Annotated in this window: 51 protein-coding genes and 1 riboswitch (2 of these 52 running past the window's edge); of the genes, 41 read left to right on the top strand and 10 right to left on the bottom strand. The window is 49.8% G+C overall.

Annotated features, from left to right (window positions below; all coding sequences use genetic code 11):
- Positions 1-2450: part of a hypothetical protein coding region (locus tag ACOZB4_RS24565; RefSeq protein WP_422759680.1), annotated on the bottom strand (this coding region is incomplete at its 3' end). Its footprint begins 1096 nt before the window's first position; the window shows 2450 of its 3546 annotated nt.
- Between the two features lie 651 nt (positions 2451-3101).
- On the opposite strand from ACOZB4_RS24565, the gene ACOZB4_RS24560 reads away from it, so the two are divergent.
- The 7 genes from ACOZB4_RS24560 (at position 3102) to ACOZB4_RS24530 (ending at position 9381) form a co-directional block, all read left to right on the top strand.
- The gene (locus ACOZB4_RS24560; RefSeq protein ID WP_076326030.1) at positions 3102-4607 is read left to right on the top strand and encodes an HD-GYP domain-containing protein; all 1506 of its coding nucleotides are present in this window, start codon (positions 3102-3104) and stop codon (positions 4605-4607) included.
- Positions 4608-4945: 338 nt separating this feature from the next.
- Complete coding sequence (locus ACOZB4_RS24555; RefSeq protein ID WP_076326026.1) at positions 4946-5149, top strand: CsbD family protein; 204 nt, start codon at positions 4946-4948, stop codon at positions 5147-5149.
- Positions 5150-5181: 32 nt separating this feature from the next.
- A complete protein-coding gene (locus ACOZB4_RS24550; RefSeq protein ID WP_339270128.1) occupies positions 5182-5457 on the top strand; it encodes a hypothetical protein in 276 nt (91 codons plus the stop codon).
- 147 nt (positions 5458-5604) lie between these two features.
- Positions 5605-6891: an MFS transporter gene (locus tag ACOZB4_RS24545; protein ID WP_379416542.1), complete on the top strand. Its 1287-nt coding sequence runs from the start codon at positions 5605-5607 to the stop codon at positions 6889-6891.
- Between the two features lie 75 nt (positions 6892-6966).
- Positions 6967-7635 (top strand): NAD(P)H-binding protein, encoded by a 669-nt coding sequence (locus ACOZB4_RS24540; protein ID WP_379416540.1) that lies wholly within the window; start codon positions 6967-6969, stop codon positions 7633-7635.
- A 68-nt stretch (positions 7636-7703) separates the two neighbouring features.
- Positions 7704-8084 carry a RidA family protein gene (locus ACOZB4_RS24535; RefSeq protein WP_213647915.1) on the top strand — a complete coding sequence of 127 codons (381 nt, stop codon included), beginning with the start codon at positions 7704-7706 and terminating at the stop codon, positions 8082-8084.
- Positions 8085-8355: 271 nt separating this feature from the next.
- On the top strand, positions 8356-9381 hold the full coding sequence (locus tag ACOZB4_RS24530; RefSeq protein WP_379416537.1) for a serine hydrolase domain-containing protein: 1026 nt from the start codon (positions 8356-8358) through the stop codon (positions 9379-9381).
- A gap of 108 nt (positions 9382-9489) precedes the next feature.
- On the opposite strand, the gene ACOZB4_RS24525 is transcribed toward ACOZB4_RS24530, so the two are convergent.
- The 3 genes from ACOZB4_RS24525 to ACOZB4_RS24515 all read right to left on the bottom strand — a co-directional run bounded on the left by ACOZB4_RS24525 (position 9490) and on the right by ACOZB4_RS24515 (position 13752).
- Positions 9490-10254, bottom strand: a complete 765-nt coding sequence (locus tag ACOZB4_RS24525) for a tryptophan-rich sensory protein (RefSeq protein WP_379416535.1) — start codon at positions 10252-10254, stop codon at positions 9490-9492.
- 95 nt (positions 10255-10349) lie between these two features.
- Positions 10350-11966, bottom strand: coding sequence for a response regulator (locus ACOZB4_RS24520; RefSeq protein WP_379416533.1), 1617 nt, complete (start codon positions 11964-11966; stop codon positions 10350-10352).
- A 1-nt stretch (position 11967) separates the two neighbouring features.
- Positions 11968-13752, bottom strand: a complete 1785-nt coding sequence (locus tag ACOZB4_RS24515; RefSeq protein ID WP_379416530.1) for a cache domain-containing sensor histidine kinase — start codon at positions 13750-13752, stop codon at positions 11968-11970.
- Between the two features lie 154 nt (positions 13753-13906).
- Here ACOZB4_RS24515 and ACOZB4_RS24510 point away from each other — a divergent pair, with 154 nt between their 5' ends.
- The 3 genes from ACOZB4_RS24510 (at position 13907) to ACOZB4_RS24500 (ending at position 17052) form a co-directional block, all read left to right on the top strand.
- Positions 13907-14788 (top strand): carbohydrate ABC transporter permease, encoded by an 882-nt coding sequence (locus tag ACOZB4_RS24510; RefSeq protein ID WP_076326018.1) that lies wholly within the window; start codon positions 13907-13909, stop codon positions 14786-14788.
- Complete coding sequence (locus ACOZB4_RS24505; protein ID WP_379416527.1) at positions 14788-15624, top strand: carbohydrate ABC transporter permease; 837 nt, start codon at positions 14788-14790, stop codon at positions 15622-15624. The genes ACOZB4_RS24510 and ACOZB4_RS24505 overlap by 1 nt, the downstream gene beginning before the upstream one ends.
- Positions 15625-15762: 138 nt before the next feature.
- Entirely contained in the window at positions 15763-17052 is a 1290-nt protein-coding gene (locus tag ACOZB4_RS24500) for an ABC transporter substrate-binding protein (RefSeq protein WP_076326016.1), read from the top strand.
- Positions 17053-17309: 257 nt separating this feature from the next.
- Here the strand turns inward: ACOZB4_RS24500 and ACOZB4_RS24495 are convergent, their stop codons facing one another.
- Complete coding sequence (locus ACOZB4_RS24495; RefSeq protein ID WP_339292299.1) at positions 17310-17522, bottom strand: PLDc N-terminal domain-containing protein; 213 nt, start codon at positions 17520-17522, stop codon at positions 17310-17312.
- A 313-nt stretch (positions 17523-17835) separates the two neighbouring features.
- Between ACOZB4_RS24495 and ACOZB4_RS24490 the strand changes: the two genes are divergently transcribed.
- From ACOZB4_RS24490 to ACOZB4_RS24480, 3 genes are all read left to right on the top strand, one after another.
- Complete coding sequence (locus ACOZB4_RS24490; RefSeq protein WP_379416524.1) at positions 17836-20937, top strand: DEAD/DEAH box helicase; 3102 nt, start codon at positions 17836-17838, stop codon at positions 20935-20937.
- Positions 20938-21006: 69 nt separating this feature from the next.
- On the top strand, positions 21007-21744 hold the full coding sequence (locus ACOZB4_RS24485; protein ID WP_339292301.1) for a hypothetical protein: 738 nt from the start codon (positions 21007-21009) through the stop codon (positions 21742-21744).
- Between the two features lie 188 nt (positions 21745-21932).
- The gene (locus ACOZB4_RS24480; protein WP_339270147.1) at positions 21933-22811 is read left to right on the top strand and encodes a M15 family metallopeptidase; all 879 of its coding nucleotides are present in this window, start codon (positions 21933-21935) and stop codon (positions 22809-22811) included.
- 275 nt (positions 22812-23086) lie between these two features.
- Here the strand turns inward: ACOZB4_RS24480 and ACOZB4_RS24475 are convergent, their stop codons facing one another.
- Positions 23087-23455 carry a hypothetical protein gene (locus ACOZB4_RS24475; RefSeq protein ID WP_076326011.1) on the bottom strand — a complete coding sequence of 123 codons (369 nt, stop codon included), beginning with the start codon at positions 23453-23455 and terminating at the stop codon, positions 23087-23089.
- 380 nt (positions 23456-23835) lie between these two features.
- Between ACOZB4_RS24475 and ACOZB4_RS24470 the strand changes: the two genes are divergently transcribed.
- The 6 genes from ACOZB4_RS24470 (at position 23836) to ACOZB4_RS24445 (ending at position 30016) form a co-directional block, all read left to right on the top strand.
- Complete coding sequence (locus ACOZB4_RS24470; RefSeq protein WP_379414403.1) at positions 23836-24657, top strand: zinc ribbon domain-containing protein; 822 nt, start codon at positions 23836-23838, stop codon at positions 24655-24657.
- A 98-nt stretch (positions 24658-24755) separates the two neighbouring features.
- Positions 24756-25655 (top strand): TrmB family transcriptional regulator, encoded by a 900-nt coding sequence (locus ACOZB4_RS24465; protein WP_379414404.1) that lies wholly within the window; start codon positions 24756-24758, stop codon positions 25653-25655.
- Between the two features lie 238 nt (positions 25656-25893).
- Complete coding sequence (locus tag ACOZB4_RS24460; protein WP_179090732.1) at positions 25894-26199, top strand: hypothetical protein; 306 nt, start codon at positions 25894-25896, stop codon at positions 26197-26199.
- Positions 26200-26316: 117 nt separating this feature from the next.
- A complete protein-coding gene (locus ACOZB4_RS24455) occupies positions 26317-27411 on the top strand; it encodes a metallophosphoesterase (RefSeq protein WP_379414453.1) in 1095 nt (364 codons plus the stop codon).
- Between the two features lie 383 nt (positions 27412-27794).
- Positions 27795-27895: riboswitch (purine riboswitch) on the top strand.
- Between the two features lie 149 nt (positions 27896-28044).
- Complete coding sequence (locus ACOZB4_RS24450; protein ID WP_009593434.1) at positions 28045-28614, top strand: xanthine phosphoribosyltransferase; 570 nt, start codon at positions 28045-28047, stop codon at positions 28612-28614.
- 40 nt (positions 28615-28654) lie between these two features.
- On the top strand, positions 28655-30016 hold the full coding sequence (locus tag ACOZB4_RS24445) for a nucleobase:cation symporter-2 family protein (RefSeq protein WP_076326005.1): 1362 nt from the start codon (positions 28655-28657) through the stop codon (positions 30014-30016).
- Positions 30017-30145: 129 nt separating this feature from the next.
- Here ACOZB4_RS24445 and ACOZB4_RS24440 read toward each other — a convergent pair whose 3' ends face one another.
- The 4 genes from ACOZB4_RS24440 to ACOZB4_RS24425 form a co-directional block, all read right to left on the bottom strand.
- On the bottom strand, positions 30146-30484 hold the full coding sequence (locus ACOZB4_RS24440) for a DUF4870 domain-containing protein (RefSeq protein ID WP_076326004.1): 339 nt from the start codon (positions 30482-30484) through the stop codon (positions 30146-30148).
- A gap of 99 nt (positions 30485-30583) precedes the next feature.
- Complete coding sequence (locus tag ACOZB4_RS24435) at positions 30584-32545, bottom strand: electron transport protein (RefSeq protein WP_379414405.1); 1962 nt, start codon at positions 32543-32545, stop codon at positions 30584-30586.
- Between the two features lie 64 nt (positions 32546-32609).
- Positions 32610-32888, bottom strand: coding sequence for a transposase (locus ACOZB4_RS24430; protein ID WP_076326002.1), 279 nt, complete (start codon positions 32886-32888; stop codon positions 32610-32612).
- A 160-nt stretch (positions 32889-33048) separates the two neighbouring features.
- On the bottom strand, positions 33049-34095 hold the full coding sequence (locus tag ACOZB4_RS24425) for a serine hydrolase domain-containing protein (RefSeq protein WP_379414454.1): 1047 nt from the start codon (positions 34093-34095) through the stop codon (positions 33049-33051).
- Positions 34096-34482: 387 nt separating this feature from the next.
- Here ACOZB4_RS24425 and ACOZB4_RS24420 point away from each other — a divergent pair, with 387 nt between their 5' ends.
- The 22 genes from ACOZB4_RS24420 to cydC all read left to right on the top strand — a co-directional run.
- Complete coding sequence (locus ACOZB4_RS24420; RefSeq protein ID WP_006208082.1) at positions 34483-34671, top strand: hypothetical protein; 189 nt, start codon at positions 34483-34485, stop codon at positions 34669-34671.
- Between the two features lie 271 nt (positions 34672-34942).
- Positions 34943-35692 carry a type I methionyl aminopeptidase gene (gene map / locus ACOZB4_RS24415; RefSeq protein ID WP_339270164.1) on the top strand — a complete coding sequence of 250 codons (750 nt, stop codon included), beginning with the start codon at positions 34943-34945 and terminating at the stop codon, positions 35690-35692.
- A gap of 443 nt (positions 35693-36135) precedes the next feature.
- Positions 36136-37185 (top strand): cytochrome c oxidase subunit II, encoded by a 1050-nt coding sequence (coxB, locus tag ACOZB4_RS24410; protein WP_339270166.1) that lies wholly within the window; start codon positions 36136-36138, stop codon positions 37183-37185.
- Between the two features lie 86 nt (positions 37186-37271).
- Positions 37272-39119: a cytochrome c oxidase subunit I gene (gene ctaD, locus ACOZB4_RS24405; RefSeq protein WP_379414455.1), complete on the top strand. Its 1848-nt coding sequence runs from the start codon at positions 37272-37274 to the stop codon at positions 39117-39119.
- Positions 39116-39736, top strand: a complete 621-nt coding sequence (locus ACOZB4_RS24400; RefSeq protein ID WP_009590523.1) for a cytochrome (ubi)quinol oxidase subunit III — start codon at positions 39116-39118, stop codon at positions 39734-39736. The genes ctaD and ACOZB4_RS24400 overlap by 4 nt, the downstream gene beginning before the upstream one ends.
- A 3-nt stretch (positions 39737-39739) precedes the next feature.
- Positions 39740-40063 carry a cytochrome C oxidase subunit IV family protein gene (locus ACOZB4_RS24395; RefSeq protein WP_379414406.1) on the top strand — a complete coding sequence of 108 codons (324 nt, stop codon included), beginning with the start codon at positions 39740-39742 and terminating at the stop codon, positions 40061-40063.
- 101 nt (positions 40064-40164) lie between these two features.
- Positions 40165-41073, top strand: coding sequence for a cytochrome c oxidase assembly factor CtaG (gene ctaG / locus ACOZB4_RS24390; protein WP_379414407.1), 909 nt, complete (start codon positions 40165-40167; stop codon positions 41071-41073).
- A gap of 24 nt (positions 41074-41097) precedes the next feature.
- Positions 41098-41562 carry a DUF420 domain-containing protein gene (locus tag ACOZB4_RS24385; protein ID WP_339270169.1) on the top strand — a complete coding sequence of 155 codons (465 nt, stop codon included), beginning with the start codon at positions 41098-41100 and terminating at the stop codon, positions 41560-41562.
- An 863-nt stretch (positions 41563-42425) separates the two neighbouring features.
- Entirely contained in the window at positions 42426-43127 is a 702-nt protein-coding gene (locus tag ACOZB4_RS24380) for a hypothetical protein (RefSeq protein ID WP_379414408.1), read from the top strand.
- 73 nt (positions 43128-43200) lie between these two features.
- On the top strand, positions 43201-43602 hold the full coding sequence (locus ACOZB4_RS24375) for a GntR family transcriptional regulator (RefSeq protein WP_076325994.1): 402 nt from the start codon (positions 43201-43203) through the stop codon (positions 43600-43602).
- A 6-nt stretch (positions 43603-43608) separates the two neighbouring features.
- Positions 43609-44511, top strand: a complete 903-nt coding sequence (locus tag ACOZB4_RS24370; RefSeq protein ID WP_098741843.1) for an ABC transporter ATP-binding protein — start codon at positions 43609-43611, stop codon at positions 44509-44511.
- Positions 44512-44533: 22 nt separating this feature from the next.
- Positions 44534-45436, top strand: coding sequence for an ABC transporter ATP-binding protein (locus tag ACOZB4_RS24365; RefSeq protein ID WP_041621923.1), 903 nt, complete (start codon positions 44534-44536; stop codon positions 45434-45436).
- On the top strand, positions 45429-46733 hold the full coding sequence (locus ACOZB4_RS24360; RefSeq protein WP_379414409.1) for an ABC transporter permease: 1305 nt from the start codon (positions 45429-45431) through the stop codon (positions 46731-46733). Before ACOZB4_RS24365 ends, ACOZB4_RS24360 begins: the two co-directional genes overlap by 8 nt.
- 155 nt (positions 46734-46888) lie before the next feature.
- Positions 46889-48106 (top strand): TraB/GumN family protein, encoded by a 1218-nt coding sequence (locus ACOZB4_RS24355; RefSeq protein WP_379414410.1) that lies wholly within the window; start codon positions 46889-46891, stop codon positions 48104-48106.
- A 495-nt stretch (positions 48107-48601) separates the two neighbouring features.
- Positions 48602-49495, top strand: coding sequence for a carbohydrate ABC transporter permease (locus ACOZB4_RS24350; RefSeq protein WP_379414411.1), 894 nt, complete (start codon positions 48602-48604; stop codon positions 49493-49495).
- A complete protein-coding gene (locus ACOZB4_RS24345) occupies positions 49492-50376 on the top strand; it encodes a carbohydrate ABC transporter permease (RefSeq protein ID WP_098741848.1) in 885 nt (294 codons plus the stop codon). The genes ACOZB4_RS24350 and ACOZB4_RS24345 overlap by 4 nt, the downstream gene beginning before the upstream one ends.
- 54 nt (positions 50377-50430) lie before the next feature.
- Positions 50431-51816, top strand: a complete 1386-nt coding sequence (locus tag ACOZB4_RS24340) for an ABC transporter substrate-binding protein (RefSeq protein ID WP_339270198.1) — start codon at positions 50431-50433, stop codon at positions 51814-51816.
- A gap of 132 nt (positions 51817-51948) precedes the next feature.
- Entirely contained in the window at positions 51949-52944 is a 996-nt protein-coding gene (locus ACOZB4_RS24335) for a LacI family DNA-binding transcriptional regulator (protein WP_215163307.1), read from the top strand.
- A 312-nt stretch (positions 52945-53256) separates the two neighbouring features.
- A complete protein-coding gene (locus ACOZB4_RS24330) occupies positions 53257-54621 on the top strand; it encodes a cytochrome ubiquinol oxidase subunit I (protein ID WP_339292319.1) in 1365 nt (454 codons plus the stop codon).
- Positions 54618-55634 (top strand): cytochrome d ubiquinol oxidase subunit II, encoded by a 1017-nt coding sequence (locus ACOZB4_RS24325; RefSeq protein ID WP_215163309.1) that lies wholly within the window; start codon positions 54618-54620, stop codon positions 55632-55634. The genes ACOZB4_RS24330 and ACOZB4_RS24325 overlap by 4 nt, the downstream gene beginning before the upstream one ends.
- Positions 55635-55703: 69 nt before the next feature.
- Positions 55704-57524 (top strand): thiol reductant ABC exporter subunit CydD, encoded by a 1821-nt coding sequence (gene cydD, locus ACOZB4_RS24320; protein ID WP_379414412.1) that lies wholly within the window; start codon positions 55704-55706, stop codon positions 57522-57524.
- Positions 57521-57671, top strand: the 5' end (the start) of a protein-coding gene (cydC, locus tag ACOZB4_RS24315) for a thiol reductant ABC exporter subunit CydC (RefSeq protein WP_379414413.1). The gene runs 1574 nt beyond the window's last position; only the first 151 of its 1725 coding nucleotides appear in the window; it begins with the start codon at positions 57521-57523; the stop codon falls past the right edge of the window. The genes cydD and cydC overlap by 4 nt, the downstream gene beginning before the upstream one ends.

Genomic DNA, 57671 nt, shown 5'->3' with positions numbered 1-57671 from the left:
TCAGACTGGACGCTCGCTTCTTGCAGATGCACTGCTGAAATGGAGAGAGGCTTGATCTTATCGCCGCTCACGGCATTCGCTTGCAGTGCGGTTCCCGAGACCGACGAAGGCGAGAGATGGGCTTCTGAAATGGATTGTGATCTGATTTTTACGCCCGGGATGCTGCCGTCTGCAAACAACGCTTCCGCAGAGCGGCTTTCGTCAGCCAGATGGCTTAACGTGATGGATTTTTTCTTCAAGTGATAGCCATGAATGGCTTCCTGCACGATATGTTTGCCCAGGATGGATTCCAGTCCCAGATGCGCACCCCCTACAGCTTGCGGAGCAATTTTCTCCGAAGTAACGGACTTATTCTGAATCGCTTCTGAAGATACCGAATACGGCGAGAAGTGAGTGGATTGAACCGCTTTTGGAGCTATTTTGTCAGCGGAGACACTGCTCTCAGCTAGTTTATTTGAAGTTACAGCCAGGTCTGTCAATTTATCCGTGGACACGCTTTCCGGAGACAACTTCAGCGAGGTTACCGCATGGTCCCCCAAATGTCGTGGTGCAATGACCCCATCGCCGATTGAGGACTCCACAATGCTGCCTGCAGCAATTTTATCTGTTGTTACCGCTCCCTGGGCGAGCGCTTGTGACCGTACGCTTCCCTTCTGCAGATGGCGGCTGGCCACAGAGCCATCGGTCAGATGCGGCTCGCGAACCGCACCATTTTGCAGGGCTTCAGCACCTACACTGCCTGCTGACAAGTGCTGCTGTTGAATGGCTTCGCTGGCAATATTGCCGGAGGTTACGCCATGTTTAGCAATAATGGCTCCGCCAACCGATCCAAGCGCAAGCTTTTGGCTGGTCACGCTTTCGGGTGCCAGCATCTCTTCGCCGACGGATGCAGGCTGAAGATGCTGCTTCCCGATCGCTCCGTCTGCCAGATGTTGTTCTGCGATCGTTTTGGGCTGAATGGCACGCCCTATGACGCTCTGAGGCGCGAAATGCTGAGGTAAGATGCTGCCCTCTACAATATGCTCTGCATTTACAGTATCCGCAGCGAGATGCCGGGTTTGAATGGCATCCGATGCAATCTGATCCGATTCTACCGCACCCTTAGCCAAATGGCGTGTTTGAACGGCTTCATTGGCAATTTTGGTAGGGAGTATGCTCTGATCCGCGATTTTCGAAGCCGTAACCGCTTGTTCAACCAGCTTTACCGTGTGGACGGATTGATCGGCAAGCTTGGAACTGGTGACACTGGAATCAGACAGATGGCGGGCGGATACAGCGTTGATGTTGATCTGATCGGAACCGATGGAGCCGGGCTGGATTTGCTCTGATCCTATGGCTCTGTCCGCTAAATGTCGGGAGCTGAGCGAGCCTTCTTTAATATGCCCGGCGTTGATGGCACCGTCTGCAATTAGGCCTGGCCCGATGCTGCCGGCAGCAATGTGCTTCGCAGTTACGGCCTCGCTGGTCAAATGTTTGCTTTCGATGCTTTGCGGTTGTATGTGAGAACCTGAGATGGTGTCATCGGCGATTTTTTTGCCTGTTACGGCTTCGTCACGGATTTTGGTTGAAGTGACTGCATCCTCTGCAATCTTGGAGCTATGGACGCTCTCATTAGCGAGATGTCGGGTTTCTACGGCGCTGGATGCGATTTTGTCCCCTTGAACCGATTGGTCTTCGAGCAGGTCGCTTGTCACGAGGAGCTGTTGCAGATGACGTGCAGTAATAGCCCCATCTGCGATTTTGTCGCTGACCACGGCGTGGTCTGCCAGTTTTTGTGAAGTTACACTACCATCCTTGATCTTGCTAGCATTTACGGAACCGTCCCGAAACTTGCGCGTAGATAAGATGCCATCCATCAAATGTTCTCCTGTGACCGATAATGGTGCGATTTTTCCGGAAGTTACGGATTCATCGGCAAGGTGCAGACTAGTGATGCTGTAATCCTGTATAGCTTCAGGTCCGACGGCACCACGTGACAGCTTGGATGCTGTGACAGCTCTCGAAGCGATCCGGCTTTCGGTTACCGCATATTCCCCTATGTCCTCTGTATATATGAATGCGCCCTTAATTTCAGGCATTTCCTTTTCCAAAATCAACTGCACATGCTCGTTCTCTATCTCTGGAAGGGATGGGGGATCGTTAGGCATGGTCGGGGGTTCAGCGGCTACAGCATCTTCTGTAGGTATGATAGCCTCTTCGTCAGAAGTCGATAGTGGGGTGTTTTCTTTGTTTTCTTTATTTTCTTTGTTTTCTTCTTGTTTTAATTCCATGAGACCGATAAGATCCTCATCCAGATCCATAATGGTTGCTGCTGAGAGGATATGGGCATCTTTATCTTTTTTGTGGCTGCGTCCTTTATTTCGCTCAAGCAGATCGAATTCCCTCGTAGTGGGATCTACCCTGTAGGGCTGGGAAGAGGAAGATGATGGGCTTTTCTTCTTTTTCTTCAAAACAACACGCTCCTTCCGAATACTCATCGTCTTCGGTATCATATGCAGCCGTTTAGGCGGCTGTCACTGGTCTTTTGGGATTCGACACACGAAAGGGCAGCGTAACATGGAAAAGGACCCGGCCAAAGGCCGAGTCCTTGATTGAGCGCTAAAAAGCACATATAAAATTTAACCCCTGACGGCCGATAACGGCTGTACAGTCGGTTCCGTATTTGAAGTATTTTCAAGAATCTTTGCTTCTAAAACGACAAAAGCCCTGCCTCTCTTTCGTCCTTGCGGCTCCGATGACCGCGCCAGTGTGAATCAGAAATCCGTTCCATAAAACTCATACTCTAGGGTCATAAAATAGGAATTTGCACTTCAACAGAGATGTAAATAACCATGTTTCGAGGAACTAACGGGGTTAAACTTCATGTAACAATTACTTATTATAGCACAGGTGCTCGCAATAAGCAAAGATATTCAAATGTATATTAGAATGTTATGCAAAAACGCTTGATTTTTTCTGGAAATCCAACGATATTCATATTAACAGTTTTTTCTTGTAAATTCTGCTGTTGGGCTCTTAATCTTGTAGCATCATGTCGAATACGTTCGGATTCACAACTGCCTTGCCGATGTTTATTATCTGTTAATGAAAGTAGGCGTTCCATGCAACTGTATAAGTCTTTTCTTAAACAGCTAATCCGGAACTATATGATCGGGTCCATTGCAGCTGTGCTTGTTGTGGGTGGCGTATTAATGGTAACAACTCTGGAAATTCCCTTTGAGGAAGGCGCGCGTCTTGTGGTTATACTGGCTATTTCGTTCATGGTGATGATGGCGTCGGAGCTGACCGTCTTTCTTCGGTATTTACGACCGATTCACGCGGGCTTTGATGAAGGCCATACGGATTTGGAAACGTTGGAAAAAGCATATTTGAGTATACACCGCATGCCGCGTATGGTGGTATACCGCATATTCGGACCTCATCTGCTCGGTTTGTCACTTCCGGCTATACTGCTTACGGTTTGGATGATGGAGCAGGGAAAACTGAATTTTCCGCCGTTCTATATATGGCTGGCTTGCCTGGGGGCGGTCTTGCTAGCCAGCTGTCATGCCATGATCGAATTCTTCCTGACGATTGCTGCGATCCGTCCGCTGATCAAGGAGATCCGGCGGCAGGCGTTGTCGCGATATGGCGTGGATTTTTCCCTTGAGGGCCATGTATTCATGGCGATTCGGACGAAGTTTCTGCTGAGCACGATGCTGATCGGCACCTTTCCGCTGTTTCTGTTCAGTCTAGCGGTGCAGATCCGCCTGGAGGGGCTCAGTCAGATTGTAGCTCAGCAGTACTGGGGTTGGGCGGGATTTATATTGCTGCTGGGTGTCGGTTTTGCTTATATCGGCGCTTGGCTCTTGACCCAGGATTTACAGCGGCCGATCCGGCAGCTGTACCGGGCGATGAATGAGATTAAGGAAGGACGTCTGATCCAGACCTCCAATCTCTATTCCGATGAATTTTCCAATTTGATCGCTGGTTTCAATATGATGGTTCGCGGTCTGCAGGTGCGGGAGGAGCGGAACCGCAAGCTGTTGGACAGCTACTTTGCTGCCCTGGCAGCGGCGCTGGATGCCAGAGATCCTTACACAGCAGGACATTCGCTTCGGGTGGCGGAATACTCGGTATTAATCGGCCAACTGGCGGGACTCAGCGAAGTGCAGGTTGATCTTTTGCACAAGACGGCATTGCTGCATGATATCGGTAAAATCGGGGTCCGGGACAACATTTTGCTGAAGGAAGGAAAGCTGACGGCAGAGGAGTTCGATCAGGTAAAGGCCCACCCGGCTCAAGGAGAGAACATTCTGCTGCAGATCGAGCCTGCCGATGCGATGGCGCCTTATCTGGAGGGAGTGCGATCCCATCATGAGCGTTATGACGGGGGCGGATATCCTGATGGGTTGAAGGGGAAGGAAATCCCGCTGTTTGGCCGGATTATTGCTGTTGCCGATGCCTATGATGCAATGACGTCGGATCGGCCCTACCGCAGCGGCATGAAATCCGTTGATGCCTTGAACATACTGGAAGCCGGCAGGGGAACCCAGTGGGATCCCGATTATGCGGGCATGTTCGTTAAATATATGAAAGCGGAGAAGAAGGTCATTACGATCCGCTAGAGGTGACAAGCAGGGAATCGCAGCTGGTTCTGTGGAATAGGAAGAATAAGAAGGAGACCGTACCTTGCAGGTAAACGGCCTCTTTTTTGTGTGGCTGTCGTTAACATATCACTGGACCCCAGGGCAGCAGACAATTGTTGCGATTTCCATGCTGCTTCTGCCAGTTGGCTAGAGATGAATGAAATATGGATATCATATCATCTGGTGAGTTGTGAGTCGTATACCGTCTCCTCGTGATGACATCGTTTGCCAGGATTCAGAGAAACTTCTACGGGGTATACACAAGTACAGGCAATTCTACATTTCATCATTCATTACTCTAAGAGGAGCTGATATTTATGGATAGCAACGTATTTAAAGGGAAATGGAAACAGATGAAGGGTGAAGCGAAGAAGCAATGGGGCAAATTGACGGATGACGATCTTGATGTGATCGACGGCGAGAAAGATAAATTGGTTGGCAAGCTGCAGGAACGCTACGGACATACGAAGGATGCAGCGGAGCGTGAATATACGGATTGGAGTTCAAGATACCGCGACTAGTCTTGAGGAAGATAAGGGAGGCAGAACGAATCATGTTGGAATCCCGGGTTGTGACCGGCAAGGTGATCGATATTCGTGACGGCAAGGTGTTTACCTTACACGGAGACATGGTCAGCACCTATCATTTGGGATACTATGAGATGATGAATGAGGAAGTTCTCCCTGTCGCAGACAGTCAGCAGGCGGCATTGTCCACCGCGGGGCTTATGGCGGAGGAAACGGCCGAATCCTCCGGCCGGCTCCGCAGGGAGTGGAAACCGCTGACCAGCTTCATAACCGCTTGGAGAAAGAGTGCAAATCGAGCCTGATTTGCGCTCTTTTTTTTGTCTTTTTATGCTTGGATGTTCAGGTTATGCGCCATGAGAAATTCATGTGAGTTTTATATTTAAAAAGTCATATTGACTTGGGTCCGATGCGGTGTAGAATGGGGTCAAAAGGAAGTATGATCAGCCCATTTGAAGTCATCGAAGGAGTGTATCATCATCAAGGCTGTCCAGGTTATTCACAAGCCGCACAAACAGGTTTCGCATCAGCGTAAACATTTGATGACGGCCACATGGGAAGGGGTGCCGGCTGTCATCTTGCAGACACTGTTGGGCGGTCCCTTCTTGACAGGGTATTTATTGTACTTAGGTGCGGAATCCAGTGAGGTTGGGTTTGTTCTGGCTGTCACTACGCTGTTCAACGTGCTTCAGATTCTGGTTGCGTACCTGATCCAGCGCCTGCAGTACCGCAAGAAGGCGATGATTGTCTTCACCTTTATGCACCGCATTTTGTGGGGGGCCACGGGGATCATCCCGTTTATCTTCCCGGAACGATGGTGGATTCCGGTGTTTATGATCCTCTATATGGCCGCCTTTATTGCCAATACCGTATCCGGTATGCTCTGGACCTCGCTGATCAGCGATATGGTGCCGTCCAAGGTCCGGGGACGTTATTTTGGCATACGTAATACCATCTTGAATGCGCTCGGCGCCTTGACCCTGTTTGTTGGCGGGATCATCCTGGACCGTGTTCCCGGCGGCGGAGGCTTTCTTATTCTGTTCATCATCTCTTGGATCGCCATTGCTGCGAACTTATCCTTATTCTTTTTATATCCTGACCCTCCCTTCGAGCACTCGAGCGAGCGTCAGTTTAAGGCGATGATCCGAAAGCCGCTGTCGGATACCACGTTTATCAAATCTACACTGTTTCTGGCGGGCTGGCTCTTTCTGCAGACGTTGATTGTTCCGCTCTACTCGTATGCCATGCTGGACGTCCTGCATATCTCGTATTCGGTCGTATCCATTATGACCGTTGCACAGACCGTGATCATGATGATCGGTTTCTACGTATGGGGGAATTTGAATGCGCGCTACCGCAACAGAACCTTGCTCTATTGGACATTGCCGCTAATTGCGGGGTCATGCTTGACATGGGGCTTGCTGTCCGTCCTGCCCATGATTCCGGTGCTGCTGCTGTCTCATATGCTGCTTGGTGCCGGTGTAGGTGGCTTTAACCAGCTTGCCTTTAACTTTATGATCGGGGATACGCCTAAAAGCGAACGACCAATGTTTATCGCCGTATACTCCGCCATCACGGGGTTCACCTCTTTTCTAGGTCCCGTGCTGGGCGGGTTCATATTCAAAAGGATCGCAGATGCACCGGACTGGGTAGCCCGATATGGCTTCCAAACCACAGTGGGCATGCTGATGGTGCTCATTGCTTTGACGGTGGGGCGGAGAGTGCTTCGTGCTGCATAGAAGAGCGGCAAGCTGCAGAGGCCTTTCATGTCATTCATATTTCATATCATGAATTGAGGGAGGGTGTGAGGTGGAGTGGTTGCACTCGTAGTCGGGGCCACAGGGCTTATGGGTCGTATGGTAACCGAAGAACTGCTGGGCCGTGAGGAGGTGGAGGAGGTCCGCGTGCTGGTACGAAGACTTCCTGATGTTGCGCATCCCAAGCTGTTGCCTATTCTGGTGGAATGGGATCAGCTAGATCGATATAGCGAAGCTTTTTCCGGCGTCCATAGCGTGTATTGCTGCCTGGGAACAACGATCAAAAAGGCCGGTTCCCAGCAGCAGTTCCATAAAGTGGATGTGGATTATGTCATCAAGACAGCGGAGCTGGCTAAGCGGCACGGGGTAAGACAATTTATGGCGGTCAGCTCCGCAGGCGCCAATCCGAAGGTGCGTAATTTCTATCTTCGGACCAAGGGAGAGGTTGAAGAGAAGCTGGCCAAGGTTGGTTTTTGGGGGCTGCATCTGTTCAGACCGTCATTACTGCTGGGCGAGCGGCCCGAGTGGCGGTTTGGAGAGCGGGTGGCATCGGTTCTCATGACTTCCCTCGACTTTGCATTCAAAGGTCCGAAGCTGGCCCCATACCGGGCTATACCTGCGCGGAAAGTAGCCAAGTCGATGGTGAATATCGGCTTAACGGATATGAAAGGCCACCATGTGTATACCAATGAAGTCATCCATGTTCTCGGCGAGGCTGCCGATTAAATTTGCCAGAGTTCCTGTGGCAGATTACAATGTACACAGATAGGAATACATAGAAAGGGTGACAAAACATGAGTAAACATATCATATCGACCAACAAAGCCCCTGGAGCTATCGGACCATACAGCCAAGCTGTAGAAATCAATGGATTTGTGTATACTTCAGGCCAACTGGGATTGAATCCGGAAACAGGGGAATTCGGTGAAGGGGTTCAGGAGCAAGCGAAGCTGTCGCTCAACAACGTAAAGGCGATCCTTGAAGCAGCCGGGACAAGCCTCGACCACGTGGTGAAAACCACCGTATTTTTGAAGGATATGAACGATTTCGCAGCGGTGAACGAAGTGTATGGCAGCTTCTTCTCCGAGCCATACCCGGCACGCAGCGCCGTTGAGGTTGCTCGTTTGCCGAAGGACGGACTGGTTGAGATTGAGGTCATCGCCGTTAAGCAATAAGCGATTATCAATGTAAAAGGGAGCTTTGCCTGCATTGGCAAAGCTCCTTTTTTAAGAGACAAGAAAGTATAAAGATCCGAGGCTCAGCATCCTTATCTCGCAAGAAAAACTTCCTGTCTTCTGAGAAAGTACGTCGATGGACGTTTTTCTTATGTTTATTGGAGATCGTGCACATTGAGTAATACGAACTTACGTTCTATAATACACTGAGAAGCAAGTATATAGGTCAAACTAATAATAGGGAGGGGATACCTTGGGGATGGAGCCTAATATGAATAAGAATATTCGAGAATGGATGGAGCAATATCAGGTATCCGGTATAAGCATGGCACGGATTGCTGAAGGTCATATTCGGGTGGCAGAAAGATACGGCACTTTGGAAGCTGGAACCGGCAACATGGTAACCGGACATTCAATATTTAATGCTTGTTCGATCAGTAAATTCGTTACCTCGATGCTCGTTATGAAGCTGGTTGGTCAAGGGCTGCTGGATTTGGATGAAGATGTTAATGTTAAACTTACCACCTGGAAAGTTCCAGAGAACGAATTCACCCGGCATAGCAAAGTGACCCTTCGAACATTATTGTGCCATCAGTCGGGAATCATGGATCCTGAAGGCAGCTTTGGCGAATGGGACTCCATGCATGGTTTCCCCTCTATGGTAGAACTGTTGGAGGGAAGGACGCCATATTGCAATGAAGCGATTCGTGTCACATATGAGCCCGGGAGTGAATTTGCATACTCGGATGCCGGTTTTTGCATCATTCAATTGCTGATCGAAGACGTGTCTCGTAAGCCATTTCAGGTGCTGATGAAGGAGCAGGTATTTGAACCGTTAAATATGAAGGACAGTATACTGAATCCGACCATTTCCCAATCCATAAGCGGACAGTTATCATGCGGCCATAACAAGAACGGGGAGTTAGTTCAGGGCAAATATCCGATGTACCCCTACGCGGCAACATCCGGTTTATGGACCACACCATCCGATCTAGCCATCTTGGCGATTGAATTCATGGATTCTTTAAATGGCAGAAGCAGAATAGGGTTATCCGAGGACAGAGCGAAGGAATGGATTACTCCTCAATTCGGCAAGGAATGGACCGGGCTGGGTGTTTTTTTGGGTGAGTCTGATCAAGAGGTTGAGGTTTCATCACTCGGATGGGGTGTAGGATTTCAATGCATGATGACCATGCGGCCGTATTCAGGGAAGGGGATCATAATCATGACAAATACAGATCTGGGTGTTCATCAATCCAAGGGGATTATAGGAGATATTCAGAGAACAATGGAATAGAACCCTTTCAACCCCTTGGATTAGATCAACAACAGTCTTTACGTTTGATCGAGTAGGAAGCGAATCGAAAGCAAGAAACTTCTCTTTTGCGTAAGCTCCGGACTCGGTTTAATACCGGGATCTTCTCCGATTGCGCGTAAAGAAGAGCCATATGGCATATATAAGCAGGACGATAGAGAGTACAAAGGCGGTCATTAAGATGCTGTCGGTCTCCCGGTGCTCGGCTGCGATGGCGATGTAAGCCCAGGTGAAGACCAGCGGCACGAGGCTGTCCCGGTAACGTTGACCGATCAATATGGCGAGTAATGCACCAATACAGAGCAGCACAATCCCCAAAGTGGTCTCGCGCAGGCCGAAGAGGCTCCAGTCATTCTTCTGAAACACGATCCCGACATTGACGATAAAGGCAGGGCACACCCAGCCGAGATATAGGCTGAACGGCAATTTCAGACAGAACTTCTCGCCTGACGTCGGATAATCTATCGTATGCGTACGCACATATAGAACCCACAGGGTTAACAGCAGTAAGAACATCATCACGACAGACCATTCAATATACAAATAGTGCCACAATACAAGCCACGCCATATTAAATACACAGCTAAGTATAAACCATGGTCCGAGGGATCTTACGGAATCGCGGTTTCCGGTATCACGACGCAGCTGGTAGATGACAAAAAAGAACAGCAGCACATAGATGACGGACCATATGGAAAAGGCATATCCTGCGGGGGTGATCGCCGTATAATACATATCCGATATCTCCCCGGTTGTTCTGCCGCCAAGCGGCAGCATGCCTGATAACACATTCATGGCGATTACCCCGGCGAAAAACAGCAGATTCCACCAGCGGTACGGGTTGTTGCGGTACATATAATCTCCTCCTGATATCAGTCTGGAATATATAGAATATACCCAAAAGAATGAATATCGAGCCAGCAGCTAAGAAAGGGGCACCGGCCCTTCACTTAACTCATATGTTTCTTGCGGTATTCGTTGGGCGTGAACCCTTCCATCTTCTTGAACACTTTGCTGAAATACTTCTCATCCTGGTAACCGACCATCTCCGCGATTTGGGCGATCCGGATCTGGGGATTGAGCAGCAGCGTTTTAGCCTTGTCGATTCGAATCCGCCCGAGAAAATCCGATAGCGTCACACCGAATTCCTGCTTGAATTTGCGCGAAATGTATTCCCTGCTAAGAAAGAACTTCCCCGCAATTTGCTGAAGTGAAATCTCCTCATGATAGTGCTGCTCCAAATAGCGGGCAATGTCATGAATGATATGATTGTCCTTGGAATGAATCTGAGTAAGAACGCGGGATGCCGCATAAAGCCTTCCGCTGATCTGTTCGCGCCAGCGATCCCAGCAGATCATGCCATCCTCGCTGTAAGGAAGCAGGAAGGGAAGGTCTTGCGAGATTTCAGCGTCTTCGACGGGTTCTTGCGTGCTGTTTACCTCATTTTCCGTCCAGTGATACTGAATCCAGTCCCATTCTGAATTCCACCTTGCCAGATGCTCAGGCGATACGAGATCCCTCTCACGAACATCCTGCAGCCACTCTTCCGTGGCTGTCTCGATGCGTTCCTTACTCCCGCTGAGTGCAGCCAGCTTGAATTTCTCCTCGTAGGAGGAGAGCCGCAGGGTGCGCGAGCCTTCGCTTTCAACGGCACGTTCGCGATGAATGCGGCATTTGCCGGTTAATAAATTGCGGCTGTATAAGGCTTGGACGGCATTTAGATAAGCCTTCGGCAAATCGTCGGGAAAGGCGCCTGCTTTGGCGGCACCGAAATGGCTCCGCCTGCGAAGGGTGGAGAAGAACCCGTCATTTATTCGATCCAGTACGTCGTTAAAGGGAAGCCGCGGATTCCAACAGAGAATAATGATTTCCCCGGGTTTGTCGATATGTCGAAAGGCAACCCCCTGATCCATTAACAGCTCATTGCAAATATTAATGAGCGTGAAGGATAGCAGATGGCGCCTGTTGCGGAATTTGGACAGCAAAGCTTCGTCAAATTGATCATCGCGTAGCACCGCAACATTATAGACCATGCTGGTTACTGGCAGTGTCATCCGGTTCCGCAATTGAGAAACCACGCTGTCCTTGTTGCCATAGCCGTTAACTAGATCCGAGAGCAGGCGGTCCATATAGAAAGGGGTCATCTGATTCATTTCGATATTCTGATTGGTAATCTGCTGCCGTTTCTCTTCCTCGAGTTGCCAGGTTTGAACCGCTTTGGTCAGCGCCTCGTTCAAGCTGTCCGGTTCAACGGGCTTGAGAATATAGTCAATGCCTCCCGAACGGATCGTATGACGTACATATTCAAAATCATCATATCCGCTAATGACGAGCACTTTAATATCCGGTTTCGTGTTATGCAGCCAGGTGAGCAGCTCCAGTCCGTTTTTGCGGGGCATTCGCATGTCGGTCATGACAATTTGCGGTTTGTTCTCCTCGATTAAGCGCACCGCTTCCTCACCGTCAGCGGCCTGATCGATTTCCGTGATTCCATGCCGCTCCCAGTCTGCCAGGAGCCCTATAGCCTCCCGCACATGCTGTTCGTCATCTACGATCAATACTCTCATTCTACTGTTCACTCTCCCATATGTTGATATCGAGCGTGACCCTGACGCCGTGTGGCACTACATTCTCTATCGTTAACCCAGCCTTGTTGTCGGAGTATAAGTTCAAACGCATCAATACGTTTAAGAGCCCGATCGAATCATTGCCGGCATCGTGTCGGTCAGGGTGGCCGTAAGCAGTTGCAAGCTTGCTGCGAATCGAAGCGAGCTCGGCCTCTTCGATGGATGACCCGTTATTTTCAACGACGACGATCAAGCGGCGATCTTCCGAGATGAGGGAAGATATGGATATATGTCCGACGCCGGCGTGTGTATTCATGCCATGCTTGAAATAATTCTCGACAATCGGCTGCAGGATCATTTTCGGAACCGGAGACGTAAGGCTCTCCGGATCCAAATCCCATGTGATGTCCAGTTGGTCCCGGAACCGTTGCTTCTGCAGCTCAAGGTACAGCCGCACATGGTTGATCTCATCCTGGAGCGTTACTTTGCCCTCGCTGTTGCGCATATTGTAGCGCATCATATTCGCCAGTGAAGAGAGCAGGGAATAGATTCGCGGCACATTGTGCTGCAGGGCCAAGGTACCAATCGACTGAAGCGAATTGTATAGGAAATGCGGATCGATCTGAGCTTGGAGTGCCTTCAACTGATTGGTCTTATTGGCGATTTCCAGCCGGTACTCACGCAGGATCAGGTTGTTGATGGTGTCCATCATGGTTCGGAAGCGGCGGGAGAGAATCCCGATCTCATCCGTGCTTGTAACCTCAATATCCACGTCAAGCCGCCCGGTTTTCACCTGATTCATATAGCTTGTGAGTTGTTTAATGGGTTTTGTAATCCGAATGGATATCCATAGCGTGCCGAATATGACAATGAACAGTGCTAATATCGCAATAATCGCGTTAATGCTCGTTAGTTCTGTCGAATGTTTGTACAGCGTTTGATGCGGGATTTGTTTGACTAGCGTCCAGGGAGCATAGGGCAAATCCAGCTTCTCGTAGACGATCATCGCGTCTGCGCCATCGTAATATCCATTATCCGCTTGAGCGATTTTGCCCATAAGCACAGGGTCGTCCAGACGTTGCCCTCTCTGCTGCGGATCCGGACCGTAGATGATGCTTCCCTTGTCATCAATCAAGTATAGCTGTTCTTCCCCTTTAGCATACAGCTGATCGCAAATAGCCAAAATACTGTCAAGTTTCACATCGATGGCCATAAGGGCATATTGGTCGGGTGACGGTACGTTGGTGATGGATCGATAGAAGGTGAAAACTTCAAAATTCAGAATGTCCGCAGGCCGCGGTGGGAACCCGTAACTGTGCACCTGATGGACGGGCTCGATGGCCGTATTGCCCGTGCCGAACTCTTCTATTTTGCGATAGGGCGCCTGTCGGAATTCCCTGCGAGGCAGATTGCTGGATACTTGGGTGGACTGTCCAGTCAAATTATTGTGCAGATAGATTTGATGCACGTCTTGCGTGCCCGTTTGAATGGCCTGCAAGGTCGTATATAGCTCGGCTACAACCCGGTGATTATCGGGATCCAGAGCAAGATTGCGCAGAAAATGGGGATCGGAATATACGGACAGGGAGGCGCGGTCGATGCCGTGCAAATAGTTCATCAGATTGGTCGCTCCTTGATAAATCAACCGTATATTTTCATTCACCGTCTGCTCCTTCACGGACTCGCGGGTATGCGTAAAAGTAATGAATAGCGAGAGCAGGAGCGGAATGGTAGTGACAGCAAGCATGAACGTGATCAGCCGGGTCTGGATGCTGCGGTATTTCATGAAGGATCACCCCCTGGATTATCGAATGGGCTTAAGCGCGTATGGTCAATATTTTACACCTAACGGTTCATGATTCTCCGTGTTTATTGTTTACAGGTTACCGCATAATGGCTGTACATCATACAACAACTTAACGAAAAGGGGAGATCAAGGGATGAATCGAAAAAAATCTTCGGCGCTGCTGCAGCAGTTTCTTTTCGTGGGACCTTCCACTATTTTTTTCATCCTGATCATGATCATTCCGTTCCTTCTGGGTCTTTATTATTCCTTCACGAACTGGAATGGCGTGTCAAGCAAAATCGACTTTGTCGGCTTTGATAATTTTGTTACCATCTTTACCAATGATGATAAATTCCGTGATGCCTTCTGGTTCACAACCCGGTTTACGGTGCTTGGCGTCATCCTGACGAATCTGCTCGGATTTTTACTGGCTTACTTCCTGACCAAGCCGCTTAAGACGCGAAACATCCTCCGGACGATCTTCTTCATGCCAAACGTGATCGGCGGCTTGCTGCTCGGTTTCATCTGGCAGTTTATCTTTGTCAAAGGGTTTGCAGCGATCGGCAATGCCACGAACTTGGGATTCTTTAACCTGCCGTGGCTTGGCACCAAGGGGACTGCCTTCTGGGCAATTGTAATCGTTTTCGTCTGGCAGACGGCCGGTTACCTGATGGTTATCTACATCTCCTCACTTAACAACGTGCCGAAGGATATTCTGGAGGCTGCCGAAATTGACGGTGCGAGCAGAGGGCAGGTCCTGCGGTCCATTATTATCCCGCTTGTCATGCCGGCGGTTACGGTATGTTTGTTCCTGGCAATTTCCTGGTCCTTCAAAATGTTCGATTTGAACCTTTCCCTGACCAAAGGCGGGCCGTTCGGTTCCACGGAGTCGGTGGCCATGAATATTTACAACGAGGCTTATACGAATAACCGTCTCGGACTCGGAACGGCGAAGGCAGTCATCTTCTTCATCGTGGTTGCCATCATAACAAGTCTGCAGGTTCGATTCACGAAGAGCAAGGAGGTTGAGGCGTAATGGAGACCACGAGAAAATACCGGCTGAACACCATGGCCACCGAGATCATCATGATCATCGTAGCCTTGCTCTTCCTGGTCCCGTTCTACTTCCTGTTCGTGAACTCCGTCAAAACCTTCGGCGATCTGTTGACGGACTCAGCAGGGCTTCCGACCACTCTTGAATGGAGCAACTATTCGCGGGCGTGGGATATCACCAACTTTCCGCAGGCGTTCTGGAACTCGCTGGTCGTTACGGTTGCGAGCAATCTGCTGCTGGCGATGTTAAGTGCCATGACCGCCTACCAGATGGTTCGCCGGAACACACGTTTTAACCAGATCATGTTTGCGCTGTTTGTGGCGGCAATGGTCATTCCGTTCCAATCGATCATGATTCCGCTCGTGAAAGTGACGGCAACGCTTGGGATTAACAACAGCTTGTATGGACTTATTATCTGTTACTTGGGCTTTGGAGTTCCGCTGAGCGTATTCCTGTTCCATGGGTTCGTGAAATCGATTCCGATGGAGATCGAAGAAGCCGCAACTGTAGATGGATCCAGCGGATACGGCGTCTTCTTCCGGGTGGTATTCCCGCTGATGAAGCCGATGTTCGTTACAGTCATCATCCTGAACACCCTGTGGATCTGGAATGACTATCTGCTACCATCCTTGATCCTGCAGTCCGCAGAGCTTCGGACCATTCCAATTGCTACTTTTGCCTTTTTTGGGCAGTATACGAAGCAGTGGGATTTGGCTCTTCCGGCGCTGGTGCTGGGGATCATGCCGGTCATTCTTTTCTTCCTGGCCATGCAGAAATACATCATTGAAGGCATCACGCAAGGAGCGGTGAAGGGATAGCCGTCAATCGGTCAATTCCCTCCCCCTCAAAGATCAATATAATACCTGATTTAACGAAAAAAGGTTGATTATACTGAAAAAGAAAACGCTATCAATGAATGCTGCACACAATGTATAGAAAAAAAGGGAGGATTCACAATGAAGAAATACGGTAAGCTGCTCCTGGTCATGGTTCTGGCTTTCTCCACGCTTCTTGCGGCCTGCGGCGGCAAGAGTGAGGACAATCAAGGCGCTGAAGGTGGCGCCGAAGGCGGAACGAAAACAATTAAGATTTTCCAATTTAAAGTCGAAATCGCCGAGGCTCTGAATAAACTGAAAGCTGAATACGAAAAAGAACATCCCGGCATTAAGCTGGACATTCAAACCGTTGGCGGCGGCTCCGATTATGGCGCGGCGCTGAAAGCGAAGTTCGCTTCCGGCGATGAGCCGGACATTTTCAACGTTGGCGGATATCGCGATCTCGAAACGTGGTTCGAGAATGTCGAGGATCTCTCGGATCAGCCATGGGTGAAGGACGTGGTTGACGTTGCCAAAGAGCCTATGACCAAAGACGGTAAACTGTACGGACAACCGATGACTATCGAGGGTTATGGATTCATTTATAATAAAGACTTGTTTGAGAAAGCGGGTATTACCGAGCTTCCTAAGACGCTTACGGAGCTTGAGGAAGCGGCCAAAAAACTGCAAGCGGCTGGCATTACGCCATTCGTTAATGGATACCAAGAGACCTGGATTTTGGCCAACCACTTGTTGAACATTCCATTCGCCCATCAGGAAGATCCGGGTTCATTCGTCAAAGGAATGAATGAAGGTACGGAGAAACTGGTAGGCAACGCGAAATTCGACGAATGGATGAGACTGTTCGACCTTACTGTTCAGTACGGTCAGAAGAACCCGCTGACGACAGATTACAACACGGAAATCACGACCTTTGCCAGCGGTGAAGCAGCCATGACCCAGAACGGGAACTGGACGCAAGTGCAAATCGACGGCATCAATCCGGATCTGAACATTGGCCTTCTGCCAATGCCGATCAATGACAATGCCGAAGAGAATGACAAGCTTCCGATTGGTGTGCCAAACAACTGGGTCGTGAACAACAAATCCAAGGTGAAGGATGAAGCCAAGGAATTCCTGAACTGGCTCGTTACTTCGGAGACCGGTAAACGTTATATTACAGAAGAGTTCAAGTTCATCCCGGCACTGACCAGCATCGAGGCGAATAGCGAGACGCTTGGCGATCTGGGTAACGATGTCGTGAAATACAGTAAAGAAAACAAAGCGCTCAGCTGGGAGTTCAACAAATTCCCTGATGGCGGTATGAATGAATTCGGCAGCCAGATGCAGGGTTATGTTGCTGGCAATGTGGACAAGAACCAATTGTTCGAAGGCATTCAGAAATCATGGGAAAGCTTGAAGGCGAAGTAATCACGAAGGTGACGTCTACCATGCTATACCATCGAAATGATCCATTGACGTGAATAGGGGCTGTCTCAAAGATATATCGTCTTTTTGAAAACAGTCCCGATGTCATTCATGCATCATAAAAGGTCGAAGACAGACTCATTTAGAGCGCTGGTCTTCGACCTTTTTGTTTGTCACACACCTTAGCTTTGGGGCAACGTCTTTATAGTTGATAAGTATGCCCCGTCCCAAGGGGAAGAAGAAGCGGAGCATGGTTATTACTAATAATTATTTCGGATCAGTAAATAAATAATGAGACCGACAATAGGGAAGAACAACAAGCCCAGCACAACCAGAATCGCAAATTCGGGGCTGCGGCCTTTTCGCCTGGCGTCATTATAACCCCATACGCAGACGGCAATGTGAAGAAAGAACAAGAAGAATCCCAGTAATAATGTCACAATTCCTAAGATACCAAAGCCAACAAAACTCATAATAAAATACCCTCCCGAACTCTAAATGTATGATTTACATACGGTCGATCAGCAGAAGGGTCGCAAAAAAACAAAAAGATTTGGAATTTTCCTGCCGGGGGTAACCGGAGATTGCATAAGAATAGGGATATTTTATTAACCTATATAGGAGAATTCTGCAATACATAGATCACAACGAAATAGTAAATACATGGTATGATAAAGGTTGACGTTATTTTGGCGTGGGAACGATTTCGCCATCGTTTTGAAATGTTGAAGCTATCGTATAAGATAGTAATAATATCTATAAAGCAGGAAAAGACGGGAGACAACGATGAATCAACCGCTCTATGGCGTATGGCTAGGTGACGTATTCTTTTGTTTTTCCGGTGAGGTTTCGGAACCGAGAGTGGATGCTTGGAGCCGCGTGGTCCGTACCTTTCGCAAACCGGATGGAACCCGTCCCTTCGCTAACGCTTCCCTCCGGCTTGCCGAGCTCAGATATCCGGCCAAAGTCCTCGGATCGAAAAGCACACGGCGTCCGGAACGGAAGACACTTGGCGGACGGACGATGGAAGGGCTTGCTCTGACACCGGGAGACGCATTTCAATTGCTGATCTCGCTGGATTCTGAGTATTATCAGACTCAGGGACTAAACGTCGGTGAAGAAATGGAATATTGGGTACAAGTGAGCAGATTTGCATTGGAGCTGCTCCTGCAAGGGAAGATTGCACCGGGGACAGCCGAGGTGCCTTCCGTGGGCAGGCGCCGGACAACGATGCAAAATATAAAAGCGGTATGGAAGCCGCAGCTGTCTGCCGAGGATACAGCACGCTTTTTGCAGCTGGCAGCGAATATCCCGCCTATTGCGATTGGGACGCCCGCAGCTCTTGCCGGATTCGATCCTTCAACCCGTGAGGAAGCAGGGGCTATTGTGCTGTATTCTTTTCTGTGCGGTGTGATCGACAGCCAGGCCCGGGCAGCTGTCCGTGAATCGGAGGATAAGCTTCGGACCTATCTGGCGAATTACCGGCGGGGACAATCTCCCCTGGCCGAGCTGTGGTGGAACAGCCTGTTGACCGTCAGTCGGGATATTCCCATTCAAGGGACGGCTGAGGAAGTCAGCGAGCTGGAGGAAGCTGTTGAACGTGTTGGAGGGACAACGTTTCCTTATGCCAGCGGGGAGGATCAGCCTCCCGAGAATGGAACCGTTGGACTTGGGCTGCGGCTTGAGCCGCCTATGGACGAGACCCAGAAGGACTGGAAGGTGTCCTTCTGGGTACGAAGCCAGGAGGACGAAGGCTTATCAATGCCAGTCCGCAGCATTTGGGGAAATCCGGAATCCGATCAGCTGATCCGTGGACGGATGTATTCTAGGATTCAGCTGCAGCTGTTAATGAAGCTGGGAGAAGCGGTAGAACTGGCACCGGAGCTGGCCGCAGGCTTGTACGGGCGTGCTCCCGAGAGTGTGTCGCTATCGCTTGACCGCTTGTCCACGTTTATGAAGGAATCGGTTCCGAAATTAACGGCGAGCGGAGTCACGGTCCAAATGCCTTCGCGATGGAGCAGGGAAGGGCGCCGCCGCGTCGGCTTATCTCTCAAAATGATGCCGGATGCAAAATCATCCGGTGAAGCGCATCGACTGCCGGTGTTAGGCATGGAGCATCTGGTCAGCTTTCAGATCTCTGCAGCGATGGGAGGCCAATCCCTGACGCGCGAAGAGTTAAAGTTTCTGGCCGAACAGAATCTGCCCTATGTCCAGTTCCGCGGGGAATGGGTTGAGGTAGATCTGAAGGAGATTAACCAAGTGCTGCGGTTCATGAAGCGCCATGAGAAGGGCGAGATGGAGCTTGCGGAATGGATGCACCTTAGCGCTGATATGGATGGAGAACGCCTGTGGAAGGGTCTCTTTATCGAAGAAGTGGAGACAACGGGTTTGCTATCTTCTTTACTGGATGGAGAGACGTCCCGCAAGCTGCCATCCCGCCCGATTCCTTCCTCGCTTCACGGCGAACTGAGACCGTATCAGGAACGGGGATATCAGTGGCTAAGCGTGATGCGCGATTTGGGATTTGGTGTTTGCCTTGCCGACGATATGGGACTTGGAAAAACGGTACAGGTCATCACCTGTCTGCTGGAGCGTCTCAATACGGAATCCGCTGGCGGTCCGGTGCTGATTATTTGCCCGACCTCGCTTCTGGGTAACTGGCAGCGGGAAATTCAGCGATTTGCACCGGATCTGACCTTGCATGTGCACCATGGCGTTCGACGCCTGCGTGGCGAAGACTTTTTGCAGGAAGCGGCCAATCATGATATCGTGCTGACCACCTATCACTTGGCGGGAAGAGACGGCGGTGATTTATCCGCTATCCAGTGGTCGAGTGTGGTGCTCGACGAAGCACAATATATTAAGAATTACCGTACGAAGCAAGCGCAGAGCGTCATGAAATTATCCGCGCCTCACCGTATTGCCATGACCGGAACACCGGTGGAGAACCGTTTGGCGGAGCTGTGGTCGATCTTTCATTTTCTCAATCCGGGATATCTCGGCTCCTTTAACACCTTCCGTCAGCGCTATGCGCCAGGAGAGGGGCAGCAGGAGAGATTCCGTGAGCTTCATAAGCTGGTATCTCCATTCATGCTGCGCAGACTCAAGAGCGATCCGGATATCCGCAAGGATCTGCCGGAGAAGCTGGAATTGAAATCATATTGCCCGCTGACCGAGGTTCAAGGCGCGATGTACCAAGCGGTTGTCGATGAGATGATGGGGCAGATCGAGAGCCGGTCGGGCATAGCCCGCAAGGGACTCGTGCTTTCGTCCCTCACCAAGCTGAAGCAAATATGCGATCATCCGCAGCTGCTTCGACATGACGAAGGACGCGCGGTGCGTGCGGAGTCCTCGGGCAAAATGGAGCGTATGCTTGAAATTCTCGACAACATCGCAGATGTCGGAGAATCGGCGTTGATCTTTACCCAGTATGTGGGCATGGGTGAACTGCTGGTAAGCATGCTTGGACGTAAATACGGGAAGGAGCCGTATTTCCTTCACGGAGGGGTGCCCAAACGGGAGCGGGATGAGATGGTACGGGCATTCCAGGCAGGTGAGGGGCCCGAGTTCTTTGTTCTCTCGTTAAAAGCCGGGGGCGTAGGCCTGAATTTGACCCGCGCGAACCATGTGCTTCACTATGACCGGTGGTGGAACCCGGCGGTCGAGAATCAGGCGACGGACCGTGTATTCCGGATCGGGCAGCACCGTAACGTTCAGGTGCACAAGCTGATTTCTCAGGGAACGCTGGAGGAGCGGATTGACGAGCTGATCGAACAGAAGAAGGCGCTATCCGAGCAGGTTGTCGGGTCAGGCGAAACATGGCTGACAGAAATGTCGGACGGTGAGCTCCGCCAGCTGATTGAGCTGCAGGAGCAAGATTGGATGTAACCGGATTGCGTACGGCGCATGGAGCAGCTGATAAGACATACAAAAATGGATGCCAGGGAGGTGTGGGCTATGGAATCTGCGGAATCGGCCGAACGAATCAGGCTGGAGATCGAACCTGGATGGTTAAAGGGGAAAGTGGACGGAGCTGATGAATCATCGGGGACGTATGAGGTCAGCGTTCAGGTGAAGACGCTGAACCCCGCTGCCCGTGAGGCGGTGCTGGCTTATCTGGAGGAAGACCCGCAGGCGCTGTACCGCCTGCTTGCAGGGCAGGACGCCCTTTGGCTGGCCGAGCTTGCGCCATCGCCCCTGCAGGGCGAAGAGCCGGCCGCCGATGCCCGCTGCACCTGCGGCCAAAGGGCCTGCGGGCATGCCGCAGCCTTGCTGGCTGCCGCGGCCCTGCGGCTTGCGGCAGAGCCGCTCCAGCAGCTGACGCTGCTGGGGCTGCCGCGGGAAGCGCTGCTGGCAGGCGTCTTCGACGCCTGGGCCAAAGCAGCCCCGCCGCCAGCAGGCGGCTCTGCCGCAGAGCAAGCCACCCGGGCGAAGGAGAAGGGACCGTCCGGTCCTTCTCCGGGCGAATGGGTGGCCGAAGCGGCGGCCGAGGGCCGATTGCACCGGCCTGGCCCGCAGCTTAGCGAGCTGGCGGTGCAGCTATCACCGCCGCCTCCGGCAGATCAGCTAGGTCCAGTCGGCGACTGGACAAGCTTACTGCCTGGCGTTCGCGGCGCTTCCAAAGCGCTCAGCGTGATTGCCCGCGGAGCGGCCAAGCAAGCCGAGCAGAAGCGTCGCAATTTGAAGTCGCCGTAAGGTTGGAAATCCATCACAGAATTGTAATGGATTTGATAGAAGCGGCGCCATAAATCGAGGGAAACGGCCGGATTTTTGACCTAAACGGAGATTATCCGGCAGGATTCGACAGCCGCTCGTTTGTTCTGTTCATTCTGAATAAGGTACAATGGGGTCAGGACAAACCGTGGGAAAGGAAGAAGCAATAGATGAATGCATTTTCGGGAAAACGAACACGATTTACAAGCGTAATGCTGTCATCCTTGATGTTAGCAGGGGCCATTCTGGCAGGATGTCAATCGAATGATACCGGTTCCGGTAAGGAACAGGGTCAGGAATTGCAGTCGCCGGCCGAGGGCCAGGAAGGAAACACAATTCCTGAGGGTGGCGCGGGTAATGGAGAGGCAGGGGCTGAGAATCAGCCAGCGGATCCGGTTATGGCGAAGCGCAGCGAGAATGCACTTCAAGCCACGATCCAGGAGAGCGGCGGCAAGCAGGTCGTAACCAACGCGGAGGCTATGACGGTGGTTGTAAATAAGCAGCGCAGCTTGCCTGATGGTTATGAACCAAGTGATCTCGTGGAGCCGAATGTCCCATTTTCTTTTGATGAGCCGCATGAAAAACGGCATCTGAGAAAAGAAGCGGCTGACGCGCTCGAGGAATTGTTCGATGCGGCCAAAGCGGATGGCATCGAACTGCGCGCCGTATCGGGATACCGTTCCTATGCCCGTCAGAAAAGTATATATGAGAATAATGTTCGTACCAAAGGGGAAGTCGAGGCTAATCGTGTAAGCGCGGTGCCGGGTACGAGTGAGCATCAGACAGGCCTTACGATTGACGTGTCCAGTCCAAGCGCAGGTAATGCGCTGGAGGAAACGTTCGGTCATACGGCGGAAGGGCAGTGGCTGGCGCAACACGCGTCGGAATTCGGTTTCATCATTCGTTATCCGGAAGGAGCCGAGAATATTACCGGTTATGTATACGAGCCATGGCATATCCGTTATGTAGGCAAGGATCTGGCGCCGGATATTGCCGACAGCGGCATGACGCTGGAAGAATACCTCGATGAGGCGAACATTAAACTGTAAGCTGTGCTAATAGTCGTAGGATAAACGGGACTTTTTATCCTTGTACACCGGCTTGCGAATCTATAAAGTAGAACAGGACCTGCGCAAGGCCGGGCGATGTTCTTGTTATACGAATGAATCCCGGGGCCGCTTGGCTCCGGGATTCATTCGTATTTTAAGAGATAAGAAAGCATCAACTTCAGAGGCTTACCATCCTGATCTCGCAAGAAAAACCTCCGCTAAATGCGGTCTGTCATCTGAGAAAGTTCGTCGATATACGTACGGACTGATAGTCTTTACTTATTTAATGGCGAGTCCTCATAACCGGGATCATCGTAGCCGGTGTCGGTCAGCTTGCCGAGGATATTCATGTCCTCAATGGTTTTGCGCGTGCGTTCATCACCATGTTCATGGAGAAAGTGATAGAGGTTCATCGTTCGTTCATCATATTGCTCGGCAGCATCGTCATGATCCGCCGACTTGTAAGGGACGAAAGTACGTTTAAACGCATACCGATCGCTGCTGCTGACTTCATACAGCAGCCCCCTCAGCTTGGAGACCTCTTCATCATCCATATATACGACATATTCATTCGTATCGTTCGGTACATCCTGGATCAGATTGTGATTGACTGAAACATAATACGTCTTTTTATCGTTTCTCATATTAAATCCCTCCAGACTTCGGCAGCTAAGGGCTGCTCGGAATAGGACGAGGCTGAAAGCCGACAGTATAATGGCATGGTACTGTCCAGTTTTCTAATCATATACACGTTCGGGACACGGATGAATCAGCAGCGGGGGTGGAAGGTGCTTCCTTTTTCACATGGGGCAAGGAATTTGGTATGATAGAATCACCATGGTGGCAGTATACTGGACGATGAGGAGCATATCATCACAATGAGTAGTATGCGAAACGGTAAAAAAAACATGGGATAGCCGGTTTGTGGCTAGCTAAAAATCGTTAATAACCTTAATGAAGAGATATGACAATGCGCCGGCGGCTCGCTGGTGAATCGGGATATGAGAAAGAGGAGGATTCATAAATGAATATTTTACAAAAGCTCAAGGATGGAGCCAACCGCGCAACGGAAAAGGCTCAGCACGTGGTGGAAGTGAATAAGCTCAACAGCCAAATTTCCGAAATCGAACAGCAGAAGAACTCATATTACTTGCAGATGGGTAAAGTGTTCTATGAGGGCTACCGTCAGCAGGACATGGCGATCGCTGAAAAAGAAATGGTCGAGCTTGCGCAAACCTGCGATGGATTGCAGGAGCAAATCGAAGCAATTCGGAACCGCATTGCAGTCCTCAAGAATGAGCGGGTCTGTGAATGCGGGCGGGTGGTCGCGCTGGATGCAAATTTCTGTCCATACTGTGGGAATAAGCTTGATAATTTAATTCACCCTGAGAAGTCAACAGAGGAAGAACCAAGGGAGCCTGAGCGTAAGATCATGTTTGATAAACATGAATATGCAGCGGCTGAAGAACAACAGGAGCAGGACGAATTGCATACCTATGATTTCCGTTCGAATCCGGATCCATACGAGCCGGATAGGTATGAACCGGAGCCGGAGCGGCAGCACGAGGAAATGGAGCTGTCTGAACCGGAGGTTGATCCGGAACAGCTGCGTATCGAGCAGGAGGAGCAGGAGAAGGAGCGCCGTCACTGGGAAGAACTCGAGCGGGAGCGGGAGAGGCAGCTGGAACTGGACCGCCGCATTCGTTTCTGGCAGGAGAATAACCAAAGTCAGGACTATGTTGGTGATGATGAGGCGGCGCGCGATATGGTGAAGTGCCAGATTTGCAGTGTCGACCTACCAAAAGGCTCGAAATGGTGTCCGCGCTGCGGAGCTGAACAGATTTAAGATATAGGGATTCGGACGATCATGCCCTTAACGCGAGTGTTAATATGACAGTATGAATGATAGAGCAAGCGTTCGAGCATCTTGGGAGGACTAATATTATGGAACAATTGCTGCATCATTTGCGGAATTTGGGATTTACGGAGATTGAATCGAAAATTATGGTGGACCTTGCCGAGTATGGGCCGGCGGGTGGTTATGAGGTAGCTAAACGACTTGGAGCTTCGCGCTCTAATGTCTATGCAGCCATGCAGCGTTTGGAGCGGCAAGGGGCACTTGAGCGAATGGACGGGGAACCCGTCCGTTACCGTTCGTTGAAACCGGAGGAACTGACGCGAATGATATCCGGCCGTGTGGAGGCATCACTCGCTTTTGTTGAGAAGAGCTTGCCGCGAGGAAGCGGTACCGCTGCTCCCTTCCTTAGTATGGAAGGAGATCAGGCGGTGCTTGATGTGCTCGTCCGGGAATTGAAGCGAGCGAAACAAGAGATCGTGGTTGACGTCTGGCGTGAAGAGGCATCGCTTCTGCGTGAACCGCTGGCTGAAGCGGAGGCTAGGGGAGTCAAGGTGCTGTGGGCTTGTGACGGCCCGGACCAGGGACTCTCAAGAACGCTGGCATGGTCTGGCTGGAACGGCCTTGCGGAGCGCAGAGGAGGCGGCCGGAAATTCTCCTTTGTTGTGGACCGGCAGTGGTGCATATTAGGGATGCGCGGCGGGGAATATGATACAGGAGCGGTCATCACGGAGCATCCGGTACTAGCGGAACTCCTGCTGCATCATTTTACTCAGGAGATGGTATTGTTCCAGCTTGAACAGGACATGGGTGAGCAGCTGGAGGCGCGTTATGGAGAGCACTTTGGTCTGATCCAGAGCCTGTATCTTAATGCGGAAGCCGATGCCGAAGCTCAGGAAGACCAGGCTCCGGAACCGAAATCCAAACTAGCGGAGTATGAAGCTGATTCTAACTCAATGGACGGGGATAGCAGTCGAAATACGGCCTAGGGTTTCGGCTCAGCTCATGGGAAGCCTTTCTAGAAGTGACTTTTGTCACAGTTAGACATTATGGTTCATCGTACAATGTAATAAACATATAGATAAGGAACGCCGGGATTTATCTTGGCGTTTATTTGCTTAAGATCCAGCCACACGTGGGAATGAAGGGATGTAGCTGGTAGGAGAGCATGAATGAGACGGTTTTTAATCGCAATCATGACAACCAAGAGAAGGGGGATGAATGAGCATGGAATGCATCGTTCATTTTACAGTGGGACATAAGGAAGAACCTAAGAAGCTTCGGGGATTGATTTTTGTGGATAAAGGAGAGAATCCTACAGGTCAGCAGCTGCTCGATATGTTTCATGAAATGGAGTATAAGGTGGTACCTGACCCGCATGATGAACTTCTTTTTAAACCGGAGAATCCCACGGAAAGTTATACTTATATACGTGTGAACGAACTCGATATGGGTCAAGAAAAATATACGGAAGACCGCAATCTGAAATCGCTGCTAAACGAGCTGCTGCCTAAACAGCGCACGGGCTTGTAACAGCTTGCTGGAGACATCATACTTGCGAAGAAATGAATAACCCCATCTGCCTTTCGTAACGTCCGCTGGGATTCGCAAAATCCGCTTGTTATAATGGATGTACGGAAGGGGATGGAGATGTTTATTTTTGCAGGAATCGTTGCATTATTGATTTACGGCTTGCTGGTTTATTATATTGGTCGAAGCGTATGGAGCTGGATGAAACCGGGTCCATCCCTTGTGCTCAAATGGACATACATAGTCGTACTGACGGTGGTATCGACATCGTTTATTTCAGGACGGTTCTTTGGTAACCTCACCGTGCTGAGTGTGATAGGATCGTATTGGATGGCTATTTTCTATGTCCTGATCATCCTTCTCCCGTTGATGCATATCATGTTGTGGCTGCTGAGATTGACGGCATTGCGAAGAGATGGCCTGGAGAAGGCGGCGGGTTCTATCGTGTTGGTGCTCATGGTGATTGTGATCGGTTTCGGCTCATTTAATGCGTATAGTCCAACGGTTCGAGCTTATGATATTCACGTAGATAAGAACGCCGGCACACTTGAGCAGCTGAATATCGTTATGGCATCCGACATGCACTTCGGCGTCTTGTCAGGTAAAGCCCATGCTGCGCGCATGGTGAAGGAGATCAATGACTTAAAGCCGGATCTGGTATTGTTTCCAGGCGATATCATCGATGACGACCTGGATGCTTATTTACGCCAGGGGATCGATCAGATTCTGACCGGTATCCAGGCAACGTATGGTGTGTATGCCTCACTGGGCAATCATGACCGATTCGAAGGGGAAATTCCGGAACTGATCGCGGCACTTGAGCATAGCGGCATGACCGTGCTGTATGATGAGAAATTGACGGTGGAAGGCCTGACGCTGGTTGGCAGACGGGATAAACAGGATCAGGAGCGGGCCGAATTGTCCACGATTATGGATGGGACCGATCTATCCCAGCCGATCCTTCTGCTTGATCATCAGCCGAATGCGCTGGAGGAAGCACAGCAGCAGGGCGTAGACCTTATCGTTTCTGGGCATACGCACCGTGGGCAGGTATTCCCGGCACATCTGATTACGGAGGCCATGTTCGAGAATGATTGGGGATATCTGCAAAAAGGCCAGATGCATTCCATCGTGTCCTCGGGCTACGGCTTCTGGGGACCGCCGATTCGTCTGGGTTCCCGCTCCGAGATTGTTCAAATCCATGTTACATTTTAATAGATGATATTGAGGGTTGAGGGGTATACCGAGTGAACGCAGGTTTAACCGCTGGCGACATGGAAATGGAAGGGAATGGGAATGATATCTTATTCCCCTAGCAGCAAGCTCATGGTGGAACTTATACGCTCCGTATCCAGCTGGTTGATGTAAACGGCGATGTGCCGGTGCCCATCGGTGATCCTATGGAATCGATTATGGAGGTTTTTTGGCGGATTTAGTGCCTCTGCAGGCTGTCCCATGAAACTTATGGGCAGCTTTTTTTCCTTTAATTGACCGGCAGTTTATTATTTCCGTAAATTTTCACTTTATTTTTTCATAGGGAATGCGTTATACTTCATTCATTCGGAAATATACCATTTACACGTAAGCATTCTAAGGAATTTGGATATTATACATTTTCTCGTATAGGTGCAGGAATTGGCCTGCATGTCTCTACCCGATCACCGGAAATGATTGGACTACGGGTTATAGCAGCAGCAGCGGACAAGCCAGGTCAATTCCATTTGACCTCAGGTGGCTCACGGTGCGTTTTTGTTGCTTATGCCCACTTGTTTCTTTCCCGGCGATTCGGTGAAAGGAGGAAGTGGGCTTTTTTTGCTTGGAATGTAAACAAATTTAAGGGGGAGCATCATGCAATTACTGCAGAACAAAGTGAAAGAGGAAGGCATTGTATTAAGCGGACAGGTACTTAAGGTGGATTCATTCCTGAACCACCAGATGGACCCGGTATTGATGAAAGAGGTGGGGAAGGAATTTACGCGATTGTTTAAGGAAGCGAACGTGACTCGTGTATTGACCATTGAATCCTCCGGCATCGCGCCCGGCATTATGACCGCCCTTGAGATGGAAGTGCCTCTCATCTTTGCACGGAAGCAGAAGTCGCTGACTCTCCGTGAGGATATATTCGTGGAGAAGGTGTATTCCTTCACCAAGCAGGAGACGAACGAAATTACGGTCGCGAAGAAATTCATCAAACCCGGCGATAAAGTGCTGATCGTGGATGACTTCCTTGCTAACGGCGAGGCGGCATTCGGGCTTGCTCGAATCGTAGAGCAGGCGGGCGCCGAGGTGGTAGGCATCGGGATCGTCATTGAAAAGGCATTTCAACCAGGAGGACGCTTGTTAGCCGAAGCGGGCTACCGGGTAGAATCGCTCGTACGGATTGCATCACTTGAAGATGGGGTAGTGACATTCGCATAGACCGAAAGCTGACAATTTAATTGGGGGGAATCAAGGAGCCATGGAACAACAGAAACAAGCGGTGCAAGAACCGATTTTTGATAAAAATCGGAGTCCGGGCAAAACCTTTTCACTGGGTTTACAGCATGTATTGGCAATGTACGCAGGGGCTATCATCGTACCGCTTATCGTTGGCGGGCAGCTCGGCTTAACGACGGAGCAGCTGACGTATCTCATCGCCATCGACCTGCTTGCTTGCGGGGTTGCAACCTTGCTGCAGGTATTCGGCAACAAGTACTTCGGTATCGGTCTTCCGGTCATGCTCGGCTGCGCATTCCAGGCTGTAGGTCCGATGATCATTATCGGGCAGAAGCACGGGATGTCGGCAATTTATGGAGCGATTATCGCTTCCGGTTTATTTGTCATTCTGTTCTCCGGTTTATTCGGTAAGCTGATTAAGGTATTCCCGCCTGTCGTGACAGGCTCGGTTGTTACAATTATCGGGTTGACGCTGATTCCCGTAGCTTTGAATGACCTTGGCGGCGGTCAAGGCAGCGAGGATTTTGGCAGTGCGCTCAACATTTCCCTTGGCTTCGGCGTTCTTGCCTTCATCATCATCATGAATCGGTTTGCCAAAGGTTTCTTGCGTTCGATATCGGTACTTCTAGGTCTTATTCTAGGCACCTTGGTAGCGGCATTCTACGGTGGAGTGGATTTAACCCCGCTGCGCGAAGCCGGCTGGTTCCGTGCTCCGCAGCCTTTCTTTTTTGGTACGCCGGAGTTTAAGATCGTTCCGATCATGACAATGATTCTGGTAGCGATTGTCAGTGTTGCCGAATCGACAGGCGTATTTATGGCGCTTGGCAAAATCGTGGATCGTGACATTACCTCCAAGGATTTGTCCCGTGGTTACCGTGCGGAGGGTCTTGCGATTGTGGTAGGCGGTATTTTCAATTCGTTCCCTTATACCACATACTCTCAAAACGTGGGTCTGATTCAGATGAGCCGTGTGAAGACGCGTGACGTGATCGTTGTGGCAGGCGGCTTGCTGGTCTTGATCGGATTTGTTCCGAAGATTGCCGCCATGACACAGCTTGTACCAACATCCGTTCTGGGTGGAGCCATGGTAGCCCTGTTCGGCATGGTTGTATCTTCCGGTATTCGGATGTTAGGGGATCAAGTAGACCTTAACCGACACGAGAACCTGTTTATTATTGCATGTTCCGTCGGCATGGGCCTTGGTGTGACAACCGTACCGGGTCTGTTCGCGAGTCTGCCTGACAACCTGCGTATTCTTGCCGATAACGGCATTGTGGCGGGCAGCTTGACAGCGATTGTGCTAAACCTGATCTTCAATGGTTTGAGAAATACCAAGCCCACTTCCACAGAGCAAGGTGATTCAGCAGAAGGACACGCTGCATAACAAATGTCTTTCAAAGCAGCCGGATGAACTCCGGCTGCTTTTTTTGTCCGGTCCTGTTAGTTCGAACACAAACAAAACGGCTACCTTCATAGAGTGAAGGTAGCCGTTTTTACGTGAGGTACAAAATCTTTAGACTCGCTGCATTTGTTTCTCTGCAATATTGCCGATCCAGGGCAGCTTGAACCATTTTCCCTGAATGGCGTTGGCCATAAGCACCAGCCACATCAAGACGCCGACCAGCGCCAGGAGGGCGGAGGCCAGTAGGCCGATGATGGGCACCGCGCTCGACAGCAGGTGAGCGACGGCCAGGATGCCGAAGGCCAGCAAGGACTGCAGAGCATGGAATATGACGTAGCGGCTTCTTTTTTCTAATGATAGAAACAGAATTCCTCCGACCATCGGAAATAGATAGCACAGCGTAGCCGCCAGATTCTCGGGAAGTCCTGTGGACGATTTGAAAGGGGACATCTCATCAACTCCTTGTCTTAGACCGGTACTGGGGTAGGGCAAGCTTTATACCTTACCTTATGAGCCGATGGGACAAAGTATGATGGTTAAATCCCGAACTTATTTCATTTTTAATTGCAGCAGATACTTCACGAGAGCATCCTGCTGCTCTTGCGTGAAACCGCTGCTTTCGTCCACCCAATACTCATGCCCCTGACCAGTGACATGGGTGTCTCTCAGCCTTGAATCCTTGCGGTTCGCCTCGATGACCTGCAGTCTCAGCTTGCGGTCAATCAGGGCTTTTAGGCTGTTGTATGGGTCCGCGTGGATCCCTTTCATAAGCGTCTGCGAGACGCCGGTTTGTGTCAGCTCAGGCCCAACCGCTACGCCGCCGTCGTGCAAATACGGTGCGGACCAGCGAAGACCGATCAACCCTTTGACCTTATAACCGCCGCCCAACTGTTTATGGCCGAAGCCCAACTCGATCTGCTCGGGGGCGATATCATCCAGCGGGATTTTGGTTACCTTGGCATCCGGAGGGATCGGCACAGGCGTGTCGGGTGGATAGAACTCTGCTTCGCCAAAAACGTTCTGCGTACGATGGAAAGCCTTGGCCCTAGCAGGCTCGGTACCAATTTCGGTCGCGCGCATAACGCGATTATTCGTAAAGAAGTCGCCAGCATGGCAAGTGATGCATTGTGCTTTTTTGAAGACTTCCGCTCCGAGGTTGATCGTTTTGGCATCCGAGATTTCCTTGGGATCCGTTTCAGGCGGACGGATGGTATTCTGATAGGCGGACATGGCATTAACCTGCTCCCCAGCCTTGAATCCCGGAGAGCTGACGTACAGCCCGTTCGGTGCGATGGCTGAAACCTTCGGGAAATTCGGAATCTTAATAACCTCATTCACGCCGGGGGTTCCAGGATTGGGATCCAGCCGGTTAAAGAATTCGGTTGGCTTCAGCCCGCTGCTCGGATCATAGCGAAATTTGCGATGGGCTGCATTTTGCAGAATGGTGCCCACATAAATCTCTTTATCGATCCCCCATAACGGTTCGCTAACCTCAGTTTGACTCAGGGTGTCCGTATTCTGGGCGTGAACATTGTTGCTGAAGGTACTAAGTCCCTTGAAGGGACCCATAGTAGCGAAGCCGCTCCAACTGTAGGGATGATCGCCCTTCGTAAACATATCGGGAATTTGGGTCACGTCGCTCACCAGATCCACGGTTGTATCGAAAGTGCCGGGCATCCATTTGATCAGATTTTCGTCAACGGCTTTCTCTAGTAGGGTGGGATCGGGCAGCGCTTCGGTTTTTCCTTTAGAGTTTACAACCGTACGCTGCTCATTCTTAACATAATCCACCAGACTCGTAATGTCAGTATGGGTAAAATACGCCGCGCTATTTGGAGCCAGTGCCAGCATTAAACCGAGGTTTAGATCGGAATTGGGCGCACCTTCCACAACCATTCCCGTTTCCCGGTTTACGGTCGCATGGCAGGCCATGCAGCTAACGCCGATGTGGGCTTTGCCTTCGGCATATTTAACCGTAACGCCAATGGGGGAATAGGCGCCTTTGGCTACGTCAAAGCCGGTATCAATCTTATCTCCCTTACGGAAGGATTTGTCGCCGATTGTAACATCCTGATCGAGTTCAACGCGTAGATTGGTTGTTCCGCGTCCCTTTAACTCGGCGATAGCTTTTGCCACGTTTTTCAGCTTCATCGGACCATCGACGATCCCCAAGATATCCGTTAAAAACACCTCATTGCCAAAGGACTCCTCATACAGTGTACGGCGCCCTAAGGCAAGCAGCTCTTTCGTCACCTCAACGGCGCCATGGGCGGCTGTTAATCTGGGGTCCTGATCCTTCAAAGCGGTACCGGGAACCGTAAGCGTCTTGCCCCAGATATCATACTGACGAATGAAACCCGTTTGCTGGGCTTGGAGCTGCGTGGTATTCTCAAGCTTATGTGCCGGTGGTATATAGGCGTATTCCGGCTCCACGATAGAAGCTGCAAGCCATATGGCTCCTACGATGGCGATCGGGATCAGCCATAGCAGAAGACGCTTCGATTTTCGCATGTCATATCACCCTTTTATAAGCAGGTCTGATGAATCATCTCTTCACTGCCGATATGCAAGGGTTTTAATCTACTTCCACATCATGCCGCAGCGGAGATTCGGCATTCACCTGTTTATCAGGACCTTTTTCCTTCGGAACCAGTCGCTCATCTGTCATGCCTCGATGGTGGTTTTCAAAATCATACTCCGCCAGTCGCCACTCCGTGGAGCCCTTCTGGGGATCGAACGGAAATTCCTCGCCGCGTTTCAAATATTCCTCCCGTCCCCATTCATTCGTGTAGGTTCCGTCTACTTCAACCTCTTCTCGTGAAATAGGGTGGAGATCCTTGTCTTTACCGGACATGTCGCATGCTCCTCTCAGGCTTGATTTTAGAAATGATTCATATCGCATAAAGTAACCAGAAAGAGGAGGTACTATCCGCTGAAATTTGCATGAAAGGTCAGGTTATAGGCGTGACAACGAATCGAGTGCTTCTTGCACAGAGTCCGACGCTGGCGATCTGTCAGCTATTTGGCGAAGACGTTGCGGATATTGATTTTAGAGCATCGAGAATATAGCGCTCCAGCAGAAACCGCGGGTTCTTCCAGCGGCTGACCTTGCTGTCGGCCGTAAATACGGCGACTGTACCCAATTGGGGGAAAAGGTAGATTTGCTGTCCTCCATGGCCGTGTGCGAGTGCAAAGGGAGTCCCGTTCTGAACTCCGGTCCACCACTGGAATCCGTAATCGCCAAACGCGGGATAGCCCTCAACCTGCGGAGCGAGTGCTTGCTTAAGCCATGATTCCGGGATGAGTGTTGTACCTTGCCAACGTCCCCCATTGAGGCAGCAAAGACCGAATTTGGCCATGTCGCGTGAGGTAAGATAGAGGCCAATGTGACCCATACTGTGGCCCTCGGGGCTTGGGGACCAGGCGGTATGACGAATGCCGAGCGGCTCGAACACATGTTGTCTGGCATAGGCGTAAGCATCCATTCCTGTAGCCTCGCTAATGGCAACGGAGAGCAGATGGGAATCAATGCTCCGATATTGAAAGAGGCCCATTTCCTGTTCAATGACAGGGAGGGATAGCGCGAAGCTCGTCCATTTTCGGTTGCGGTGGAACCGGTGAATGAGCGGTTCCCCGAGCTTTTTACCGGTTTGCCACGCAAAGCCTGAGGTCATCGTCAGCAGATGATGAAGGGAAACCTTTTGCAATAGGGGATGGGCTCGTTCGGGAACATATCGCTGGAAGATGTCAATTACTGAGGAATTCAGGTCAGGTAATTCGCCGCGTGAGTGGGCGATGCCGCATAATACCGACGTGAAACTCTTGGTAGCGGACCTGAGATCATTCAGCGAGGTCATGCCATGACCGTTGTAATAGCGTTCGTAGATGAGTTTGCCGGCATGGAGCAGAAGAAAGCTGCGCATTTTCGGGTATTGTTTCTGAATAATCTGATCGACCTGATCGAGCACATCGCGCTGAAGGCCTGCGTCTTCAGGCTCCGCGACAGGAATAGGCGAGCTTATGTCAACAGAGGAGTGGAGAAAAGACTGGGTATTCGACATCATATTTAAAAGCCTCCTTGTATCTTACATATGTTATTCTGAGTATCAATTTGTGATATTCACTGATTTCTAGAGTTGGCGGGAGATTCGATTGAATGTATCTTAACCAATTCCGGGCACAAAGAATGACCTGATGAAAAAACATAGGACATAAAAACATTTTTTGGGAAAGATGAAACAAACAGAAGAATATGATATAATATATTAATGATTCAGTTGCATGCTGTTAGGGTATGTATAGTGTCAGGTGCATTGGTAAGTTGCTGAATATCAACCTAATCATCACCGTAAGAACTGCAATATGGCTTCAACTTAATGAGGTAGATCTTTTCGGCATTCTCTTTAAACGGAGTAATTTTATTCCACACGTTTTGGGAGGGATCCATCATGGCAACGAAAGGTCACAATGAGGTTAAGGAAAGTCTGCGGGAAATGACACGAATTTTCCGGCCTAAAGATCCGAAAAAATTTGTAAAGGAGTATGTCCGGAAGTACCATATTATGGGAGGCTATGAAGAAGAGCTTACTCTTGTTGTTGAGCATGAACTTGGCAAGCTGAATTCCTCCGTTTCGTAACCTGTAATAGCACCTGGTCTATAGAAATATCACCAACATGCATCGCATCTTCACCTTGTTAATGACTAATGACATGAACCATTTAGATTCTATGGTTAAACCGTTTTTGGGACCAATGTCCCGAAAGCGGTTTTTTTGCGTTTTCAGCCTCCGTTTTTAGTCAACAGGCTCATACTTCCTCGGAAAGTCCATTTTCTAGGGGTATTTTGCAATTGTCCCCACATATATTGTTAGCAATCGATCCGATTAGGATATAAGGGAGTGGACAGATGTGAGGATACAGCTGAGACGGAAGGAAGAGATCGGACATATCCGCGAGGCGGGACGTATATTGGCTGCGTGTCATCGTGAAATAGCGAAAGTTATTAAACCGGGGATCACAACGAGCGAGATCGATGCCAGGGTCGAGAAGTTTCTGGAGAAGAACGGAGCCTTTCCCGAGCAAAAGGGCTATAAAGGATTTCCATACGCCACTTGTGCATCAGTAAATGATGTGGTGTGTCACGGATTTCCCGACCAGAGGCAGCTGAAAGCGGGGGATGTCGTGACCATAGATATGGTGGTGAACAAGAACGGATGGCTGGCGGACTCCGGCTGGACCTATGCGGTAGATACGGTTTCCCCAGAAGTAAAGCAGCTGATGAAACATACGCATGAAGCGTTGTTTAAAGGGATCGAGGCGGTACGGCATGGGGCAACCTTGGGTGATGTGGGCTATGCGATCGAGCAGGTTGCCGAAAGGGAAGGCTACGGGATTGTAAAATCGCTAGTCGGTCATGGCATCGGCCGGGCCATTCACGAACCGCCCGATGTGCTGAACTATGGAATTCCGGGAAGGGGACTCAAACTCAAACAAGGAATGGTGATAACCATCGAGCCGGTGTTCACCCTGGGACCTTCGGGTGCCGTGTTCTGGGGGGATGACGGCTGGACCATATCCAGTGCGGATGGATCGGTAGGCGTACAGTATGAGCATACCATTGCGGTTACTCGTGAAGGTGCTGTTATTCTGACGGATTAAGATCACGAAAAATATACCATAATAATAGAAGGTATTCTTCGCATTCTTCGCGATGTTGCCTAGGCTTGCGGAGAACGCCTCCTTTATCATGGGGGCTCAGATGAACGGGGAGTGGCTGCAAACAGATTCAAAATGGCGGAAATGACTGTATATATAGCTATGAAGGCTGTCGCTGACGGGTTGCAGAGGATGTCGAATGATAGGTCGTCGAGTGGGAGATACCGCTTGAAAGCGATTGCAAAATCAGTAACGGCGCGACTTTGACGACTTTTCGAACAATTTGTGAACTCCCTGTGAATGATTGACAAAAGCAACCCATGAACTTATATTTAATAAGTGATTGCTTTAATTGACAGGATTACTTCATCCGTGATTGTGCAGGTAGATTACCGCTGTTTGCGCCGGATGGTAGTCTACGAAAATCGGAAAAGTGGGGTAGATCAATGATGAAACGGTGGCAGGCTGTAAAGCGTCTTCTTCCTTTGATGGCCATGTTTGCTTTGGTGTTATCCGGCTGCGGCCGAGAGGATTTGTCGGTCTTAAGACCACAAGGTCCGGTAGCACAAGGTCAACTGGATTTAATTAAGCTCTCCATTTCGATTATGACCGTCGTAATGGTTGTGGTATTTGGAATTGCCGCATACGTGCTTGTTAAATTCCGTAGAAAAAAGGGACAAGATGAAATTCCTGAGCAAGTAGAAGGTAACCATAAGCTGGAGATTATTTGGACGGCGATTCCGCTGCTCTTGGTTCTCGTGCTTGCAGTTCCTACTATTCAAAAGGTATTTGCTTACGGAGAGAACGACTGGAACAATCCAGAAGCAGTTAAGGTGGAAGTTACTTCTCATCAGTTCTGGTGGGAGTTCAATTATCCAGACTACGGCGTAAGAACCGCTCAAGAGCTGGTTATTCCTGTAGGCAAGAAAATTGCGTTCCAATTAAAAACGAATGATGTGCTTCACTCCTTCTGGGTACCATCGCTCGGCGGTAAGATGGATACAAACACAGAAGGCAGCGTTAACTACATGACTCTGGTTGCTGACAAAGCGGATACATACATTGGTAAATGCGCAGAGTTGTGCGGTCCTTCTCACGGCTTCATGGAATTCCGGGTGAAAGCGGTTGACGATGCGGCATTTGACAAATGGGTTGCGGCATTTAAAGAACCTGCAGTGCTTCCTGCGGATGCGGCACTCGCCGAGAAATTCAAGACCAACTGCCTTTCTTGCCACGCTGTGGGCGACCAAGGCGGAGCGATGGGTCCTAACCTGACCGGCATCGGATCACGTGAGACGATTGCGAGTATCTTGCTGAACGACATAAGCGGCAAACCAGGCACAAAGCCGACGAAAGACAACCTGGTGGAATGGCTGATGGAGCCTCAGGCTGTAAAACCTGGCAACACGATGCCTAATCCGAAGGATCTCGGCTTCAGTGATGAAGAAATCGTGCAGATCGCCGATTACTTGGCCAATTATAAGTTGGATAATTAATACAGCAGCAAGAACTTTAAAAGGGGGTACAAACCTTGGCTCACGCTCATGCTCAAAGCCATAGCGTCAAACGCTACACGGGGTTAATGGATTGGCTTACAACCGTTGACCACAAGAAAATCGGTATATTATACCTGATAGCGGGCGGCTTATTCTTCGGGATTGGCGGTATTGAAGCGATTCTGATTCGCTTGCAGCTGATCAAGCCGATGAACGATCTAGTATCAGCTCAGGTATTTAACGAATTGATTACCATGCACGGAACGACAATGATCTTCCTTGGCGTAATGCCAGTTATCTTTGCCGTGATGAATGCGGTCATTCCGCTTCAGATCGGTGCACGTGACGTCGCGTTTCCATTTTTGAACTCGCTCGGATTCTGGACATTTTTGTTCGGTGGAATTTTGCTTAACCTTAGCTGGATTATGGGCGGAGCCCCTGATGCGGGCTGGACATCCTATACGCCGCTATCCACAACGGACTATTCATCTACACATGGTGTAGACTTCTATACGATAGGTCTTCAGATTGCAGGTCTGGGTACGTTGATCGGTGGTATCAACTTCCTGGCTACCATCATAACGATGCGTGCACCTGGAATGTCATTCATGAGAATGCCAATGTTTACATGGACGGCTTTCATTACATCGGCCATGATCCTGTTCGCATTCCCTGCAGTTACGGTAGGTCTCGTATTGCTCAGCTTTGACCGTTTGCTTGGTGCCAATTTCTTTGATGTTGCGGCTGGCGGTAGCCCCGTGTTGTGGCAACATATTTTCTGGATCTTCGGTCACCCTGAAGTTTACATTCTGATTTTGCCGGCATTCGGTATTATCTCAGAAGTTATTCCGACATTCTCCCGTAAACGTTTGTTCGGATACAGCTCCATGGTATTTGCAACCATCCTGATCGCCTTCTTGGGCTTCATGGTTTGGGCTCACCATATGTTTACGACAGGTCTTGGACCTGTAGCGAATGCGCTCTTCTCCATCGCAACGATGCTGATCGCCGTTCCTACCGGTATCAAAATCTTTAACTGGCTGTTTACGATGTGGGGCGGTCAAATCCGCTTTACCAGTGCAAACCTGTTCGCGATCGGTTTCGTACCGACGTTCGTTATGGGTGGGGTTACCGGCGTCATGCTGGCATCTGCTCCTGCAGACTTCCAGTACCATGATACGTATTTCGTTGTAGCTCACTTCCACTACGTTATCGTTGGTGGTCTGGTATTCGGTTTGTTTGCCGGACTCCACTACTGGTGGCCAAAAATGTTCGGTCGCGTACTGAACGAAACGCTTGGCAAATGGACGTTCTGGTTGTTCGCAATCGGCTTCCATTTGACATTCTTCGTACAGCATTTCCTTGGACTGCTAGGTATGCAGCGGCGGATTGTCTCATACTTGCCGAACCAGAATTTTGACGAACTTAACTTTATAAGTACCATCGGCGCAATCTTGATGGGTATCGGCGTTTTGGCTTTCCTGGCAAACGTTGTTGCCACTTCGAGAAAACCGGTTGGTGCTCCGAACGATCCATGGGAAGATGGCCGTACGCTCGAGTGGAGTATTCCTTCTCCACCGCCAGAGTACAACTTCAAGCAAATTCCGCTTGTTCGCGGCATTGACGCTTATTGGAAAGAGAAGATGGCAGGCAATAAAGAGATGACACCATCCGAACCGGTTGGTCCGATTCACATGCCTTCGCCAAGTATTCTACCGTTTGTAATGTCACTGGGTCTGTTTATCGCGGGTCTTGGTTTCATGTTTAGCACGGAGGACTTCTCGAATTCGTTCATGAGCTTAATCTTCAATAAATATATTGTTCTGATTGTTGGTCTTCTGATTACGTTCGCGGCTATGATCGCTCGTTCCCTGTACGATGATCATGGATATCACATCGAAGTTGAAGAACTGGAAGGGGAGGGGAAAGCATGAGTCACGCTGAACATGTAAACGGCGAACTTCCTCACGAGCCGGAGAAGGCAACACTCGAAGGCCGTAATAAGGTTCTTGGTTTCTGGCTCTTCCTCGGTGGAGAGGCCGTGCTCTTCGGTACGTTGTTTGCAACGTTCCTGGCGCTTCGCGGCCAGAACAACGAAGGCCCAACCGCAGCCGAGCTGTTCTCTCTGCCAATTACGGCAGCAGCAACGCTGATATTGCTTGTCAGTTCCTTGACCAGTGTGTTCGCCATTCAGGCGCTTCACCGTCACAATATCGAGAAGCTGAAGTTGTGGCTGATCGTAACCGTTGTTCTGGGTCTTGGGTTCCTTGGCCTTGAGATTTATGAGTTCTATGAATATGTTGTGCATGAATCGTTTAACATGAAGACGAGTGCATTCTCGTCTGCATTCTATACGCTGGTTGGCTTCCACGGTGCCCATGTTGCTTTCGGGGTTGTGTGGATCAGCCTGTTGATCGCTCAACTGTACAGAAAAGGGTTAACCGTGGTTACAGCACCTAAGGTATATGTTTCTGCCATGTACTGGCACTTTATCGACGTTGTATGGGTGTTCATCTTCTCGGTCGTATACCTTCTTGGAAAGGTGGGCTAAGGAATGACTGCGAATCAACAATCTAATGAGGGGCCTACAGTTAAACACCGCCATCGTGTGGAAGGCCCTGAGAAACACATTGTTGTCTTTATTTTCTCCATTGTCCTGACTGCGATTGCTTTTGCGGCTGTCGCAGCCGGTGGCATCAACACGGCATTTACGATCATCATTTTGCTGGTTATGGCTGTGTTGCAGGTGTTCGTACAAATGGGTTACTGGATGCACTTGAAGGACAAAGGGCATCTAATGCCAATCCTGTTTATGATTGGCGGCTTCTTCGTAGCTAGTACCGCTATTGTCATGGCACTGTTCTGGGTTTGGTGGTAGAATGAAAAAGAGGTGGGCTACTTTCAGCCCCCTCTTTTTTTAAATCGTAGGTAGGTGTCACAATTTGGACAGAATTTAACCCGTTATGGGGAGGTTTTTGTATGCTAGGCTTAGAATATTTTAGTTTTGCAGATATATGGAGTCCCTTGTTCCTGGCATTTATGCTGCTCGTAACAGCAGGTTACTTCCTGTTGACCGGGCCGCTGAGCAATCGATTCGAAGGGAGTGCTCCGGTTTCCGCTGGAAGGAAAACACTGTTTGTAGGTGGTATGCTTTCGTTCTATCTTGCACAGGGTGGCCCCATTGATCTGCTGGGGCATACGATGTTCTCGTTCCATATGGTCAGTATGGCAATGTCCTATTTAATGGCGGTGCCACTCTTGATTCTGGGTATTCCTGTTTGGATGTGGCGTGCCTTCGATAAGGTTAATCCGTTTAAGAAGCTCGGTTTCCTTGCGCGTCCGATTGTGGCCGCGGTTCTGTTTAACGGTTTGTTTTCTTTTTACCATGTCCCAGTTATCCATGATTTTGTTATGTTGAATTTCTGGGTGCACCGTCTGTATTATCTGATCCTATTCATCGCTTCACTGCTGATGTGGTGGGCCATTATTAACCCGATCCCGGAGAAGGACAAGTCCTCAGGGCTTTTGAAAATGGGGTATATCTTTCTCAATATGGTCTTGCTGACACCGGCATGTGCGCTCATTATTTTCTCGAGCGAGCCGATGTACGCAACTTATAGCGATCCGGTGGTATGGGCAAAGGCGATGGGGTACTGCGTAGCTGGCGATACCTCGGCGTTGCTTAGTCAATTCGGCGGACCTGAGTTCTTCGGTTATCTGGAGCCTGCGATTGACCAGCGAGTGGGCGGGATCATCATGAAGTTTTTCCAAGAGATTATTTTTGCTTCGATGCTGGCCTATGTGTTCTTTCATTGGTACAAACGAGAAAATCAGGAAGACGATCCTTTGCCTGGCGAGATTCCTCCCGGCAAGCTCAATCAGGCGTAACAGGATTATTGAAGGGGGATCCATATGGATTGGTTTTTTATATTTCCCACGGTCAGTACAACGTTTATTGTCATCAGCGCCGTGCTGGTAGCGATTGGCTGGGGTCTTATTATTAAAGGGAAGCGCGAAGCCCACAAGAAAGTGATGATCTGGGCGGCCGTCGCGGCTGTCATCTTCTTTATCATCTATTCCTCGCGCACCGTATTCATCGGCAACACGTCATGGGGTGGTCCCGATGATCTAAAGCCGTATTATCAGGTATTCCTGGTCTTCCACATTGTACTGGCTACCGTAGCAGCGGTCTTTGGGATCACGACATTGACCCTCGGCTTTAAGGAGAAGTATTCCAAGCACCGAAAGTGGGGCAGAGTTACGTCGATCATCTGGTTCTTTACCGCCATTACCGGCGTAGCCGTGTATACCTTGCTGTACCTGTTATATCCGGGCGGGCATACTCAGCCTGTATGGAAAGTGATATTTGGAATGTAAACGAGGGAGAACACCCGTCAGAGGAATCTGGCGGGTGTTTTTTAATTGGAAGGGCGGCTTATTCAAGGACGGTGAGGGCAGTGGTGGGGAGTGTACCCGTTCCGGTCGCTGCCCTCAACCAGGAAACTTGGGAATAGATGAGGTGGTTGTTTCCCGGTTTCAAAGGCGATCGTCAGGTCTCCTCCACGGCTACACTCCCCTTGAGCAGGGAAGCTCTTGAGTGAACCGCAGCGTCCGGGTGAACACCCGAAGGTAGCTCTGACGGCTGTTTAGAGTGTGTGGGCAGTGGTGGGGAGTGTATCCGTTCCGGTCGCTGCCCTCAACCAGGAAACTTGGGAATAGATGAGGTGGTTGTTTCCCGGTTTCAAAGGCGAACGCCAGGTCTCCACCACGGATACACTCCCCTTGAGCAGGGAAGCCCTTGAGTGAGCCGCAGCGTCCGGGTGAACACCCGAAGGTAGCTCTGACGGCTGTTTAGAGTGTGTGGGCAGAGGTGGGGGAGAGTATCCGTTCTGGTCGCTGCCCCCAACCAGGAAACTGGGATGAGATGAAATGGATGTTTTCCGGTTTCAAAGGCGAACGCCAGGTCTCCTCCATGGCTACACTCCCCTCGTGCAGGGAAGCTTCTTGAATGAGCCGCAGCAGGGGAGAGTGACACCCGGCAGGAAACCTCTGCCAGGTGTTTTTTTACAACTTCTATTGACACTGTTTATATACACACTATATACTGTGTATAAAGATATACACAGTGAGCACAGTAATCACACTAAGCACAGTGAAACTTAGACTGCGATGATAAAACGAAATGAATATATGAAGGAATGAAAGGATGAGACGCATTGCAACAGGTTTTCCATAATGCGATGAAGATCGTGAAGAAAGACTTCGCAAGCGATAAGTTCCAACTCATATGGACGATACTGTTCATGCTGTACATGGGGCTTTCTACGAGTTACGTCATAAACGTTCAGTTTGAGCATCTAGAGGAATACAACAACCCATTTGTCGATTTTATCATGGTGCTTTTTGCTCCTTTTGTAGGTTTTGTATTTAACAGAAGGTCCTTCAAATATTTGAACGAGGATTCATACACCCGAATGCTGTACTTTTACCGGAGCATACCGGTGCCGGCTTCCGCGATTTTTGTTAGTCGGATCATAAATAGCCTGATCGCTTTTGCCATCAACAGCATCGTGTTTTATGGATTCATCTACGCAATGGGGAATCACCTAAGAAGTGCGATGGCTATTCCCGAATATATCGCCTTTATGCTGACGTGGGTCGGTGTCGGATTTTTATTAACGGGGCCTTTTATTTACTGGGAAAACATGTGCAGCGGCAAGGTGTATCTCAGGAACACCGTTCTTCTGAATCCGCTCATTGCCGGATCGGTCGCCGTACTAAGCTTGCTGGGCTACAGCATCTTCGAATTCGTAGCGGACGCCTCCATCAAATGGGGGCTGTTATCCCCGGTGATGTGGGGCTCCCTGATTGTGGGATTGGCATCTATGCTGCTTATGAGCAAATTAACCTGCATTCGGCAGCAGACCCGGGATTTATCATGAAGAATATGAAGATGAATCCGTATGGCATGCGATGGCACGGGTTTATGTTCTTAGAAAAGCGAGGTGGTAAAAGGTGCGACTTCTGATACAGATCAATGAAAATAGCGCAGAGCCTTTATATCACCAGATTGAAACACAGCTGCGCTCGCTCATTATTAGCGGTCAAATCGAGGAGGGAACGCTATTGCCATCCATTAGGGAATTTGCCGGGAATCTGAAGTGTAGCGTTATTACGGTGCGCAGGGTGTATCAGGATCTTGAGAATGAAGGGTTGCTGCGAACGAGACAAGGTACGGGAACTTTTGTTGCTGGTGTCGGCGACCAGGCCCGAGAACAATATAAACGCGATGCGGTTATAGAGGCATTAAGGACTGCTGTAGATAAAGGGCTTGCCGTTCAATTCAATGAAGATGAGATGAAAGAGATGTTCATGGAAGTTGTCCGCGAAAAATATGACACAAAAGGAGGTCGCTAACATTCCATGGAACCGCATGTTATTGAGTTTCGTAATGTCATTAAACGACGGAAAACGAAAACCATCGGTCCGATACAATTATCGATCCCTCAAGGATATATTGTTGCTCTGGTGGGGCCTAATGGCTCGGGGAAAAGCACCTTGCTGAACATGATGATGCAGACCGTGTTTCCGGACGAAGGGGAGATTACTTGGTTCGGCGAGTCTTATCGGGGAGAGCTTCCCGTCTCCATCCGTAAACAAATGGGCTTCGTACCTGAACAACTGAGCGTAGAGGAACAGAATATGACGGTGGATGAAGCGGCCAGCTTTCGCGCATCCTGGTATGACACTTGGGACGGTTATTTTTTCGATGAGCTGTTATCCCGGTTCGATGTCCCGCGGGGCGTAAAACTTCGCAAGATGTCCAAAGGGGAACGACGCAAATTTGAGATTGCCGCTGCACTTGCGCCAAGGCCCAAGTTCTTGCTGCTGGATGAACCTTCTTCCGGTCTTGATCCTTTCGCTTGGAAGCTGATGATCGATCAGCTGCACAAAGTGATGAAGTCCATGGACACAACAATCGTGCTCTCAACCCATGTGGTGGATGAAATTCGTCGTCTGGCGGACTACGTCATTCTCATCCATCATGGGAAGCTGCTGGGCATGGTGGAGAAGGACTCGCTGCTGGATAACTGGAAGGAGTGCTGGATTCAAGAGGATGCCTCCATTGTCGAGGAGCTGCCGGGTATTCTGAGTTTCAAACAAGAGACAGCGACTACGATTTCTTTTATAACGACGGAATGCTTGGAAGTGGAGAAGATCCTGCAGTCTGCAGGCATACCGTTTATTCAGACCCGTTCCCTGGAGCTGGATGAAGTGCTTCGATTATGGATTGATGGAAACATTCCTGCCAACGTGCAGAACTAGGATAGAGAGGGGTTTATACGATATGCAACGATTGCAATTAGACAATGTAGTAAAGATTTATGCGGACAAAACGGCGGTAAACCGGATTTCGCTTCAGGTTGAGGAAGGTGAAATCTACGGACTGCTGGGTGCGAACGGCGCCGGCAAAACAACCACCATGCGAATGGTGCTTGGATTGATCTACCCGGATGACGGAACAATTCTGTATAACGGAAAGCCGTATAACAAGGAACTGCGTCACATTATGGGTTACTTGCCGGAGGAGCGCGGGTTATACCCGAAAGTGAAAGTCAGTGAGCAGATTTCCTACTTGGCACAGCTGCGGGGCATGTCCGCGAAAGACGCGGATAAGAGTTTGAAATATTGGCTGGAACGGTTTGAAGTACCGGACTATTACGATAAGAAGATTGAGGAACTGTCCAAGGGTAACCAGCAAAAAATGGGCTTTATCGCAGCGGTTGTTCATGACCCGCAAATTCTGATTCTGGACGAAGCCTTCAGCGGACTGGATCCGGTGAACGTCGAACTTCTGAAATCAACAGTAAAAGAACTCCGCGACAAGGGCACAAGCATTCTGTTCTCCACCCACCGGATGGAACATGTTGAGGAGTTGTGTAAGAACATTACCATTCTGCATCGCTCCAATACGGTAGTGAAGGGGAATCTGAAGGATATCAAATCCAAGTATCCTCGTGAAGAAGTGGTGCTCGGTACGTCCGGTGAAGTCCGGGGTCTTGAAGCCCTGCCTGGCGTAACGGCTGTGGAGCGAACAGAAGATGGCTACTCCATCCGGATCAGCCAGGTTGATGCAGCACAAAACATTTTGAATACAGCCATGTCGCAAAGCACGATCCATCGGTTTGAAGTGAAGGAGCCGACACTCAATCAAATCTTCATAAAGGCGGTAGGTGAATCCAATGAATAATATGTGGACCGTTATCCGATTTACGTTCATGAATAAAATAAGAACAAAGTCCTTTCTCGTTTCAACCTTGATTTTTGCACTCATTATTACGATCGGGATCAATCTTCCTTTTCTGATCCAAATGTTTACGGGAGATAAGGCAGGATCCGAAGAAACCACCCGCATCGGTCTGGTATACGGACAGGAGCAGACGCTCGCTGAACAACTGGAGACTACCTGGAGTAACCTGCCGACAACCTCCTATGAATTGGTAAAATACGAAACGGCTGATGAAGCCGCTCTGAATAAGGATATTAAAGATGGCGTAATCGAAGGTTATCTGAAATTCGAAGCACAAGAAGGCAATACGTTCCCGACCGTGGTCTACAGCTCTGAAGATGAGACTATGAGCCCGGAACTGCAATCCAATCTGCAAGCAGTTCTGCAAGTGGCAAAGACACGCAGCATTGTAGACGGACTTGATTTGTCCGATGCGCAGATTAATGAACTGAATCAACCGGTTCAAATTGACGCTCGGAGTATCGATCCTACAGAAACAGGTAACGCTGACGGAGCTTCCGGAGAGAAGGAAGGAGCTTCCGAGGTTATTAACTACATTGTTGTGTATGCACTGATTATTCTCTTCTTCTTCACTTTGATGGGGACAGGTAACATGATCGCTTCGGAAGTAACAACAGAGAAGAGCTCCCGCATTATGGAGATTTTGATTACAAGCGTATCTCCGCTGAGCCAAATGTTTGGTAAGGTTATTGGCATGTTCCTGCTGGGACTGTCCCAGATCGCGGCATTTGGAGTTGTAGTTGTTGTGAACTTGATACTGCCGCACAATATAGATACATTGAAGGACATGAATCTCGACCTGACAGCCATAGACCCGATGCTGCTGGTGTTCGGTTTAATCTTCTACATCCTTGGCTATTTCTTGTATGCGATGCTCTACGCGGCTATCGGTTCGATTGTCAGCCGTACCGAGGATTTGGGGCAGGCGGTCATGCCGATTACGATGCTGTCCCTGGTGGCATTCTATATCGCCATCTTTAGCCTAAGCGCTCCGAATTCGATGCTGATGAAGGTATCCACCTACATTCCGTTCATCTCGCCGACCACGATTCTGGTTCGTATCGGCCTTGGCAGTATCCCATTCTGGGAGATCCTGCTTTCGCTGGCGATCCTGATTGTATCCATCCTCGTTTTCGGTTGGCTGGCTGCGAAAATCTATCGGACCGGTGTCCTGATGTACGGCAAGCGTCCTACATTCAAGGAGCTTAGAAAAGCGATGAAGGCTTATAAGATGTAAGCATAGGCAGCACTAATTGTATTGTTGTGGGCTGCTGGAGAAAAAAGTGGAAGACTAGTGGGCGCCATACCGACCATCGGTATGGCGAATCATCATAAATCTTTAATCATAAAATGAATTTTCAAGATCACACGAAAATAAAGGAGATTACATAAATGAAAAACTGGAAAAGAATGCTATTATCCCTCGCGATTTCGGTTGGTTTGCTCTCTTCCGCAGGGGCTGCCATGGCGGCTCCACAACAACAGCCGGCAGTAAAAGTGGATAACCAAGTTGTTCATTATTCGCTTGGCACACCGATTATAGATAAGGGCACAACGCTTGTTCCGCTCAGAACAACGCTTCAGGCTCTGGACGTGAAACTGAAGGGTACAGCAGATGACACGATCCATGTCGTCGTGGATGGCAAAACCATTACCCTAAAAGGTAAACTGAAACAAATCAATGGCGTAACCTATGCGCCAATTCGAGTTGTTGGGGATGCTGCGGGTTATAAGGTTAGCTGGGATGCGAAGACTCGCGCCGTTCTGCTGGTTTCCAAGGAAACAGAAACCGCACAAGCTGGCGGCCGCGGCTTCATGTGGGAAGTGGAGAGCAACGGGAATACAGTGTACCTAGTAGGCTCCATGCATATCGCGGATGATAGCTTCTACCCGTTACGTCCGGAATTTGAAGAAGCATTTGCCGAGGCCGACTATCTCGGTGTCGAAATTGATATCAGCAAAGCGGCTGATGAAGAGCAGCAGAAACTGATCATGGATCTGGGAATGTATCAGGATGGGACAACCTTGAAGGACCATGTATCCAGTGAGACCTATGCTAAGCTTGGTGGAATTCTGAAGCAAAGTGGCATGCAGCCGAATGCACTCGATGCATTCAAGCCTTGGGTTGCCGAAACCACGATCAGTAGTCTGAAATCCGTAAAAGCCGGGTACGAAGCATCAGCTGGGATCGACCTGTATTTCATCCAGAAGGCCATCGAACGCAAAGTTCCGATTCTGGAGCTGGAATCCTACGAATCCCAGCTGGGTATGTTTGATGGCTTCTCCAAGGAGCTGCAGGAGAAAAACCTCAATACCGCCCTCGATAACTTCGACGTACTGGACGAGAGCGTGAACCAGATGGCCGAAATGTGGAAAACAGGCAATGACGAGCAGCTGCTCGAGTTAACAAACAGCATGTCGGGTGACGAGGAATATAACAAAGCGATGCTGATCGACCGCAACATCGGCATGGCAGACAAAATCGACGGATATTTGAAAAACGGCAAAAACGAAGAGTATTTCATTGTGGTAGGGTCAGCTCATTATCTGGGTGAGCATGGCATTGTGAAGCTGCTTAAGGATAAGGGCTATACGGTTGTTCGCAAGTAAAATAACTGCAGGGTGGTAGTCTTCGGGAAACAAAAAACCTTCCAATGATCGTCATTCGATCATTGAAGGTTTTTTGTTGTTCTTGCAGGTATATCCGTGACAAATGATGAGTAGAGCAAAACTTGCTCCCTCTGTGCAAGTTGATCTTGGAAGGGGGGCGATTACCTTCCAGCTTAGGTGTTTTCCCAACCAAAAATTTCATGATGTTTCAGAGTCTGGATATCGGCTACAAACCGTTCTGTATCAGTCTTTGGCAGACTTCCCGTCAAATGGTTTCAGCAGCGGCAATCAATGCAGCGCTTTCATTTTTCCAAAAAAACAGTTGATAATTGAGAAATCATCCTCTATGATAATGTCATCAGACCGGATATGAAAATTAAAGCACTTTAACTTTTATACATACATCATCCTATGAAACCCTGAAAACAGGGGGAACTTTATATTGAAAGTTAAAGCGTTATAATTTTCAAAATAAAAAGAAAGGTTGGTGTTTCCGTGACCCATCGCGAAAGCCGACGGCAGACGTTATACTTGTACCTCTTCATCGCTCCATGGCTTATCGGTTTCCTGGTGTTTGCCTTGTATCCGATTCTGTCATCCCTTTATTACAGTTTCACGGACTATGACATTATCCACCCACCGAAATATGTCGGCCTGGCGAACTACACCGAAATGTTTCAAGATGATCTGTTTTGGAAATCCGTTGTGGTAACGGTGCGGTATACGTTTATAAGCGTACCGATCCAACTGTTGCTGGCACTCGGGTTTGCGCTCCTGCTCAATACGAAAATACCGTTCCGCGGATTTTTCCGGACCGCCATGTATTTTCCGAGCATGGTATCCGGCGTGGCGATGTCACTGCTGTGGTACTGGATTTTCAATCCATCGATCGGTCTGTTCAACTACGTTCTGTCCTGGTTCGGCATCAGTGGCCCGTCCTGGCTTATGAGTCCGGATTATGCGCTTTACGCTCTGATGATTATGTCCTTCTGGACAGTAGGTTCAGGCATGATTCTGTTCCTCGCAGGACTTATGAGCGTGCCTGCAAGTCTCGTGGAAGCCGCCAAGCTTGACGGTGCGGGGCGCTTCCGGATTTTTCTGAATGTGACACTCCCCATGATATCACCGGTGCTGTTGTTCCAGCTGATTATGGGTGTCATTGACTCCTTCCAGGTATTTACGCAAGCGTACGTCATGACCCAGGGCGGTCCTAACTACTCGACATGGTTCTATGTTTACAACCTGTACACCAGCGCCTTCAAAGAATACCGGGCTGGATACTCATCCGCTCTCGCGTGGGTTCTGCTGATCGTTGTCATGCTGTTTACGGCACTAATTATGAAATTCTCGAACCGTTATGTTCACTATGAAGGAGGCGGACGCAAATGAGAACCATTCCGACAGCCAGTCCTTCGGCTTCACCTTCTACGAATAAACGCCGGCGCAAAATCGATGTCGTAAGCATTGCCAGCTTTATTGCCTTAGTGGTTACTACCTTTCTCATGCTCCTGCCTTTGTTTTTCATGGTTTCGACCTCGCTGAAATCGAAGAAGGAACTCCTGAAGTTTCCTCCAACCTTTTTACCAGATTCCTGGCAGTGGAGCAACTACAAGGAAATTTTCGAAACGCTAAACTTCGGCCAAATGTACATGAACAGTCTCATTATCGGCACTTTGACCGTGGTCGGCACTCTGTTGTCGTCGGCGCTGGCAGCCTACGGCTTTGCCAGATACCGGGGTAAGGGCAGCAACCTGTGGTTCATGTTGATGCTCAGCACCATGATGCTTCCTTATCCAGCGATTATGATCCCGCAGTTCATTCTTTTTTCCAAGCTGAACTGGATCGATACGTTCTTACCGCTGATCGTACCTGCATTTTTCGGCTCGGCATACAACATCTTTTTGCTGCGCCAGTTCTTCTCCACGCTGCCGGATGAGTTGTTTGACGCCGGACGCATGGACGGTTGCAGCGAGCTGCGGATGTGGTGGCGGATTGCCTTGCCTCTGTCTGGTCCAGCACTTGCAACCGTTGCCATCTTTGCCTTCATTTACAGCTGGAACGACCTGCTGACACCCGTGCTCTACCTAAGCTCATCGGATAAATTTACGCTTCCGGTCGGTATGTCTTCCTTCACCTCGTCACGGTTTCGCATTCCGCCGTGGCATCTGCTTATGGTTGCCTCCGTGCTCGCCATGCTGCCGATTGTCACCTTATTTGCGATAGCCCAGAAACGATTTGTTGAAGGAATTGTACTTACAGGCATCAAGTGAAGACCCTGCCGCAGCGGCGGCAAACAAACTTGAGTATATGGGGGACTGTAGTTCATGAAAAAAAGAAGGATTAAAAAGACCTATGCACTTCTGCTTGCGTTCAGCATGCTCGTCGTATTGGCATTGTCCGGCTGCACCGGCGGCAAATCAGCGGGAGAAGTGGCTCCCGAAGGCAAAGGCGACAGCGGCGGTTCTTCAGGCGAGCAAGTAACCATTACGCATTACACGATGGATTCGGAAGACCGGACTTTTATTGAGAAGCTGGTTCCGGACTTTGAAGCCAAACACCCTAACATCAAGGTCCGAATAGAAAAGGCTCCTTACGAGCAGTTTGATAGCAAACTGCAAACGCTGATCGCTGGCGGTAAATCGCCTGACGTGACAAGCCACTATGGCTACGGCGGCTTTGCGGAATATTTCAACAAAGATATGCTGCTTGACATGAACGACATTATAAAGGAAGACGGCTTTAAGGCATCCGATTACAGCATCCCGGAAGACCTCATGGACATCTATACCATCAAAGACCATGTATACGGGATTCCGGTCAATATGTATGTGACCCTCATGCTCTATAACAAAGATATGTTCGATGCTGCCAATGTTCCTTATCCTCCAAGCGATTACGAGGACAAGAGCTGGACGTTTGACAAAATGGTTGAAGAAGCCAAGAAAATGACGCATGTATCCGACGATATCGCTAAAACACAGTATGGCGTCGACTTCACATGGTCCGAACGCGATATGCGCCCGCTGTATTTCGGCGTTGAGCCTTACTCCCAGGATACCTGGACCAACGGCGGCGTGCCTTCGGAGACTCATTTTGATTCTCCTGAAGTGATGGCAACCTACAACAAACTATTTGACCTGATTTTGAAGGATAAGGTTTCCCCGACGACGGAATGGAGTAAGAGCGTAGCCGGGCAAAATGGCGATGCGTTCGTAACCGGCAAGGTTGGCATGACCGTCAGCGGCTCCTGGAGCCTTGCAGGCTCCAATGACTTTCCGTTCGAGGTCGGCGTGGCTGCAGTTCCTGCTGGCGGCAACGACAAGATCCGCAGCGTGCTGTTCGTCGATCCACTCTTTATTCTGAAAGGTTCCAAGCATCCGAAGGAAGCTTTTGAATGGATCAAATATCTGGTCAGCGAAGAAGTTCAGGAAAAATCCATTGACCTGAGCGGCGGCAATCCACCTGTCAATACGAAGGCAGCTGAAGCTTATTACAAGCATTTTGAGGGCATCGATCCGGAAGATGTGAAAAAGGTTTATGAAGGCGCTGTGAAATACGGCTTTGAATCCTATAATCACTTGATCACCAACTACTCGCAAATCAATGACATGTTCATCAACGAAATGCAGCCGATCGATACCGGACACAAAACCGTTGAAGAAGTGATGCCAACGATTCAGAAAAAAGTCATGGAAATTATCAAACGTTAATGCAGACTATGGTACCGCCCCGAAAGGGGCGGTGCATCTGTTAATTTAGCTTCGCGGCCAGGCCTCCGTCCATGTATACTAGTGTTAAGCCAATGTAAACGTACGGAAAATCCGCCGCAAGGAGTATAAACAATGAAGGTTAGTATATTTGACGTAGCAAAAAAATCAGGCCTGTCCGTTGTAACGGTTTCACGTGTCTTAAACGGCGCCGAATCTGTTCGAGAGAAAAACAGACAAAAGGTTCTGGAAGCCATCAAGGAGCTTGATTACCGTCCTAATGCTGCCGCTCGGAGTTTAGCCCGCGGTAAGACAGGGATTGTCGGTTTGATCGTGACCACCCTTCAGGACTCCTTCTTCGACGCTGTGGTCAAGGAGTTGAATGAAGTGCTGGCACTTCACGGTTATTTCCTGGCCATTTCGGTCTCTACGGGCATAGGCTCTGACGAAGCCCATTATCTGATTCAGGAAGACCGCGTGGACGGACTGATTCTGCTCTCTCCAATGGAAGAAGACAACTATATCGTGGAATTGAAACGGCGCAATATCCCGTATGTTCTGATTGACAACCAGAAGCCGGATAATGACGCTTTTTCCGTCACCATAGACAACTACAAAGGCGGTTATACCGCAACGAAGCACCTGCTCGATCTCGGCCATACTTCCATTGCGCATTTAAGCGGGCAGGATATGTTCCGCAGTACGAGGGAACGCCGAAGCGGCTTTCTGCAGGCACTTAAGGAAAAGAGCCTGGCGCCGTTCGAAATGATTACGGGCGATTTCGAAATCGACTTTGGTTATGATATCTGCCGCAAATGGCTGCAGGAAGGGCGACTTCCTTCCGCCGTATTCGCAGGCGATGACAATATCGCGCTCGGGGTCATAAACGCTCTTCTGGAAGAAGGCATCCGGATTCCAGAACAGGTAGCCATTGTCGGCTATGACGATCAGTATATCTCATCCAAGCTGCGCCCCCATTTGACAACGGTCCGGCAGCCTACTGACCGGATTGGGCTTGCCGCAGCGGAAATGCTGCTGAAGCGTATGGATGGTACGATGAAACGCGGGGGCAATGTTCGGATTGACCCTGAACTTATCGTGAGAGAATCTACGGTTATACCTGCAGAATAGTCAGTTGTTTCATTCAAAGAAGAGTGCCTGGTCCCCGTATTTACGGGGACTTTTTCTTTTTATCGAGTGTATGAGTAGATAAGCATGCAGCTTCAAATACCATACATCGGTTAATAGTACAATGACTCGATGGAGTGATTTTTTTGTTTTTCACCGAGTTGTCGGAAAGATACGATTGTTTTTTGAACGAGAGGCTTTCGTGATTCATTTGAGACATTGCTTCGTTATAATAACGTTTAAATATCGGGTATGTACTTATTAGGGTCAATCCCGATCAACGAATGAACAGGGTTTGAAAGGAGGCAGTATCTCGTGGTTATAGATACGGTGCTGTGGAGCAAATGGCTGACAGGGCTAACCTTGGCGTTTCATGTCATTTTTGCCACGGTTGGCGTCGGTGTTCCGTTAATGATTGCCATTGCCGAATTTGTCGGTATACGTAAAAAGGATCCCCATTACATGCTCATGGCCAAAAGATGGACGCGAGGATTCGTTATTTCGGTGGCGGTTGGCGTGGTGACTGGAACGGCGATCTCCTTGCTGCTCGCGCTTGTTTGGCCGAACTTTATGCAAGTGGCGGGGAATGTTATCGCGCTCCCGTTATTTATGGAGGTTTTTGCATTCTTTTTTGAAGCCATTTTCCTGGGGATATATATGTACACGTGGGATCGGTTCCGCAACCCGTATATCCATTGGCTGCTGACGATTCCGATTGTTGCCGGGGCAGGCATGTCCGCTGTTTTTATTACGACGGTGAACGGATTCATGAATCAGCCTGGAGGCTTTGTCATGGAGGCAGGCCACTTTACGGCGGTTAACCCGCTGCAAGCGATGTTGAATACGGCGACGCCTTCAAAAGTATTCCATGTACTAACCTCGGCCTATTTGACGGGAGCTGCCCTGCTGGCGGGAATCGCAGCCTACGTTATTCTGAGAAAAGGGCCCTCGGCATATTACAAGAAAGCATTGAAGCTCATGATGGCGGTTGTTCTGGTGTTCAGCTTGCTGACAACCTTAGCCGGGGATATGTCGGCCAAGTTTTTGGCGGAGCATCAACCGGAGAAGCTGGCGGCCGCAGAATGGCATTTTGAAACGGAAAGCGGTGCGGATTTGATATTACTGGGCTGGCTTAATGCGGAGCAGAAGGTAATGGGAGCCATCCACATTCCGAAAGCGCTCAGCTTCCTGGCCTTTGGGGACTTTGATGCCGAGGTAAAGGGGCTGGAGGAGTTTCCGCTTGATGAAAGGCCGCCTCTGCTTGTCCATTATTTGTTTGATTTCATGGCCGGGATCGGTTTTGTTATGTTAGCCGTTGCGGTCCTGTATTTCCTGTTTTTGTTCTGGAAGAGACGCAATGAGCTCAACAAGTGGCTGCTTCGGGCCATTGTTTTTAGTGCGCCTCTCGCATTTTTGGGCGTTGAAATGGGCTGGTTCTATGCGGAGCTCGGGCGGCAGCCGTGGATTATCCGCGGATATATGCGCGTAGAGGAGGCGGCTACGACTTCGCCGAATGTGAGGATTCTCTTTTTCCTCTTCCTGCTACTGTATATTGTTCTTGGGACCATGTGTGTCTTTGTCCTGAGACGTTTGTTCCGTAACAAACCGGCAGAAGCCGAGCTGGACGAGTTCGTGAAAGAGAAACGCGATCAATCCACGGGAAAGGGTGAGCCGGTATGATCCATTACGAGTTGATAGGCATCTCTGTTCTTTGGCTGTTTTTATACGGCTATTTAATTATAGCTTCCATTGATTACGGCGCCGGTTTTTTTGCCTTCTATGCCCGTCTGACGAAGCAGGACCACCTGATCAATCGATTGATATCCCGTTATTTATCGCCGGTCTGGGAGATTACCAATGTGTTTTTTGTTTTTTTCTTTATCGGCATCGTCGGTTTTTTCCCGGACACGGCCTATTATTATGGCTCTGCGCTGCTTATACCGGGAAGCATCGCCATTATTCTGCTGGCGATCCGCGGCTCCTTTTACGCGTTTGAAAATTACGGCTCCAAAGAAAACATCGTGTATCTGTTTTTATATGGGGCCACAGGTTTGCTCATTCCGGCTTCCTTGTCGGTAGCATTAACGCTTTCCGAAGGCGGCTTTATTGTGGAAAGAGGTGGAGCTGTTTCTCTGGAATATTGGACGCTGATGACGAGCCCGTTGTCGTGGAGCATCGTCGCATTGGCCATCGTATCGGTACTGTTTATAAGCGGGTCGTTCCTGGCCTTCTACGCCTCCCGAGCGGACGATCAGCCAGCGCTAAAGCTGGTGCGGACATATGCCCTGTTCTGGAGTACGCCAACCATTATTGCCGCGCTCACGGCATTTATTTTCCTCAGTCAACATAATGAGCGGCATTTTCAAAACATGATGGATTTATGGTGGCTGCTGGCGCTTTCCGTTGGTTTTTTCATGATAGCCATTTGGCTGCTGTACAAAGGACGCCGCTACGGACTCGCTTTTATTTGTGTCATGCTGCAATTTTTCTGTGCATTTTTTGCATACGGTATCGGGCAATATCCTTATATTCTGGATCCGTACATTACCATTCAAAGCGGAGCCACGCATGAGTCGATGGGTGCTGCGCTTGTGGCGGCCTTTATCGGAGGCCTCTGCCTGCTGATTCCGTCCCTTATACTGGTCTTCAGGCTATTCCTGTTTGATGCGGATTATGTAAAAGGCAAAAAATAATAATCGTGCGTGGGTATCACTTCATTTAGGAGTACCTTGCAGTGGTTTGGTATAAAGGAGGGGAGTTACTTGAAGGGGAAAACCAGTCTGCTGTCTCAGCAAATGTCCGCGCAAAGGAATCGTTTGATTCTCTTGGGGTTCATGTCGCTTGCGCTCGGTGCAGCCATGATAGGCCAAGCCGCGCTGCTCGCCGAAGCGGTCCAGAGGATTTTTGTGCAGCGGGCTTCCTTTTCGTCGGTTGTTGTCATACTTGGCGCATTGCTGGCTGTGATGGCTGCGCGGACGCTGCTGTCTTATGGAAACGGGATCATTGGCTTGCACATGGCTGCAAGCGCCAAGACGGAGATGCGAGCAGCGGTGCTGCGTAAGCTGGCCCATGCTTCCGTAGCTTCAACGCTTCGTGGACAAACGGGCGGAAAGGTCAGTGTGGCGCTGGATGCGGTGGATGAGGCGGACAGTTATTTCAGCCAGTATATGCCGCGTATGATAGAAGCCGCCATCATTCCCGTCCTGATTCTGGTCATTGTTTTTACTAAGCATATGAATTCCGGTTTGATTATGCTGGTTACCGCCCCCTTTATCCCTATTTTTATGGTGCTTGTGGGGCTGAAAACGAAGAACAAATCGGAGGTGAAATTCGCACAGCTAGCCGAGTTTTCCGGTACATTTCTCGACTCTCTTCAAGGGCTGGTTTCGCTCAAACTGTTTGGTCGGACAGATCATCAGCAACAGGAAATTGAACGCAGCAGCCTGGGCTATCGGGATGCAACGATGGGCATTTTACGGATTGCGTTTACCAACACCTTCATGCTGGAATCCATCGTTATGCTTAGCATTGGCGTTGTCGCGCTTGAGCTGGCGCTGCAGCTGCTAGTTTTCAAATCGCTTTCCTTCCACATTGCCTTTTTGATCCTGCTGCTGGTGCCCGAGTTTTATAGCCTGCTAAAAAACACGGGAACTGCTTTTCATAGCGGTCGTACCAGCATGGGGGCTGTCCGAAAAGTAGAGGAGATGCTCACGGAAACAAGGGAAGCAGGAGCAGTGACAGATGGGCAAGAGGGCGCCGGGAAAAAGGACAGGACAAACAGGGGTGATCAGATGGATACGGCGGATAAGCCTGAGAAAGCCGACTTGGGTTTGATTCGAATGCCGCCATCCATCGAACTGAGGGATGTCCGGTTTCGGTATGCGCCGGATTCGTTCGAGCTTGCAGCCGGCTCCATGTCGTTTGGACCAGGGGAGCAAATCGCCATCGTCGGTAAAAGCGGATCCGGTAAAACCACCTTGCTGCATGTGATTGCCGGGCTGCTTGCGCCGACGTCGGGAGAAGTGCTGGTGAACGGACGTCCGCTTGCGGGGTACGATGAGGCTCACTGGTTTGATCATGTTAGCTACATTACCCAGCATCCGTATATTTTTGCCGGAACATTTGCCGACAATATTGCGATTGGTGCGGGCAGGGAAGCCTCCAGGGGCGAAGTCGTGCAGGCGGCGGAGGCCGCCGGACTAGCTGCGGTTGCAGCCGAGTTGGAGCAGGGCTATGACACCTTTGTCGGCGAAGGGGGCCGGGGGTTGTCGGGCGGCGAGAAGCAGAGGCTAGCGCTGGCGCGTGCTTTTTTGAAGCGGCCTGCCGTTATTTTGTTTGATGAACCCACCGTCGGATTAGACTTGCACACCGAACGCGTCTTACAGCGGTCCATTGCCGAGCTTGCAAGCAAAGCGACCATGATTACCGTGGCGCACCGCTTGTACACGATACGGCATGCCGACCGGATATTGTTTATGGACAACGGAGTGCTGCTGGACAGCGGGCGCCATGATGAGCTTCTAGCGCGTCTGCCCCAATATGCTGAAATGGTGGATGTCCAGCGGAAAGGGGGACTCGCATGAATGAGCTGGCTATTTTAACCAAGGCGATGATTCAAGAACGGAAGGATATTGCCATCGCCATCATCGGAGGATTCGTTGCCGGCATCGCAGGTGTATGCCTCTTCGCCGCAAGCGGGTATCTGATCTCCCAGACTGTATTTGCCCCGC

Origin of the sequence: Paenibacillus sp. NPDC058898, assembly GCF_049316025.1 — a bacterium.
Lineage (GTDB): Bacteria > Bacillota > Bacilli > Paenibacillales > Paenibacillaceae > Paenibacillus_AQ.
Note: the sequence above shows the minus strand (reverse complement) of the source record. Positions and strands in the feature narration are given on the sequence as shown.

Excerpts from the sequence above, each read along its gene's own strand:
- ACOZB4_RS24560 (WP_076326030.1), top strand. The coding sequence starts at position 3,102 with ATGCAACTGTATAAGTCTTTTCTTAAACAGCTAATCCGGAACTATATG.
- ACOZB4_RS24555 (WP_076326026.1), top strand. The coding sequence starts at position 4,946 with ATGGATAGCAACGTATTTAAAGGGAAATGGAAACAGATGAAGGGTGAA.
- ACOZB4_RS24550 (WP_339270128.1), top strand. The coding sequence starts at position 5,182 with ATGTTGGAATCCCGGGTTGTGACCGGCAAGGTGATCGATATTCGTGAC.
- ACOZB4_RS24535 (WP_213647915.1), top strand. The coding sequence starts at position 7,704 with ATGAGTAAACATATCATATCGACCAACAAAGCCCCTGGAGCTATCGGA.
- ACOZB4_RS24530 (WP_379416537.1), top strand. The coding sequence starts at position 8,356 with ATGAATAAGAATATTCGAGAATGGATGGAGCAATATCAGGTATCCGGT.
- ACOZB4_RS24525 (WP_379416535.1), bottom strand. The coding sequence starts at position 10,254 with ATGTACCGCAACAACCCGTACCGCTGGTGGAATCTGCTGTTTTTCGCC.
- ACOZB4_RS24520 (WP_379416533.1), bottom strand. The coding sequence starts at position 11,966 with ATGAGAGTATTGATCGTAGATGACGAACAGCATGTGCGGGAGGCTATA.
- ACOZB4_RS24515 (WP_379416530.1), bottom strand. The coding sequence starts at position 13,752 with ATGAAATACCGCAGCATCCAGACCCGGCTGATCACGTTCATGCTTGCT.
- ACOZB4_RS24510 (WP_076326018.1), top strand. The coding sequence starts at position 13,907 with ATGAATCGAAAAAAATCTTCGGCGCTGCTGCAGCAGTTTCTTTTCGTG.
- ACOZB4_RS24505 (WP_379416527.1), top strand. The coding sequence starts at position 14,788 with ATGGAGACCACGAGAAAATACCGGCTGAACACCATGGCCACCGAGATC.
- ACOZB4_RS24500 (WP_076326016.1), top strand. The coding sequence starts at position 15,763 with ATGAAGAAATACGGTAAGCTGCTCCTGGTCATGGTTCTGGCTTTCTCC.
- ACOZB4_RS24495 (WP_339292299.1), bottom strand. The coding sequence starts at position 17,522 with ATGAGTTTTGTTGGCTTTGGTATCTTAGGAATTGTGACATTATTACTG.
- ACOZB4_RS24490 (WP_379416524.1), top strand. The coding sequence starts at position 17,836 with ATGAATCAACCGCTCTATGGCGTATGGCTAGGTGACGTATTCTTTTGT.
- ACOZB4_RS24485 (WP_339292301.1), top strand. The coding sequence starts at position 21,007 with ATGGAATCTGCGGAATCGGCCGAACGAATCAGGCTGGAGATCGAACCT.
- ACOZB4_RS24480 (WP_339270147.1), top strand. The coding sequence starts at position 21,933 with ATGAATGCATTTTCGGGAAAACGAACACGATTTACAAGCGTAATGCTG.
- ACOZB4_RS24475 (WP_076326011.1), bottom strand. The coding sequence starts at position 23,455 with ATGAGAAACGATAAAAAGACGTATTATGTTTCAGTCAATCACAATCTG.
- ACOZB4_RS24470 (WP_379414403.1), top strand. The coding sequence starts at position 23,836 with ATGAATATTTTACAAAAGCTCAAGGATGGAGCCAACCGCGCAACGGAA.
- ACOZB4_RS24465 (WP_379414404.1), top strand. The coding sequence starts at position 24,756 with ATGGAACAATTGCTGCATCATTTGCGGAATTTGGGATTTACGGAGATT.
- ACOZB4_RS24460 (WP_179090732.1), top strand. The coding sequence starts at position 25,894 with ATGGAATGCATCGTTCATTTTACAGTGGGACATAAGGAAGAACCTAAG.
- ACOZB4_RS24455 (WP_379414453.1), top strand. The coding sequence starts at position 26,317 with ATGTTTATTTTTGCAGGAATCGTTGCATTATTGATTTACGGCTTGCTG.
- ACOZB4_RS24450 (WP_009593434.1), top strand. The coding sequence starts at position 28,045 with ATGCAATTACTGCAGAACAAAGTGAAAGAGGAAGGCATTGTATTAAGC.
- ACOZB4_RS24445 (WP_076326005.1), top strand. The coding sequence starts at position 28,655 with ATGGAACAACAGAAACAAGCGGTGCAAGAACCGATTTTTGATAAAAAT.
- ACOZB4_RS24440 (WP_076326004.1), bottom strand. The coding sequence starts at position 30,484 with ATGTCCCCTTTCAAATCGTCCACAGGACTTCCCGAGAATCTGGCGGCT.
- ACOZB4_RS24435 (WP_379414405.1), bottom strand. The coding sequence starts at position 32,545 with ATGCGAAAATCGAAGCGTCTTCTGCTATGGCTGATCCCGATCGCCATC.
- ACOZB4_RS24430 (WP_076326002.1), bottom strand. The coding sequence starts at position 32,888 with ATGTCCGGTAAAGACAAGGATCTCCACCCTATTTCACGAGAAGAGGTT.
- ACOZB4_RS24425 (WP_379414454.1), bottom strand. The coding sequence starts at position 34,095 with ATGTCGAATACCCAGTCTTTTCTCCACTCCTCTGTTGACATAAGCTCG.
- ACOZB4_RS24420 (WP_006208082.1), top strand. The coding sequence starts at position 34,483 with ATGGCAACGAAAGGTCACAATGAGGTTAAGGAAAGTCTGCGGGAAATG.
- coxB (WP_339270166.1), top strand. The coding sequence starts at position 36,136 with ATGATGAAACGGTGGCAGGCTGTAAAGCGTCTTCTTCCTTTGATGGCC.
- ctaD (WP_379414455.1), top strand. The coding sequence starts at position 37,272 with ATGGATTGGCTTACAACCGTTGACCACAAGAAAATCGGTATATTATAC.
- ACOZB4_RS24400 (WP_009590523.1), top strand. The coding sequence starts at position 39,116 with ATGAGTCACGCTGAACATGTAAACGGCGAACTTCCTCACGAGCCGGAG.
- ACOZB4_RS24395 (WP_379414406.1), top strand. The coding sequence starts at position 39,740 with ATGACTGCGAATCAACAATCTAATGAGGGGCCTACAGTTAAACACCGC.
- ctaG (WP_379414407.1), top strand. The coding sequence starts at position 40,165 with ATGCTAGGCTTAGAATATTTTAGTTTTGCAGATATATGGAGTCCCTTG.
- ACOZB4_RS24385 (WP_339270169.1), top strand. The coding sequence starts at position 41,098 with ATGGATTGGTTTTTTATATTTCCCACGGTCAGTACAACGTTTATTGTC.
- ACOZB4_RS24380 (WP_379414408.1), top strand. The coding sequence starts at position 42,426 with ATGAAGATCGTGAAGAAAGACTTCGCAAGCGATAAGTTCCAACTCATA.
- ACOZB4_RS24370 (WP_098741843.1), top strand. The coding sequence starts at position 43,609 with ATGGAACCGCATGTTATTGAGTTTCGTAATGTCATTAAACGACGGAAA.
- ACOZB4_RS24365 (WP_041621923.1), top strand. The coding sequence starts at position 44,534 with ATGCAACGATTGCAATTAGACAATGTAGTAAAGATTTATGCGGACAAA.
- ACOZB4_RS24360 (WP_379414409.1), top strand. The coding sequence starts at position 45,429 with ATGAATAATATGTGGACCGTTATCCGATTTACGTTCATGAATAAAATA.
- ACOZB4_RS24355 (WP_379414410.1), top strand. The coding sequence starts at position 46,889 with ATGAAAAACTGGAAAAGAATGCTATTATCCCTCGCGATTTCGGTTGGT.
- ACOZB4_RS24345 (WP_098741848.1), top strand. The coding sequence starts at position 49,492 with ATGAGAACCATTCCGACAGCCAGTCCTTCGGCTTCACCTTCTACGAAT.
- ACOZB4_RS24340 (WP_339270198.1), top strand. The coding sequence starts at position 50,431 with ATGAAAAAAAGAAGGATTAAAAAGACCTATGCACTTCTGCTTGCGTTC.
- ACOZB4_RS24335 (WP_215163307.1), top strand. The coding sequence starts at position 51,949 with ATGAAGGTTAGTATATTTGACGTAGCAAAAAAATCAGGCCTGTCCGTT.
- ACOZB4_RS24325 (WP_215163309.1), top strand. The coding sequence starts at position 54,618 with ATGATCCATTACGAGTTGATAGGCATCTCTGTTCTTTGGCTGTTTTTA.